Here is a 49,173-nt window from a genome sequence, read left to right as displayed (position 1 = left end):
TTGCGCTGGACTGACATTTTGACATTGCGCCTACACATCAAAAAACTCATAATTTTCATTATGGAAAATATTAAAGTCCGACGATGGAGATTCCGCCATTCGGGCTGACCACCTGTCCGGTCATCATCGCCGCTTCCGGTCCGGCCAGCCACGCCACGGCGAAGGCCACCTCGTCCGCCCGCGCGATGCGGCCCAGCGGGAATTGCGCGGCGCGGCGGGCGACTTCGTCGGCACCCAGGCTGTCAAGGGTCAGCGGGGTTTCGACCAGGCCGGGGGCCACCGTGTTGACGGTGATGGTCCAGGGGGCGAACTCCACCGCCCAAGCCCGCGTCAACCCATGCAGCGCCGCTTTCGCGCCGGTGTAGTGGCTGGCCCCGGCGCTGCCGGACATGGCGAAGTTGGAGGAAATGTTGATGATGCGGCCAAAGCGCCGCTCCTTCATCCCCGGAACCACCGCCTGGGTGAAAAAGAAGGCGCCCTTCACATGGGTGCCGAACATGCGGTCGAAGGCCGCCTCGTCGATGTCGGCGATGGGCAGCGCCTTGCCGCTGACCCCGGCGTTGTTGACCAGAATGTCGATGCGGCCAAAGGCGCGTTCGGCGTCGGCCACCGCGCGGCGGGCGTTGCCGACCGATTGATTGTCGGCGATCAACGGCAACACCACGCCGCCCTCGGCGACGATGCGCTCTTGCGCCTGTTCCAGGGCCAGACCGCTGACGTCGGTGATCGCCACCCGCGCCCCGCGCGCGGCCATCAGGCGGGCGTGCTCCAACCCCATGCCCGACGCGCCGCCCGTGACCAGCGCGACCAGCCCGTCGAGATCCTTGCGCCGTCCCGCCGCCGGATTCATCGTCATCACGCCGCCTCGCTCTTTTCGGTCAGCGAGCCGCCCAGGAACAATTGACCGACGCGCGGATCGGCCAGAATCGCCGGAGCGGCGTCGAACATGCGGGTCTGGCCCAACTCCAGCACCAGCCCGTAATCGGACATGGCCAGCGCCGAACGGGCGTTCTGCTCGATCATCAGCACCGACACGCCCTTGTCGCGCTGTTCCAGCAGGATTTGAAAGGTTTCGGCCACCATCATCGGCGACAGGCCGATGGACGGCTCGTCGATCAAAATCAGCTTCGGGTCGAGCAGCAGGCCGCGCACAATCTCCAATTGCTTTTGCTGGCCGCCCGACAGGGTGGAGGCCTGCTGGTCGGCCTTTTTGCGCAGAATGGGGAAGCGGTCGAGCGCCGCCTCGATCCGCGCGGGCAGATCGGTGAGGCCGCGCCCGGCGGCGACCGTTCCCAGCTCGATGTTGTGGCGCACCGACAGTTCGGGGAAGATGTTGCGGCCCTGCGGAATGTAGCAGATCCCGGCCTCCAGCAAATCGCGCGGCGGGCGGTTGGTGACGTCGCGCCCGTCAAAGGTGACGCTGCCCTCGCGCGCGTTCAGCAGACCGAAGATGGTCTTGAAGACGGTGGATTTCCCCGCCCCGTTCGGCCCGATCACCGTGGTGATGGAGCCGCGCGGCACGGAAAAGCTGGTTCCGTTGAGGATCGTCATCTTGCCGTATCCGGCGACGACGTTGGACAAGGTCAGGATGGGTTGGGCGGGAGCGGTCATGGCTTTGGGTTCCCTGTTCTGCGATCAATGGCCGAGATAGGCGTCGATGACCTCGGGGTTGGCGCGGACGGCGGCGGGCGCGCCCTCCGCCAAGACCTTGCCTTCGGCCATCACGACGACGCGCGAACACAGACTCATGACGAAATCCATGTTGTGTTCGATCACCACGAAGGTCGCGCCCAGCTCGCGGTTGATCGCCCGCAACCGCTCCTTCAAATTCTCCAGCATGGTCAGATTGACCCCGCCCGCCGGTTCGTCGAGCAGCACCAGACGCGGCCCCGCCATGAAGGCCATCGCCGCGTCCAACAGCTTTTGCTGGCCATAGGACAGGCCGCCCGCCTTCTGTTCGGCCAGATGGTCCAGCTTAAAAAAGGCGATCATCCGGTCGGCCTCCGCCGTCAACCCGGCGTCGCGCGGGCCGAACAGGCGTTTCAGCATCGTGCCCTTGTGCTCCTGCCCGGCCAGGATCAGGTTTTCCCGAACCGACAGGTTGGGAAACACCTGCAAAAGCTGGAAGGTGCGCGACACGCCCAGCCGGTTGAGCTGCGACGGATAGAGGCCGGTGATCGGTTTGCCGTCCAACCGCACCTCCCCCTCCGTCGGGGTGAGTTGACCGAGGATGCAGTTGAACAGGGTGGATTTGCCGCAGCCGTTCGGGCCGATCAGACCGAGGATTTCGCCCTCGTTGACGTGGAAGGACACGCCGTCCACCGCCTTCACCCCGCCGAAATGCTTCTTGATGCCGGTGACGTCCAGAACGCGGGTCATGACGCGGCTCCCTGTTCCTTGGGGTTGGTTTCGGCGCTGTTGGCCAGCGTCGGGCGGGCGGCGGCGCGGATGGCGGCGGCTTTGCGTTGGGATTGGTGGTCGCGCCAGCGGTCGATCAAGCCCAGCAGGCCGGTCGGGCTGACCATCACCAGAACCAGAACCACGGCGGCGTAAATGATGAGGTACCAGCCGCCGGTCGCCCGCAGCAGCTCCGGCAGCATGTAGGAGAAAAACGCCCCGACGAACGGCCCGAAGAAGGATCCCGCCCCGCCCGCCACCACCGTCAGCAGCAGCACGAAGGAGGCCGACAGCGCGAAGGGGGACGGGTCGATGAACTCCACCAGCGGCGCGTACAGCGCCCCCGCCGCCCCGCCAAAGGCCGACCCGATGGCGAAGGCCAACAGGGTGTAGGCGCGGATGTCGACGCCCAGGCTGGCGGCGCGCGTCCCATTTTCGCGGATCGCCTGGAAGGCGCGACCCCAGGGCGAATGCAGCAGCCACCACATCACCAGCGTCAGCGCCAGCGTGACCGCCAGAACCACCCGGTAAAAGGCCAACCCGCCGCCCAGATCAACCCCGAACAGCGTCGGGCGCGGGATGTTGGCCAAGCCGAAGACGCCGCCGGTCAGCCATTGCTCGTTCCGGGCGATCAGAAAGACGACGACGGAAAAGGCCAGCGTGACGAAGGCCAGATAATGATGCTTCACCCGCAGCGCCGGAAAACCAAGGACGATCCCAACCAGAAAGGACAGGCCCGTCGAGACCAGAAAGGCGGCGGGCAGCGGCCACCCGGCCTTGACCGTCAAAATCGCCGTGGCGTAGGCGCCGATGCCGAGAAAGGCCCCTTGCGCCAGCGAGGTCAGCCCGGCGTAGCCCAGTGTCAAATTGAGGCCCATCGCGGCGATCGACATCACCAGCCACAGCGAGACGACGTAAAGACCGTAGCTTTTCAAACTGGCGGGCGCGAACCACAGAATCGGGAAAGCGATCAGGATGATGAGCAGGTTGGCGTTCAGCTTGCGGCTCATACCGTGCGCTCCTCTTTGCGACCCAGCAGACCTTCGGGTTTGACCAGGATGACGATGACCAGAACCACCAACGGCACGGCGGCGCGGTAGGCGCTGGAGACGTAGGCGGCGGCCAGATTGTCGATCAGCCCGATCAGGAAGCCGCCCGCCAGCGCGCCCCGGATTTGGTTGAAACCGCCGACGATGGCGGCGATGAAGGCGGCCAGCCCGATGGTTTCGCCGTTGGAGAATTTCGCCAGATAGACCGGCGAGATGAGGTAGGAGGCGATCAACGCCAGCGCGGCGTTGATGAGAAAGGTCAACAGGATCATCCGCTCCACCGGCACGCCCAGAATGCGGGCGACGGTGGGATTTTGCGCGGTCGCCTGCATGGTGCGCCCGGTGCGGGTGCGGGTGATGAAGGCTTGCAAGCCCAGGATGGCGGCGACGGCGACGACGAAGATGGCGATGTCGCGCGCCGACACGGCGGCCCCCAGAAACGACACGGAACCCTCCGGGACCAGCGAGGGGAAATGCTGCGCCTCCGCCGAAAAGCCGTTCTTGGCGGCTTCCTTGATGAGCACCGACAGCGCCATGGTGGCGATGGCCAGCGGCAAGACGCCATGGCGTTGCATCGGTTCGACCAGAAAGCGTTTGAAGCCGAAGCCGAACAGCAGAATGAAGGCCGCGCTGCCGACGATGAAGGCCAGCCACATCGGCAGACCGAGATGGGCGGCGGTCAGCACCAGAATGGCGGGCAGCATGACGAACTCGCCCTGCGCGAAATTGATGGTCTGGGAGGTCTGCCAGACCAGGGTGAAGCCGATGGCGGCCAGCGCGTAAATCGCGCCCGTCGCCAACCCGGCGACGATGAGCTGAAGGAACTGGTCCATGTCAGCCTCCGTGAATTTTTGAAAGAATGGTCGCGGGGCGCAGGCTGGGTGAAGGAGGATTGGGGCGGCGGCGGACCGCGCGCCCTCCCCTATTCCGCCGCCGCGCGGCAGGCCCCTTCCCTTTGCCGCTCCGCTACCGGATTTCACACATCGCCCAATCAGCCAAGCGGTCGGAGATGGACGACTTCGACCGTCATCCCCGCGCAGGCGGGGATCCAGAGTTTGCCAGACGAACCCTATGGATAAGTCTGGATTCCCGCCTTCGCGGGAATGACGGAGGAAAGTTTTTTTCTTCCAACGAGTTGCCTAAGCCTAAGCTAAGATGTGTGAACGCCGCAGCCCAAAACGGGAGAGGGCGATTCTGGCTTACGGGTTAATCATCGGCAGGGTGGTTTTGACCACCGGCTTGCCGTTGGTGATTTCGACCAGGAAGCTTTCGCGGTCCACGTCGCCGGTCGCCGTCCATTTGGTGTCGATCAAAATGCCCGGCTCCTGCGCCACGTCGATGCGCGCGCCATGCAGGGCCTTGGCGAAGGCCTCGCGGTCGAACTTGCCGATCCGTTCGGTGATCGCCTTGACCGTGTAAACGGCGGTGTAGCCCTTGATGCCGTTGTGGTCGGAGGTGAAACCGTATTTGTCCATGTATTTCTTGCCGAACTCGGCGAAGCTCGGCTTGGGCGCGTCCACCAGCAGACCGACATGGCCCTTGACGCCGTTCGCCGCGTCGCCCGCCAACTCGATCACCTTGGCCCCCAGCAGGGTGGTTTCGCCGATGATCGGCTTGGCGATGCCCTGCTGACGCGCGGCGCGCAGGAAGCGGGCGCTTTCCTCCTCGTTCAGATAGACGAAAACGGCGTCGGCGTTGGCGTTTTTCACCTTGATGGCGTCGGCGGCGAAATCGGCCTGCCCGGATTCCGTCGCGATGTCGGCGGCGATCTGGATGCCGCGCTTTTGCAGCTCCGGGATCATCGCGTCGCGGCCGCCCTTGCCGAAGTCATTGTTGATCCACACCACGGCGACCGACTTGGCCTTGACCTCGTCGCGCAGATAATTGGCCAGCTTCGGCATCGAATCGGCTTGGTTCAGCGAGGTGCGGAAGATGTAGTTGTTGCCCTGGCGGGTGAAGGCCGCCGCCTCGCCGCCGACGATCTGCGGCACGGCGGCGCGCTGGGTGATCTGCATCGACGCGCTGATCGGGCCGGAGAAGATCGGCCCCAGAACGACATAGGCGTCCTCGTCCACCGCGCGCTGCACGGCGGCGCGGGTGGCGCCGGGGTTGGTCTGGCTGTCGTAATGAACAAGCTCAATCTTTTGCCCGAGGATGCCGCCCTTGGCGTTGATCTCGGCGACGGCCAGATCGGAGCCGTTCTTCCAGTTGGTTCCGGCGGGCGCGCCCGGCCCCGACAGCTCGATCACGTCGATCAGCTTCACGGTGTCGGCCAGCGCCGATCCGGCGAAGGCGGCGGTCAAGGCGAAGGCGGCGGTCACAGTTTTGAAAAGCATCTCTGGGTCCTCCCTTTTGGTTTTTGGTCGCGTGCTTGTTTGAACAACGTCCCTGATAAGCGGGCGGCGCGTCAGTCGGGGATGGCCCCCAGAACCAACGCCGGATCGGCCTCCACCCCGAAAAAGCGCAGCAGAGGAGCGATCTGGTGGTCGAGCATCAGGCGGCCCGGCTGCGTCGGGTGGCCCAGAGCCTGGGCGGCGCGCAGCAACGGCGTGACCGGCGGCTTCATGATGGCGTCGGCCACCAGCGCGCCGGGGGGCAAAAGCGCCGGGTCGAAGGGCAACGGATCCTCCGCTTTCAACCCGCAGGGGGAGGCGTTGACCGCCAGACCGCAGCCCTCGGGCGGACGGCCCGGCTCCGTTCTCGTCAACGCGATGGTCGGGTGGAGCGCGGACAGGCGGTTCAGGCAGGCGTCGGCGCGGGCGGGATCCAGATCGGTCAACGCCAGGGCGGAGATCCCAGCCTCGCACAGCGCCGCCGCGATGGCCGATCCGGCCCCGCCGCCGCCGACCAGCCAAACCCGCCGTCCGGCTGGCTCGAACCCACGGGCGCGCAAGCCTTCGACGAAGCCGAGTCCGTCGACGATGTCGGCGGTCAGCGACCCGTCGGCCTCGACCCGCAGCAGATTGGCGGCTCCGGCGGCCATGGCCCGGTCGCTGGCGCGGTCGGCCAGGGCCAGCGCGTCCGGCTTGTGCGGGATCGTCACCGACAGCCCGGCGAGATTCCGAACCCGCCGCAGCCCGTCCAACGCCGCGCCCAAGTCGCCCGGCGCAATGTCCAGCGTCAGCCACGCCGCGTTCATCCCCAGCGCGGCGAAAACCGGCGGCATGATGCGGGGCATGCGGATCTGCGCCACCGGATGGCCGATGGTGAAGAACAGCCGCGTCGATCCGTCAAACTCCAATCCGTCGCGCATCGTCGCCTCCCTCACCCGACCAGCGTGTCGTGCGCGCCGAGCTGGCTGGAGGCCGCCATGCGGATGGAGGCGTTGGCCGCGCCATACTGGTCATAGCCGCCGCGCCGCTCCACCAGCTCGAAGAAGAAGCGCCCCTCGAATGGCTGGGTGTAAAGTTGGAAAAATTCGCCGTCGCCCTGGCGGTCGTACAGAATGTTCAGCCGCGTCATCGTCGCCAACAGATCCTCGTCCAGATCGAAGCGGGCGGCGAGGTCGTCGTAATAGTTGGCGGGGATCGGCAGGATGGCCACGCCGTTCGCCCGCAGCCGCTCCGCCGCCGCGAACAGGTCGCTGGTCTCCAGCGCGATGTGATGGACCCCGGCCCCCAGATAGGTGGACACCGATTTGGCGGCGCTGGTGTTGCGCCCGCTGGCGATGTTCAGCGGAAAACGCACCCGGCGGCGTTGGTCGGAAATCGCCCGGCTGCGGACCAGCCCGAAGGGGTCGGCCAGAACGACCACCGGCTCCGGCGCCAGATCCAGCACGGCGCGGTGGAACAGCACGGCGGCGTCCAACGCCCCTTCGGGCAGCACCTGCGCGATGTGGTCGATGCGATGCGCGGTGTCCGGCTGCGCCGCGCCGCCGTCGTCCAGCAGGAAGTCGGTCTCGAAATCAATCGTGCCGTCGTCCCGCCGCCGGGTGAAATAGACCAACTCGCCGCCGATGGAGCGGATGCCGGGCAAGGACAACTCGTTCGGACCGACCCGCCCCTCGAAACGCGGGCAGCCGAAGGCTTCCGCCCGGCCCACCGCGCGCAACGGGTCGTCCACCTCATAGGCGATGGCGCAGACCGACGCGCCATGCAGCAGGTAATAAGAATGGGCGGTCGAATGCGGTTCGGCGTTCAGCACGAACCGGATGTCGCCCATCCCGTAGAGATCCACGTCCTTGCTGCGGTGGCGGCCCAGACGGCGAAAGCCCAACCGCTTCAGTTCGTCGGCCAGCTTGGCTTGCGCGGCGTGGTTGACGGCGAATTCGACGAAGGCGACGCCGTCCAGCCGGGCCGGAGTCGGCGGGTCGAACAGCTCCACCCGGCGCGGCGCGCTCACGCCGGTTGCGGGTTCGGTTGGCGGCCTCCGCGCCGCCTCGACCCGGCGGACCTGCTCCTCGACATGCAGGAGGGAGCGCATGCCGTCCTTGGCGGTCTGCCGCGTCGGCGCGCTGCGCAGGGAATCGTTGAAGATTTCCAGCGACAACGGGCCGGTGTAGCCCGCCCGCAGAACCGCTTCCGTGAATCCGCCGACGTTCAATTCGCCCTGCCCCGGCAGGCAACGGTGATGGCGGCTGAGCATCAGCGTCGCCATGTCCAGGCGCGGCGCGTCGGCCAACTGCACAAAGAAAATCCGCTCGCCCGGCAGATCGGCGATTCCGCTCCAATCATGGGGCAGCGCCAGCGTGTGGAAGCTGTCGAGGATCAGGCCGAGATGCGGGTGGTCGGCGCGCTCAACAATGCGCCATGCCTGATCGAAGGTGGAGACATGGGTTCCCCAGGCCAGCGCCTCGTACCCCAGCCGGACGCCGCGCGCGCCCGCCCGCTCGGCCATCGCCCGCAACTGTTCGGCGGCCAAGCCGTCATCGTCGATGGCGTCGGGTTCGACGTTGGAGCAGACCAGCATCAGCGGCGCGCCCAACTCCTCCATCAAATCCAGCTTGCGCTCCAGCCGATGGAGCGTCCGCTGGAAGGCGGCGGATCCCAGCCCCTCGGCGTTGCGGAAGGGCTGGAACAGTTCGATGGTCAGGCCAAGATCGGCGGCCATGTCGCGGATGTCGCGCGGGCGTCCGGGAAAGCCGGTCAGGTCCGGCTCAAAAATCTCCACGCCGTCAAAGCGCGCCGCCGCGATGGCCTCCAGCTTTTCCGGCAGCGTGCCGCTGAGCGACACGGTGGCGATGGACCGACGCATGCCCTGACCCTCCCCTTGGCGGGCCATTGCGACCCGTTCTTGAGGGCGCAGTATCCAGACCGATCGTCTGTCTGGATAGCTGCCGGGCGTCACATTGCGACATGACGAAAGTCACAATCCTAAACTATCAGCGCATTCCCCTATGTTTGTTGAGGACGCGACGCCGGACCGGACGGTCATCAGGACGACAGGGTCGCCGGGTCGGTGTTGCCGCCGCACAGGATCACGCCAACCCGCTCTTTCGCTCCCGTCTGATAGCGCCCGCTCGTCAACGCCGCGAGAGCGACGGCCCCGCCCGGTTCAGCGACAAGGCGCAACTCCTGCCAAAGCCGCCGTTGCGCCTCGCGGATCTCATCGTCCTCCACCAACAGGCTGGCGTGCAGGTGGGCTTGCGCCAGAGCGAATCCATGATCGCCGATGCGCCGCGCGCCCAGGGAATCCGCCGCCAGTCCCTGAACGTCAACCTCGACAGGCTGCCCTGCCGCCAACGCCCGCGCCAAGGTCGGGGCGCCGACGCTTTCAACGGCGACGATGCGCACGCCGCGCCTCGCCAGCGCCGCGATCACCCCGCCCAGCAGGCCCCCGCCGCCCACAGCGACAAGCACGGTGTCCAGTTCCCCAAAACCTTCGACTTCGATAGCCTGATCGGCGAACTCCGCCGCCGCCGTCCCCTGCCCCGCGATGACCAGAGGGTCATCATAGGCGTGCAACAGCCGCGCTCCCGTCCGCGTCTGATGCTCCAACGCCGCCGCGAAGGCGTCGGCATAGACCCGACCAACCCGATGAACGGTGGCGTTGCAGCGCGCCAGACGATCCACCTTCACTTGGGGAGCGGTCTCGGGGACGAAGATGGCGGCGGGATGGCCCAAACGCATTGCGGCGTAGGCCACCGCCGCGCCGTGATTCCCGCCCGACGCCGCCACCACGCCCGCGTCGGGAACCGGCGCGGCCAGCAGGGCGCTGAAGGCGCCGCGCGCTTTGAAGGATCCGGTGCGTTGCATAAGGTCGAGCTTGAGCAGAACCGGCGCGGCGACGCCGCTGACCTCCTCGCCGACCGCGATGACCGGGGTGCGCCGGATCCAGGGGCGGATGCGGGCGTGGGCGGCGTCGACGTCCGCCCGATCAGGCAACAGAATCATGATGAACCCGTGGCTGGTGAAAAACGGGCAAGGGCTACGCCAATCTCCGCGTCCTAGGCTTGGACGGATGTGCAGGACGCCGTGAATTGTCCCGGCGTGACGCCGTATCCTCTCTTGAACCGACGCGACAAGTGGCTTTGATCGGCGAATCCGCAGGCGGCGGCCACCTCGGCGGCGGGCATGCCAGCGGCAAGCCAACGGCGCGCCTGACGCAAACGCAGGTCCATCAGCCAGTCATGAAGCCCCAGACCGTAATTTTGCCGAAAGCTGCGCGATAGGACGAAGCGGCTGGAGCCGACCGCTGCGGCCAAGCCGACCAATGTCCAAGGCTCGGCGATGTCGGCCCGCATCATCTCCATGACGCGGGTCAACATGCCGGGCGTGATCCGTTCACGAGTTTCCCAACCAGGCTCGTCTTCGGACACGGACGCGATCATCCGGGCCAGAGCCGCGTCGAACAGCAACGCGTCGCGCTGTTCCTGAGCCGCAAAGATGGCGCGAAGCAAGCGGGCGGTCGGCGGGTGGCGCCACACCGGAGTCCGCCGGTGGAATCCGTCATGGATTCCGTTGTGCGCCGTCACGCCGCTCCACAGCGCCGGTGGAATCAGGGCTTGCCGATAGGAATAACCCGTCGCATCCGCCGCACCCCCGTCATGGGCGGCGTCTGGCGCAAGGATCACCAGATCGCCAGCCTCGGCAATTTGGACCACCCCATCGCAAGTGAAACGGTAACAGCCGGAATCAATAACGCCCACATGCACGTCGTGATGGGCGTGAACGGGAAAATGGTGACGGCGATAGGACGCTTGGCACAGCTCCACACCAGCCCAAACGCCTGTGGCCCGCCACGCCGTCATGCGGTCTTGAACCGGCTCCACGTCGCTCACGGACTTTTCGCCCGAACGAACACCAGCAGCCGGATGTCGCGGTCGGGGATGAAGTTGGCGATCGTCGATTCAAACAGCGTCGGCCCGGTTCTCGTCAGGCCGTTCCAGCAGAGCGACAGGATGTTTTCGGGCGCGCCCTTGTCGATGGTCAGGTGAAAGCGGCCAATCGGTCCCCGCCAGTTGCGGGCCGTGGTCACGATGTATTCGATCTCCGCCGCGCTGAAGGGCATGGGGTCTTTCGGGTTGCGGGCGACCGCCGCCGCCACCGCCCGCCGGGTCGCCGCGTCCAGGCAATAGCGGTCGCCGCCGTCCGACGCGCCCGTCTCCTCGACCAGACGCCCAACGGGCTTGCGGCCATCGATTTCCGCCGCCCGGCCCAGCAGCGCGCTGCCGACGAAGGGTTTGTAGACGTGGCGGACGCGGACCTCGCGGCCCGGTGGGAAGGTCTGCCGCCAGAAATAATGTGTGCGAAGGCGCCATTGCGGGGTGTTCTCGTCCTCCCCCGATTGGATCAAACCGGCGGCGCGCAGGCGGGCGAGCGCGGCGGGATCCAGCGTTTTGGCCAGATCGTCATAGGCCCCCGGCGCCCAGGGCGTCAGAATCAGCGCCCCCGCCGCCGCGACCGTCGCGGTCACGTCCTGGCCCTTGTAAAAGGCCCGGCGCTCCAGGGAGGGTTGAATCGGCTGATCGTCGATCCACAGGCGAAACCCCAGAAAATCATCAGACCGCTGCGGAAAGCCCCAGGCCGGTTCGGTCAGGCCGCGCGACAAATCCAACTCAGGCAGCGGAAACGCCACCATCGTCTCGACCGGCTGGGCGCTGACGTTGCGAAAGACGTAGGCGACGCGGATCTCGTCCAACCCGATCCGCAGATCCTCTGACACCATCTCAATAGCGTCGGTGCTGGTCAGCTCGATCCCGCCGACGCCCTGAAAGCCGGTGCTGTCGTTCGCCGCCGCCCGGTCCGACCCCAGAAAAAGCGCCGCCGCCAGCGCGAGAGCCACGCGGATGCCAACCCCGACCATCGCGCCCTCTCCCTTCGCTCCGCTCCGGCCTTATCTTTAGCGCATCGGCGCGGTCGGCGGCCAGTCAGGCTTTGGGCGTGCGCACCGCCTTGACGGCCAGTTCCGTACGGGATTGCACGCCCAGTTTTTCCATAACGCGGCTGACGTAATTCTTCACCGTGCCTTCGGCGAGAAACAGGCTGGCGGCGATCTGCCGGTTGCTCTGCCCCTGGGCGATCAGATCGAGGATGGCGCGCTCGCGGTCGGTCAGATCGGCCAGATCGGGCAGTTGCGCGCCGGACGGCAACTCCACCGCGCGGGATCGGCGCAGCTCGTCGAACAGCTTGCGGGCGATGTGCGGCGAAATGCGGGTTTCGCCGCGCATCACGCCCCGGATGGTGTCGAGGATCTCGACCTCCGACGCGTCTTTCAGCAGATAGGCGGCGGCCCCGGCGGAAATCGCGCCGAACACCAGATCGTCGGTGTCGAAGGTGGTCAGAACCACCACCTGCGTGCCGGGAAATTCCGACAGAATCAGCTTGGTCGCGGCGATGCCGCCCAGACGCGGCATCTGGATGTCCATCAACACCACGTCGGGGCGGAAACGTCGGCAGAGTTCCACCGCCTCGGCCCCGTCGGGGGCGAGGCCGACGATTTCGATGTCGCTTTCCAGGGACAGGAGGTTGGCGAAGGCGCGGCGGATCAGTTGTTGATCCTCGGCGATCACGATGCGGATCGGCGTCATCACGAATCCCGGTTCCAAAGGTCGCCCAGCAAAGACGGGTCGCCGTCGTCGGTCAAGACCCGTTGCAACCGCCCGAAGATTGGCGAGGGCAACCGCGCCGCCAGCAGCGGCAGCAGGGCGTCGAGCGTCGCCGCCGTCTGGGCGACCGGAACCCCGGATCTGGCCGCGACTTCCTCGACAACCGTTTGCGCCGTATGCTTCATGATGCCGCCTTCCAATCAACCAACAATGACGCAACCCCACCCTTGGCGACACTGACGAAAGACACGGATCGCGCATGACGAACGTCACTTTCGAGCGGGACGGACGCAACCCGCCGCTACGACCGCCGCAGCGGCGGGCGCGTCGGCTGTTGCGCGCCCTGGATCCGCGCTGGCGCTTGGCGGCGGCCATCGGCTGGTCCATCGCGCTGGTGTCGCTGGCGGTGGCGTTGTTCGTCGGCTTCTGGACGATGCGCGACGCGCGCGAGGCGTTGGAGCGGGAAATCGGCCTGCTCTACGCCACCCACGCCCAGCGGCTGATCGACACCATCGACACCAATCTGGCCGGGCGTCGGGAATGGGTGGCGGCGTCGGCGACGTTGATCGGCGTGCGCGACGGGGATTTGGCGGGACCGGAGGCCGACCGGGCGCTGACCGACCTGAAAGGGGCGCTGGGCGAAATCGAATGGGCGGGCATCATCGACCTGAACGGAACCATCGTCGCCGGAACCGACGGGGTGCTGGTTGGCCAATCCGTGGCGGCGCGCCCCTGGTTCACCGGGGCGTTTCTCGGCCCCTACATCGGCGACGTCCACCGCGAATTGCTGCTCGACCGCCTGTTGCCGCCGCTGCGCAACGGCGAGCCGCGCCGCTTCGTCGATCTGTCGGCTCCGGTGCGCGACCGCGCGGGCGACATCCGGGGCGTGCTGGCGGTCACGCTCGGTTGGTCGTGGATTGAGGCGTTGCAGCGCGGCACGCTGGCGACGCTGAAGGACCGTCCGGGGGCCGAAGTGCTGCTGCTGGGCATCGACGGCACGGTCCTGTACGGCTCGCAAAAGACCCCGCGCGGCAGTCGCGTCGATCTGTCGGCGTATCCCTTCGGCACGACCCACAGCGTTGACCGGGGCCTGTTGAGCGGCATCGCGCGCAGCAGCGGCTTCGCCGACTTCCCCGGCCTGGGCTGGAGCGTCATGGTGCGCGAGCCGGTGGCGACCGCCTTCCGCACCGCCGACCGGGCGTCGGCGTCGATTTTCACCGCCATCGCGCTGGGCGGGCTGGTCGCCACGCTGGCCAGCGTGTTGATCGCCAGCCGGATCATGCGGCGCTTGCAGGCCATGGCCGAGGCCGCCGACGACCTGCGCGCCGGGCGGACCACCAACTTCATCATGCCACGGGGCCGCGATGAGGCCGGGCGGATTGGGCGGTCCATCGCCTCGCTGGTGCGCACGCTGCAACAGACCAACGCCGATCTCTCCGGCATCAACGAAAAGCTTGACGCGCGGGTGGAGGAGCGCACGCGTGAAATCGAACGCCTCAGCCACGAAACCCGCGCCGCCGCCATCGTGCGCGAACGGCTGCGCATCTCGCGCGATCTGCACGACACGGTGGCCCACACGCTGCTGGGCCTGCTGACCCAAATTCGCCTGATCCGCAAATTGGTGGAGGTCGATCCCTCCCGCCTGCCCGACGAGATCCGCCGCGCCGACGAAGCCGCGCAGGAAGGGTTGGCGCACGCCCGCAGCGCGGTGTCGCAATTGCGCTATTCCCCCGTGCGCGACGACGGCTTTGGTCCGGCCCTGCGTCGGCTGGTCGCGCAGGTCCAGGACCGCACCGCCTCGGCCCTGACGCTGGGCGTGGCGGAGGCGGCGGAGGCGATGACCGGGCAGACCGCCGAAACCCTTTACCGGATGATCGAAGAAGCCTTGCGCAACGCCGTCCGTCACGCCAACGCCCCGTCCATCGCCGTGACCGTCGCCGTGACCGTCGCCACCTCGGCGGTTGAGCCGGATCAAACGGCGCTGTCCGTCGTCGTTCGGGACGATGGGGCGGGATTCGACATGGAAACCGACCAGGCCAACCATTTTGGCCTGCTGGGTCTGCGCGAACAGGCCGAACTGATCGGCGCCGTCCTGTCGGTGACGAGCGCGCCAGGCGGCGGAACGACCGTGTCGATCACAGTCGCCCTGCCCCACCGCCCGTTGAGTTGAGCCGCCGCGTCGGCGTGACCCGTTGGAGCCAGCCGCGTCAGAAGACCGTCACTCAACCGCGCAGGCCGGGCGCTTCGTGTCCAGTGCGCGCCACATACTCGGTGTAGCCGCCGCCATATTGGTGGATGCCCTCCGGCGTCAGCTCCAACACCCGGTTGGACAGCGTCGCCAGGAAATGCCGGTCGTGCGAGACGAACAGCATGGTGCCTTCGTAAGCGGCCAGCGCCGCGATCAACATTTCCTTGGTGTCGAGATCAAGGTGGTTGGTCGGCTCGTCGAGAACCAGGAAATTCGGCGGGTTGAACAGCATGATCGCCATCACCAGCCGGGCCTTTTCCCCGCCCGACAGAACGCGGCATTTCTTTTCCACGTCATCGCCGGAGAAGCCAAAGCAACCAGCCAGCGCCCGCAGCGACCCCTGCCCCGCCTGCGGGAAGGACGCTTCCAAAGACTCAAACACCGTCTGCTCGCCGTCGAGCCGCTCCATCGCGTGCTGGGAGAAATAGCCCATCTTGACGCTCGCGCCGACCACCACGCTTCCCGCGTCCGGTTCGGTCGTTCCCGCCACCAGCTTCAGCAGCGTTGATTTTCCGGCGCCGTTGACGCCCATCACGCACCAACGCTCTTTGCGGCGAATGGTCAGATCGAATCCCTGGTAGATGCTCCGCTCGCCATAGCCCTTGTGCACGTTTTTCAGGACCGCGACGTCCTCGCCCGAACGCGGGGCGGGCGGGAAATCGAACGCCACCACCTGGCGGCGCTTCGGCATCTCGAAACGCTCGATCTTGTCCAGCTTCTTCACCCGGCTTTGCACCTGGCTGGCGTGCGAGGCCCGCGCCTTGAAGCGTTCGATGAATTTCAATTCCTTCGCCAGCATGGCTTGCTGCCGCTCGAACTGGGCCTCCTGCTGCTTCTCGCGCAACGCCCGCTGCCGCTCGTAAAAGGCGTAATCGCCGGAATAGCTGGTCAGCGACCCGCCGTCGATTTCGATGATCTTGTTGACGATGCGGTTCATGAACTCGCGGTCGTGCGAGGTCATCAGCAGCGCGCCGTCGTAGCCCTTCAGAAACTCCTCAAGCCAAATCAGGCTTTCCAGATCCAGATGGTTGCTCGGCTCGTCCAGCAGCATGGCGTCGGGCCGCATCAGCAGGATGCGGGCGAGCGCCACGCGCATCTTCCAGCCGCCCGACAGACCGCCCACATCCATGTCCATCATCTCTTGGCTGAAGCTCAGCCCGGCGAGCACCTCGCGGGCGCGGCCCTCCAGCTCATAGCCGCCCAACTCCTCAAAGCGGGCCTGGACTTCGCCGTAACGCTCGATGATCGCGTCCATATCGTCGGCGCGGTCGGGATCGGCCATGGCCGTTTCCAACTCCGCCAGCTCCGCCGCCACGACGCTGACCGGCCCAGCCCCGTCCATCACCTCGGCGACGGCGCTGCGACCGGACATTTCGCCAACGTCCTGATTGAAATAGCCGATCGAAACCAGCTTCTCGACCGCCACTTGCCCCGTGTCCGGCGTCTCCTCGCCCGCGATCATGCGGAACAGCGTCGTCTTGCCGGCGCCGTTGGGACCAACAAGGCCAATCTTTTCGCCCCGGTTCAGCGCGGCGGACGCCTCCAGAAACAGGATCCGGTGGCTGTTCTGCTTGGTGATGTTGTCGAAACGAATCATGTCCGGCTGGGTTCCCGTGGCAAGGTTGGCCCCTTATGCCACAGGACGGCGTTGGATTTGCCCTTCATTTTTTCAGGAAAGACCCAAAGCTCATTCGCTCCCCCATTGCTGCACAGGAAGAGACGTCAATGTCTTGGCTTTGAGAGCGCTGACAAAGCTTGCGCGTCACCGTGAATTGGCTGGGCGCGCGGATCAATTTGTCTGGAAAGGTTGGCTGGGGCGGGAGGGATCGAACCTCCGAATGGCGGTACCAAAAACCGCTGCCTTACCGCTTGGCGACGCCCCAACCGTCACGGCGACACTGTATCGCCGGAAGGAGCGGCACCATAATCGGAAGCGTCGGGGAGCGCAACAGCCTGTTTGATGGGGCGCACGATTTTTTTGCCTCAGCGTCCCTCCCGTCGCCACCCCCAGGCCAAGGCCCCCAACGTCAAGGCCAGCAGCGCGCCAACCGGCGCCAGGGGCGCGTCGGTGACGCCCGTCACCGTGAAATCGCCGTTGGCGCGCAGGCCAATCCAAGCCGGGCCGCTCTGGTCGCGGTCAGGGCGGGTGCGGCGGATCTCGAGACCGGCTCCGTTTTGGCTGTCGGCGATCCAATGGACGCCCCCCCGCGTGGCCTTGGCGACCGGGGCCAAACGGTCGCCGGTGGACCGGACGTCGGCCAACTCCGGCGGATTCACCGCGCCGACCACCGCCAGGGCCGTCCGCGCGCCGTCCGAGACGCGGTAGATGCCCGGCGCCTTTGCCGTCACGGTCGCGGCGGCATGGCCGTTGGCGTCTTCCGTCAGGGACAGCGGGCTGGTTTCGTCGGACGGGGTGGTCAGCGTCACCGGGCGCGGGTCGGGTTCCAGGGACCGGCGCTCCACCGTGATGCGGTTGCCGTCCACCCGCGTGCGCAGGTCGTTTTCCTCAAGCTCCGGCTCTTTCATCAGCCAATGGGCCAGACGGCGCAGCAACTCGGCCTGCGGGCCGCCGCCCTCGAACCCCCGACTCCACAGCCAAATCTGGTCGGAGGCCAATTGCGCCACCCGCCCCTTCCCCACCCGGTCCAGCACCAGCAACGGACGCTCGTCAGCCCCCTGCATGACGACCGCGCCGCTGTTCGGCGTCACCGCCACTTGATGGAGCCAGCGGCCCCACTCCGGTTCGCCGCCGACATGGTCGCCGGGCAAATCCGCCGTCACCGGGTGCCGCCGCCCAATCTCGGTGACGGTCGGGCGGAAAGGCTGGTCGATGGTCTGGCCGGTCGGCGCGGCGGGCAGGATCGCGCCCAGCGGCGTGCGGTAGAGCGACAAGGGCGAGGCGTAGCCCTGCCCTGACGCCTCCAACAACGCGCCGCCCTTGCGCACGTAATCGGCGATGTTTTCCAGATACATTTGCGGCAGCACGCCGCGCCGCCGGTAGCGGTCGAAGATGATGAGGTCGAATTCGTCGAGCTTCACCTCGAACAATTCGCGGATGGGAAAGGCGATCAGCGACAATTCGCGAATCGGCGTGCCGTCCTGCTTTTCGGGTGGGCGCAGAATGGTGAAATGCACCAGATCGACCGACGGGTCAGCCTTCAACAGATTTCGCCACGTCCGTTCCCCGGCGTGCGGCTCGCCCGACACCAGCAGCACGCGCAGCCGATCCCGCACGCCGTTCACCACCACGGCGGCGCGGTTGTTGGCCAGGGTCAATTCCTGTTTGGCGGCCTCGACCTCCAGCTCCAGCACATTCTGGCCGCCGTGGGTGATGGCGAGGTCGATGCGGAAATCGCGGCCCACCGGAACCCGGAAGCTGCGCGGCGCTCCCCCATCCTGCTTCAACGTCACCGCCGCGTCGGGCGATTGCCGACCCGGCATGTCGTCCACCCGGATGGTCAGATCGACCGACTTGCCGACCAGACCGTAGCTTGGCGCCTGGACGATGGCGATGCGGCGGTCGCCCTCGTCATGGTCGCCGGTCAACAGCGTGTGGATCGGGCCGATCCCCGCCAGCTTGGCGAGATTGTCGGGGACGTCGTGAACCTGCCCGTCGGTAATCAACACCGCCCCGGCCATCCGGCGGCGCGGCACATCGGCCATGGCGCGGTTCAGCGCGTCGAACAGGTGGGTTTCGTTGATCGTCCCGCCGCCGTCGCCGCCGGTATGGACGACGCGCAGCTCCAGATCGTCAAAGGGCTTCAGCTTGCGCGTCAGATCGGCCAGAGCGCTGTCGGCGCGCGCGCGGCGTTGCCCGATGGCTTGGCTGGGCGAATCATCGACGACGACGACGACGACGTCCTTGATCGGCTCGCGCTTTTCCTGAATGAGAGAGGGATTGGCCAAGCCCAGCGCCAGAACCAACACCGCCAGCAGCCGCAACAGGCTTCCCCGCGCCCGACGCACGGCGGCGAGGACGACCGCCAGCAGGGCGACGCCGACCAGCGGGGCCAACAGGCTCCAGGGCAACAGGGGAGCAAAGGTGAGCGACGCGCCGGACAACAGGTCGGCGGGCATCATTGGCCGAGCCTTTCCAGGATGGCGGGCACATGGACCTGATCGGCCTTGTAATTGCCGGTCAGGGCGTACATCACCAGATTGATTCCGAAACGATAGGCCATTTCACGCTGTCGTTCGCCTCCCGGAACGACAGCGAACAACGACTGCCCGTTGCGGTTGACCGCCCAGGCCGACGCCCAATCATTGCCGCCGATCACCACCGGCGACACGCCGTCGTTGCCGCGCCCCTCGCGCGCCTCGATCCACAGCTCGCTCCCAGCCGACCGACCCGGGAAATCTTTCAGAAGATAGAAAGACTTGCGCAGCACATGGTCGGGCGGGACCGGGACCAGCGGCGGGATTTCCAGCCCATCGACCAGCCGTTGCAGCGCGCGCGCGCCACCGTCCGGAGCCTGATCGCGGGTGTCGAACAGGATGGCGCCGCCGCCGCGCAGATAATCGTTCACCCGCGCCCGGGCCGGGTCGGACAGATTTTGTTGCTTGTCCGAAACAGGCCAATAAAGAAGGGGGTAAAAGGCCAATTCGTCCCGCTCAGGATCGACGCCGACCACGCCCATGGTCTGCACGGCGGTGCGCAGATTCAAGACCGCCGCCAGCCCTTCCAACCCGGCGCGCGCGGTGTCGTCCACCGCGCCGTCGCCGGTTTGCACATAGGCCAGATGGGTTTCCGCCGTGACCCTCACCGCTTGCTCCATGTCGATGGCGCGCGCGGCCTCCGGCGTCAGCAGGAGCAGCGCCACAGCCAGCCCGGCGAGCGCCCCGCCCCGCCGTCGCAAAGCCGCCGGATTGAGCAGGCCGCGCAGGGCCAGCGCGATCAACAGATCGACGGTCAGCAACGCCAGGGCCGCCGCCAGAAGAGCCGGTTTCAGCGCCACCTCCCCGTGCCCGCCATAGCGTGACCGACCGACCCCACGAGGCAAAGCGCCAAGCGGCTCCAGCGCGCCGACGGCGGGCGACAGATTCAGCGCCCGGCGGGATTCTTCGCCGCCATAAAAGCCCGGCGGATGGCGCGGCCCAACCAAATCAACCCCACCGGCGTCGCCGGGGATCGGAAAAGCGGTGGCGGTCGGCGGAACCAACCGCCCGGTTCCATCCAAAAGCTCAACCGGCTCCAAGGCGGCGCTGCTGCTCCCGCCGCCGCTCACCCCGCCGCTGAGCGCGGTGATGCGGCGCAGCATGTCCACGAACAGGCCGGACAACGGCAGATTGGACCAATCCGGGCTTGCCGTGGTGTGAACCAGCACGAGCCAACCGTCGCCGCGTCGTTCGGACGTGACCAACGGCGTGCCGTCGGCCAGCCGCGCCCAGGTGCGATCCGCCAAATCCAACGCCGGTTCCGCCAGAACCTGCCGATTGACCTGCACGTCGGCGGGAACGCTCAACCCCTCGAACGGCGATTTTGCCGGGAAAGCTTGCAGCTTGGCCGGTTCCGACCAGGACAGCGCCCCGCCCAGCGCGCGGTCGCCCACCCGCAGCCGCACCGGAATCAGCGGGTCGGCGTGCTGGGCCAGACGAGGCCCGGCGAAGCGCAGCAGAACGCCGCCCTTGCGGACCCAACCGTCAATGGCCTGCGCCTCGCTGCCGTTGAGCGCGCCGATGTCCGACAGAATCAACACGGCGAGGTCGCGTTTCAGCAACTCCAGGGTTCCGCCGCGCCGCACCTCGGTGTAGGGCGACAGCGCGCGGTCGAGGTAATGGAGATCGGACAGCAGCGGTTGGCTTTCCCCCTCGGGCCGACCGGACACCAGCCCAACCGGGCGGCGGCGCCAACGCTCGTCCAACAGCACCGTGGCCCCCGCCGTCGTGTCGCCCTCGATCCGCAGGCTGGCGGCGTCGTTCCGCAACTCGGCGGGCAGATTGAGGCGCACCTCGCGCATCCGCTGCCCCGGCTCGAACGCCACGGTTTCGCGGCTCAGCAACCGCCCGTCGGCGGCGGCGAGGCGCAGCGTCACCGGCTCAGGCCGGGCGGGGTCGGCGCGGATGACCCGCGCGACCAGGGCCGCGCCCTCCGTCGCCGGGGGCAGCAGCAGATGCGGCGGCTTGTCGGTGGAGTCATCAAGAATGTCCGCCGATCCCAGCCGTTGCAGTTCCTCGACCAAGGCGCGGGCGGAGCGGTCGCCCAGCCCGTCGCTCAGCCAGACGGCGTGAGCCGATCCCCGGATGCTTCCTTGCGTGACGAGCGCGCGAACGGCAGCCAGAGTCGCCGCGCGGTCGGTCGGCCAGGGCAGCGGCTCCAACGCTTGGGCCAGACGGCGCGCCTCGCCTGCGGGCAGCGACAGCGCGGGGGGACGGGCCTCGCCGCCGGGCAACGGCGCGGTGGGCAGCAGAATGACCGGACGGGCCTGACGCTCGGCTTGGGCGATCAAGCCGTCCATCGCCTGCTTGCGGCTGGGCCAGTCACGGCCCGACGCCCAACCATTGTCCACGACCAACAGCAGCGGCCCGCCGCCGGGCAGTTCGGCGCGCGGATTCAGCAGCGGCCCCGATAGGGCCAGAATCACCAGCGCCGCCAGAACCAACCGCAGCAGCAACAGCCACCAGGGCGTGCGGGCGGGGGTTTCTTCCGGCGCGATCAGGTCGCGCAGCAGGGCGATGGCGGGAAAACGCACCCGCCGCGCCGCTGGCGGGGTGACGCGCAGCAGCCACCACAACACCGGCAGGGCGGCCAGGGCGGTCAAGACCCACGGGGTGGCGAAAGCGATTGGTCCAAGGCCCAGCATCGGCGCGTCTTACCGGGGTGAAGGGGGGAAAGGGGGAAGGCGGGCCGTCATCACACCGCCTCCCGCGCCAAGGCGCCCCACAGGCCGAGCAGCGCGGTTTGCGGCGGTCGGTCGGTGCGGTGGGTGGCGAAACTCCAGCCGGTGTTGCGCGCCAGGGCGCCCAGCCCGTCGCGTTGGGCTTGCAGGCGTTCATGATAGGCGGTTCGGATGGCGTCAACGCGGGGAATCAGCAAACCGCGCTCGCCCTCCAGCCCTTCAAAGGCGACGCGTCCGTCATAGGGCAGACTTTCTTCCGCCGGATCGAGGACTTGCACCAGATGGCCGCGCAGGCCCCGCCCGCTCAACCCGGCGACGACAGCGTTGATTTCAGCCAGCGGGGCGAGCAAATCGCCGATCAGCACGATCTGCGCGTGGCGCGGCAACGGTTCCACCGACGGCAACGGGTTGGGATCATGGGCGGTGTGCGGATCGGTCAGCAGACGGGCCAAACGGTCCACCGCCATCTTGCCATGGTCGGGCCGGACGCCGGAGTTCAGCAGCGCCACCCGCTCCCCCCCGCGCGCCAGCAGCACGGCGGCGGCCAGCAGCAGCAGATCGGCGCGCTCCCGCTTGGTTGGCAGCTCAGGGCTGGAACGGAAATCCATCGAGGCCGAACGGTCGCGCCACAACCAGACGCTTTGCGCCGCCTCCCATTCGTTTTCGCGGACATAGACCGGCTGGGTTTTCGCCGATTGCCGCCAGTCGATCATCGACGGCGCGTCGCCCGGCTGATAGCGGCGGAATTGCCAAAAGGTTTCGCCCAAGCCGACCCGGCGGCGGCCATGAACGCCCGGCGCGACGGTCGCCGCCACCCGCTCCGCCGCGACCAGCAAGGGCGGCAGGGTGGAGGCCAACGCCTCGGCCCGGTGGCGGGCGCGCAAGGGGGAGGTCGGCGGCGCGTTCGGGGCGGTGGCGGGGCTGGGCGGCATCGACGCTCCCGTGGGTTTGGTCCGGCGCTGGGCTAAGGTTACGCCAACGGCGCGCACAGGCGGTCGATGACGTCGTCCAGCGTCACCCCGTCGGCGCGCGCGGCGAAGTTCAGCGCCATCCGGTGCTTCAAAATCGGCTTGGCGAGGGCCAGCACGTCGTCCAGCGACGGGGCCAGCCGACCGTCCAGCACGGCGCTGGCGCGGGCGGCGAGCATCAGCGCCTGGCTGGCGCGCGGCCCCGGCCCCCAGGCGACGTGACGCTGCACCTCGACCAGATCGGTGCTGTCCGGGCGGCCCCGGCGCACAAGGTCGAGAATGCCGTCCACCACCCCCTCGCCGACCGGCAGGCGGCGGACCAGCCGTTGCGCCGCCAGCAGATCGGCGGCGGACAGAACGGCGTGCGCGCGGACGTCGCTGGCGTTGGTGGTGGCGATCATCATCCGGCGTTCGGCGTCGCGGTCGGGATAATCGACGTCGATCTGCATCAGGAAGCGATCAAGCTGCGCCTCGGGCAACGGATAGGTGCCCTCCTGCTCCAGCGGGTTCTGCGTCGCCAGGACGTGGAAGGGCTGCGGCAGCGGGTGATACTGGCCCGCCACCGACACCCGATGCTCCTGCATCGCCTGCAACAGCGCCGATTGGGTGCGCGGGCTGGCGCGGTTGATCTCGTCGGCCATCAGCAATTGGCTGAACACCGGGCCGGGCAGAAAGCGGAAGGACCGGCGACCGTTCTCGCCCTCCTCCAGCACCTCCGACCCCAGAATGTCGGCGGGCATCAGGTCGGGGGTGCATTGAATGCGCTTTTCCCCCAGCCCCAGCACGGCGCCCAGCGTTTCGACCAGCCGGGTTTTCGCCAAACCGGGAACGCCGATCAGCAGCACATGGCCGCCCGCCAACAGAGTGACCAGGGTGCGGTCCACCACCTCTTGCTGACCAAAGATGACGCGGCCAATCCCCGCGCGCACCTCGGCCAGCCGTCCGCCCAGCCATTCGATTTCGGCCATCAGCCGACGCGGATCCTCCGCCGTCGCCGGGGGCTGTCCATGCAGGATGTCCGATGCGTTCAACGTCTGGCGCTCCCTCAATCAGGATCGGGTCTGGCGGCGGCGGGGCGGGATGCCCAACTCTGGTGGATCAACTCTAGTGGACCTAGAGGCCGAGTGTGGCGAAAATACGCAGAAGAACGACGCAAAAACCGGATGGCCTGCATGAAAGTCGGTGACGAGATGGCGAATGACAAGCGCCCCGCGCGCCGGGCCGCGTTGACGCCGCCGGTCGGCGCCCCGCCCCTGCCCGCCCGCCTGCCGGGGGAGGAGGCCTACGACATACGCATTGCGCGTGACGGAACATGGTTCCACAATGGCGATCCGATCCGCCGGATCGAGTTGGCGAAGCTGTTCTCCACCATTTTGCAGCGGGATGAGGCGGGCGATTTCTGGCTGATGACGCCGGTCGAGCATGGCCGGATCATCGTCGAGGATTCACCCTTCGTCGCCGTGGAAATGACGGTGTCGGGCGGCGGGCCGGAACAAATTCTGTCTTTTCGCACCAACCTGGACCAGTGGGTCGAGGCTGGACCCGATCACCCGATCCGTGTCGTCGATCACCCTGAAACCGGAGAGCCGACGCCCTACATAGAGATCAAGAACCGGTTGGACGCGCGCATTCTGCGGCCTGTGTTCTACGAGATGGTGGATCGCAGCGACATCCGCGTCCGCGACGACGGCGAGTCCGAGGTGGGTTTATGGAGCAACAAGATTTTCTTCGCGCTGGGCGCGCTGCCTGGCGAGTGACGTTGGAGGATGTTCGTCGGCGCTTTCCTGGCCGGGGCGACGACGCTGGGCGCGTCTTTGGCGTGCGTGGCGATCATGACCTGAATCCGGATTTCGCTCCGCCCGCCTCGACCGTTCTGCGTGACGCCGCCGTGCTGGTGCCGCTGGTGGATCGGGGCGACGAGGTGACGGTGATCCTCACCCAGCGCACCACGACCCTGAGCGCGCACGCCGGACAGATCAGCTTCCCCGGTGGTCGGCTGGAGCCGGAGGATTCCTCGGCGGAGGACGCCGCCCTGCGCGAAACCGCCGAGGAAATTGGCCTGTCCCGCGACCGGATCGCGATCATCGGTCGGCTCGACACCTATGTGACGCGCACCGGCTTTCGCGTGACTCCGGTCGTCGGCGTGGTGACTCCCCCCTTCGACCTGCTCCCCGACCCGACCGAGGTGGCCGAGGTGTTCGAGGTGCCGCTGTCGGTCTTCCTCGACCCTGAAAACCCCAAACGCCACAGCCGCGAGTTCCTGGGCAAGGACCGCTTTTTCTACGTCTTCCCCTATGAGCAGCGCTACATCTGGGGGGCCACCGCCGGAATGCTGGTCAATCTGCGCGACGTGCTGGGGGCTGTGTTCGAGCCGACGGGATAAGCGCGTTTGGCCATGCGGATTCCCCTGTTGGTTTGGCGACGCTTTGCCCCCTCCCCATCCCTCCCCCGCGTTGCGGGAGAGGGGGTTGGAGCTTTGTCGGGGATCAGCGGAGTTCCCTCTCCCGCGTGAGTGGGGGAGGGCTAGGGAGGGGGCAAGCGCAAACGAGACCGTCCCATTGCCGAAGCGATGGAACTCCGCGTAACGTCGCGCCATGACCGCCGCCGCCCGCCTCGCGCCCCAACCCTGGATGACCGCGCCCGAAAGCCGGGCGGTCTTCGCCGCGCTCGCCGCCGGGGGGGCCGACGCCCGCTTTGTCGGCGGCTGCGTGCGCGACGCGTGGCTGGGCCGGGCGGTGAAGGACATCGACATCGCCACCCATGCGCCGCCCGAACGGGTGATGGAACTGTTGGCCGCCGCCGGTCTGCGCGCCATCCCGACCGGCATCGCCCATGGCACGGTGACGGCGCTGTCCGGCGGCAAGCCCTATGAAATCACCACCCTGCGCCGCGACGTCGAAAGCTTTGGCCGTCACGCCCGAGTCGCCTTCACCGACGATTGGGTGGAGGACGCCGCCCGGCGCGATTTGACGATGAACGCGCTGAGCTGCACCGCCGACGGGGTGATCCACGATCCCTTTGGCGGCTTGGCCGATCTGGCGGCGGGCCGGGTGCGCTTCGTCGGCGACGCCGCGCGCCGCGTGACGGAGGATGTGTTGCGGCTGCTGCGCTTCTTCCGCTTTTACGCCCATTACGGGCGCGGCGCCCCGGACGCCGAGGCGCTGGCCGCCTGCGTCGCGTTGGCCCCCCGCCTGCCGACCCTGTCGGGGGAGCGGGTGCGCGGCGAGTTGTTCCGCCTGCTGACCGCGCCCAACGCGGCGCAGGTTTGGCGGCTGATGATCGACCAGGGGGTGATGGCCCATCTGCTGCCCACGGCGACCGACACCGCCCGCTTGGACCGTCTGGCCCGGCTGGAGCGTGACGCGGACGCCCCGCCCGACCCGACCTGCCGCTTGGCCGCCGTGCTGGTCGGCGACCGCGCCGCCGCCTTGCGGGTGGCGGAAACGCTGCGGCTGTCGAACGTCGAGCGCGACCGGCTGGCGGCCTTGAGCGAACCGCCGATGGCGCTGTCGGCGGCCGATGACCGGACGACGCTGCGCCAAGCGCTTTACCGCGTCGGCGACGCGGGGCTTTACCGGGATCTCCTTCTGTTGGCGGCGGCGAACGCGCCCGGTCCGCTCGACCTCGCCGCTGTGCGCGCCGCTCTGACGGTGGCCGAGGATTTGCCGGATCTGCGCCTGCCCATCGCGGGCCGTGATCTGCTGGCGCTGGGGGTGGAGCGCGGCCCGGCGCTGGGGGCGCTGCTGAAGCGGGTGGCGGCGTGGTGGATCGCCGGGGATTTCCAGGCCGACCGCGCCGCCTGTCTGGAAGCGGCGCGGAGCCTTATGGACGCTTGACCCTTACGGCCATTTCACCTCGGGCGGCAGGCTCATCAGGATGGCTTCGGTGTTGCCGCCGGTCTTCAGACCGAAGGTGGTGCCCCGGTCATAGAGCAAATTGAATTCGACGTAGCGGCCCCGGCGCACCAACTGGTGTTCGCGCTGCTCGGGCGTCCAGGGGCGGTTCATGTGGCGGCGGACGAGGGCCGCGTAGGTCTCGAAAAAGGCCCCGCCGACGTCCTGGGTGAAGGCGAAATCCGCCTCCCAATCGCCCGAATCGAGGCCGTCGAAGAAGATGCCGCCGACGCCGCGCGTCTCGTTGCGGTGCGGCAGGAAAAAGTAGCGGTCGCACCATTCCTTGTATTTCGGGTAATAGCCCGAGTCGTGGCGGTCGCAGGCCGCTTTCAGCCCGGCGTGGAAATCCGCCGTGTCCTGATCGTCGGCGACCATCGGCGTCAGATCGGCGCCGCCGCCAAACCAGCCCTTGGTCGTCACCAGATGGCGGGTGTTCATGTGGGTGGCCGGAACCAGGGGCGAACGCATGTGCGCCACCAGACTGACGCCCGCCGCCCAGAATTCGCCGGTTTCCGCCGCGCCGGGGATGGTGGCGCGGAATTCCGGGCTGAAGACGCCATGCACGACCGAGATGTTGACGCCGACCTTCTCGAACACCCGGCCCTTCATCACCGCCATCGTGCCGCCGCCGCCCTCCCCGCCCGCGTGGTCGGGGCGGGTCCAGCTTTTCCGCTCGAAGCGGCCCGGCGGCAGATCCGCGTGCGTGCCGGTCAACTCGTCCTCCAGCGCCTCGAACCCGGCGCAAATACGGTCGCGTAGGCTGGCGAACCAGGCGACGGCGCGGGCCTTGCGGGCGTCGACGAGGGCGGAGTCGGGCGCGACGGAGTCGGTCGGAACGGCGGCGGTCATGGCATGCTCGTGGCTGCGGCGTGGGCGGCGAGATCGGCTGCGGCGAAATCGGGTGGGGCGGTTTGCCGCAGCGCTTCACCCAACACCATCGCGGCGCTGATCGCAACGTTCAAGGACCGGGCGGGCGGGCGAAGCGGAATGACCAGACGGGCGTCGGCGGCGTCGTGAACCGCGTCCGGCACCCCGGCGCTTTCCCGCCCCACAAGGATTCGGTCGTCGGGCGCGAAGGAAAAGCGGGTGTAAGGCTGGGCCGCGCGCGTGGTCAGCAGCACCAGACGCCCGGCCTGCGGGCTGGCGGCGTAGGCTTCCCAAGAGCTGTGACGGATCCAGGTCAGATGATCGAGATAATCCATCCCGGCCCGGCGCAGCCGACGGTCGTCCAAAACGAATCCGCAGGGTTCGATAAGGTCGAGCGGCAGCCCCAGCCCCGCCGCCAGCCGCATCAGCGTGCCGGTGTTCTGCGGAATGTCGGGTTCAAACAGGACGAGTCGCATGGGAAATCCTATGGAAAACGCTTTCTTATGCCCACAAACTAATGCTGCAACGCAACGCGCGACACCATGTCCGGCGACAAAGCCTTTTCAAGTGGGCGTCGCGACGGTATACCGCAACCCCGAAACACCAGAGTCATAGGCTCTGGAACGACGCGGCATGCCCACAAGGTTCATCCACCCGGCGGACAAGCCCGTCAAGTCGTGCTACAGAACGGTCCATCGGTCGTCCGGCGTGGATTTGCGCACGTCGGGCATGCCTTGAGGAGAAACAGGCTTATGGCTCAGACCACGCATCCGCCCGGGACGGGTGGCCACGCGGCCTCCGGCGACGGTTCCACCCGTCGCGACTTTCTGTACCTTGCCACCGGCGCGGTTGGCGTTGTCGGAGCCGCTTCGGCGGCATGGCCCTTCATCGACAGCATGAATCCGGCCCGCGACACCCTGGCGCTGGCGTCCATCGACGTCGATCTCGCCCCGGTCGCCGAAGGCCAGGCCATCACCGTCACATGGCGCGGCAAGCCGGTGTTCGTCCGTCACCGCAACGCCAAGGAAATCGAGCTGGCCAAGACGGTCAACCTCGGCGACCTGCGCGATCCGGTGGCCGACAGCGCCCGCGTCAAGAAGCCGGAATGGCTCATCGTCATCGGCATCTGCACGCATCTGGGCTGCGTCCCGTTGGGGCAGAAAGTCACCGACCCGCGCGGCGACTTCGATGGCTGGTTCTGCCCCTGCCACGGTTCGCACTACGACACCGCTGGGCGCATCCGCAAGGGTCCGGCCCCCGCCAACCTCGTCCTTCCGCCGTACGCTTTCACGAGCGATACCAAGATCCGGCTCGGTTGAGCGGCACCCAGGTTCTGGAGACCCCGAGAATGGCTCAGGCTCAAGCCTCGAAATTCAAGAATCCACTCGTGAACTGGATCGACAGCCGTCTGCCGATCTTCACGATGCTGGATCACGAGTACAACCACTACCCGATGCCCCGGAACGTCAATTATCTGTGGGCGTTCGGCGCGATCGCCGGAATCATGCTGGTGGTGATGATCGCCACCGGCCTGTTCCTGGCGATGCAATATTCCTCGCACACCTCGCTGGCCTTTGATTCGGTCGAGCGCATCATGCGCGACGTGAATTACGGCTGGCTGCTGCGTTACGTCCACGCGAATGGCGCGTCGATGTTCTTCATCGCCGTCTACATTCACATGTTCCGTGGTCTCTATTACGGCTCCTACAAGGCGCCGCGCGAGATCCTGTGGATCCTGGGCGTCATCATCTTCCTCGTCATGATGGGCACCGCCTTCATGGGCTACGTGCTGCCGTGGGGCCAGATGAGCTTCTGGGGCGCCACCGTCATCACGAACCTGTTCTCGGCCTTCCCGATCGTCGGCGACCCCATCGTCACGCTGCTGTGGGGCGGTTTCTCGGTCGACAACCCGACGCTGAACCGCTTCTTCGCGCTGCATTTCCTGCTGCCCTTCGTCCTGCTGGGTCTGGTGATCCTGCACACGGCGGCGCTGCACGTCTGCGGCTCGAACAACCCGCTCGGCATCGAGCCGAAGGGTCCGCAGGACACCGTGCCGTTCAACCCGTACGTCACGCTGAAGGACGGCTTCGCCGTCGTCGTGTTCTTCATCGTCTTCGCGGCGTTCGTGTTCTTCATGCCGAACTACATGGGCCATCCGGACAACTACATCCCGGCGAACCCGTTGGTGACGCCCGCGCACATCGTGCCGGAATGGTACTTCCTGCCCTTCTACGCCATCCTGCGCGCGATCCCCGACAAGCTGGGCGGCGTCATCGCCATGTTCGGCTCCATCGCGCTCCTGCTGGTTCTGCCGTGGCTTGACACGTCGAAGGTGCGGAGCTGCAAGTTCCGTCCGATCTACCGCCAGTTCTTCTGGATCCTGGCCATCGACGGTCTGGTGCTGGGCTACGCCGGCGCCATGCCCGCCGAAGGGTCGTGGCTGCTGATCGCCCGGATCGGCACCGTCTATTACTTCTTCCATTTCCTGGTTTTGCTGCCGGTGTTGGGCAAACTGGAACGGCCTTTGCCGCTCCCCAACAGCATCAGCGAAGCCGTTCTGAAGGGCGGTGCCCACGCCAAGCCGATGGAGAAGGCCTGATGCGCGCGTTGAAGACTGCAATCCTCTCGGCGGCGCTGGCTCTCGGCCTCGCCGGGGCCGCGCAGGCGTCGGAAGCCGTTCATCTCGACAAGCAGAACTGGCCGCATTCCGGCGTGTTCGGCACCATCGACAAGGCGGCGGCGCAGCGTGGCTTCCAGATTTACAAGGAAGTCTGCGCGGCCTGCCATTCGATGCGTCTGGTCCCGATCCGCACGCTGGCGGGCATCGGCTTCAAGGATGACGAGCTGAAGGCCTTGGCCGCCGGTTACGAAGTCCAGGCTGGTCCGAACGACGCGGGCGAGATGTTCATGCGCCCCGGCCTGCCCGCCGACCGCTTCCCGTCGCCGTTCCCCAACGACAACGCGGCCCGTGCGGCGAACAACGGCGCTCTGCCGCCGGACTTGTCGCTGATCGCCAAGGCCCGCGTCGGTGGCGAAGACTATATCTACAGCTTCCTGACCGGCTTTGAGGATCCGGCGCCCGCTGGCGTCAACCTGATGCCGGGCATGAACTACAACAAGGTGTTCCCCGGCCATCAGGTCGGCATGCCGAACATCCTTCAGCCCGACGGCGTGACCTACGCCGACGGCACGAAGGCGACGGTGGAGCAGGAAGCCAAGGACGTCGCGACCTTCCTCACCTTCGTGGCGGAGCCGCACCTGGACGAGCGCAAGCAGATGGGCGTCAAGGTCATCCTGTTCTTGCTGGTGCTGGCCGGTCTGATGTACGCGTCCAAGCGCAAGCTGTGGAGCACGCTGCACTAAGCGGTCTGTTTCGCTTGTGTGATTTTCGACTGGACAGGGCGCCCCTTCGGGCGCCCTGTTTGGTTTTGGGGAACAGGGTCTGTCGGGCTTGAGAGCGAGGAACGGCGATGGTGGACAGTCTGATCGACGAGATCGTGGATTTTTGGTTCGACGACGCGATGAAGCCCTATTGGTTCCGCAAGTCGGACAGTTTCGACCGCGCGGTCGCCGACACGCTGGGCGAGCCACACGCCGCCGCCGCCCGTGGCGACTATGATTCCTGGATGGAGGACGTGGACGGTTGTCTGGCGCTGTGCATCCTGCTCGATCAGGTTCCGCGCAACATCTTTCGGGGCGATCCCCGCAGCTTCGCCACCGACGCCAAGGCCCGCGCCGTGGCTGAACACGCGCTGGCCAACGGTTTTGATCTGGAATGCACGACGGACGAGCGGATCTTCCTCTATCTGCCGTTGGAGCATCACGAGGATATGGACAGTCAGAATCGTTCCGTCGCGCTGTTCAGCGAACGGGTGGGCGACGCCGTGACCGTGGATTACGCCAACCGGCACCGGGCGGTGATCGAACGGTTCGGGCGTTTCCCACACCGAAACGCCATCCTTGGGCGAGACAGCACGGCGGAGGAAGCCGCTTTCCTTCTGGAGCCGAACTCGTCCTTTTGACGTCAGAGTCTTGGAGGTTGCGCCCCGCTCAGCCCGGTGGGGTCAGCCATCGCTCCAACGCCGCCAGCAAATCGGCCCGGCGCACCGGCTTGGTGACATAGTCGTTCATCCCCGCCGCCAAACAACGGCTGCGGTCTTCGGGCTGAGCGTTGGCGGTGACGGCGATGATTGGAATGCGCCCCCGCTCCCCCGACAAGGAGCGGATGGTGGTGGTCGCCGCGATGCCGTCCACGTCGGGCATGGCGACGTCCATCAACACGGCTTCGGGCGGAACCGCCGATTTGGCGACGGCGACCACCGCCTCCGCCCCGCCGGTGGCGAGTTCCACCGAAAAGCCGACCTTGGACAGCAGCCCCGCCGTGACCATCCGGTTGGTTGCGCTATCATCGACCACCAGCAAACGCCCGCCCCGGGTGCGCGCCCAGCTCATCAACCGTTCGGCGTCGGTCATCCGGGCGGGCAATCCAACCGGCATGACCAGCAGGATGGTCTGCTCGGTTCCAGGCGACGACTCGATGGTCAACCGCGCGCCCCGTTCCGCCATCAATCGCTGCGCCATCCCCAGGCCAAAACCATCGACAACGTCAAAACATCCTCTCATCGCAATGCGCAAAGCCGCGTGATCGGAGCCGTTGGACTGAACGGACAGACGCAACGTCAGCGGGCAGGATGGGCTGTTGTCGATGGCGCTGAGCAACAGGGCGTTCACCAGAAATCCGACCGCGCCGACATCCCCGACAAGACCGCGCGGCGTGTCAGGCAAAACCGCCAAATCCAGGGCGACGCCGCGCGCCTCAGCGGCGGGTTTCGCCGTGGCCAAGGCCAGACGCAGAAGGGTGGCGGGGTCAAACAAGGCCCCGGTTTTGGCCGTACCATGATGCAAAATGTCACCGTCCATGGCGGGTCTTTGGCAAAATGCAAATCAGGTTGCACATCCGGTCTTGGAGTCGCACTGTGGGGTCGCTAAAATCGGCTCTGCGAACCGTTACCAGCAAATTGCGGGCCAATTTTTCCCGCCCCTGAGCCGACCAAACAGCCATCCGTTTCGCTCTGCCGCCAAATCACAAAACGGGATTTTTTGATGACGGACATCAATCGTGGGTGGATCGCCTTCGCCAGCGTCAACGGCGCCATCGCCGTGGGGGCCGGAGCCTACGCCCGCCACGGTTTGGCCGGGGATTCGCACGCGCAGGGGTTGTTTCAATTGGCGGGGGAATACCAGCTTTGGCACGCTCTGGCGCTGTTGGCGTTGGCGCTTCTGGCGCGGCGATCCAGCGGCGCGGCGCGCTGGCTGACGCGGCTGGCTGGCTGGCTGTTCGTCGTTGGAATCTTGCTGTTTTGCGGAACGCTCTACACCACTGCCCTGTCTATCAACCTGCCGATCAGCATGACGGCCCCGTTGGGCGGGTCGGCCCTCATCATTGGCTGGCTTGTTCTGGGGGGAGCGGCGTTGGTGGGGCGCTGGGCCGACTGAACGGGAGGGGCCGCACCCCGTCACTCGGACCTGGCTTAAACCGGCGCGTGGTCGTGGTTGGATGAGGCGTCAACCGTCATGCTGTCGTCGTCCGTGGCGAATTCGGATGGCTCGCAATAAAGGCTGTGCAGAGTCCCCATGATGGTCTGCGCCTCATGCCCATTCAGAGAATAATAGATGTTCTGCGCGCTGCGTCGGGTGCGCACCAGCTTGTCACGACGCAGCCGCGCCAGATGCTGCGACAAAGCCGACTGGCTCAAGCCCACAAGATCTTCAAGCTCGCCGACGGAGCGTTCGCCCTGGCTTAAATAGCACAAGATCAGCAACCGGCGTTCGTTGCACATGGCCTTCAGCAACGCGCTCGCGCGCCGGGCGTTGGCCTGCAAATCCTCAATTTTCATGGGCTACCGTCGCCTTGACCGTTCACAGATCCTTCAAGCTCGGGCGGCGCAGGCCGTCCGGCAAGAAAATACTTTGTGTTCAATCATATTCCTGCTTGAGCAATTTTGTCCACTTGTGGATATCCGGCATATGACAGAAGGCGGCGCCCCTCGCCCCATCTCTCGTGCAACCGACCGCATGGACAGGAGACGGAGGCTCGGCTACGCTCATCCCATGACTGATTACCCGTTGAACGCCAAGGGCTTGCAATGCCCGCTGCCGGTCTTGCGCGCGCGCAAGGCGTTGAAGGCCATCGCCATCGGCGACACCTTGACGGTGGAGGCGACCGATCCCGGCGCGGTCAAGGATTTCCCAGCTTTTTGCGAAGCGACCGGAAACGCCCTGCGGTCGAGCGACCAGCTTGACGGGATCTATCGTTTCGTAATCGAACGGATCATTTGAAACCAGCCGCCACTCCCCACCGAAAGGGGATCGGCGCCGGTTGTGGATGTGACGAATCGTCCTGCATTCCACCTGTACTTTCATGAGCGATCCGGGAAGAATGGTGTTGGGAAACGTCCTGAACGCCAACGAAAAACGACCGAACCGCCATGTTCACCACCCTGTTCACGCACGCGGCTTGCCTGGATCACGACACGGGCCTGGGCCACCCGGAATGCGCCGACCGCCTGCGCGCCGTCCTGGCCGCGCTGGAAACGGAAGAGTTCCACATGCTCGAACGGCAGGAAGCGCCGCGCGCGACGGTGGAACAGCTTCTGCGCGCCCATCCGCAATCACACATTGATCGGGTGATGAGCGCCATCCCGGCGACCGAGCATGTCGGCATCGACGGCGACACGGTGGTGTCGCCGGGTTCGGGCGAGGCCGCCTTGCGCGCGGCGGGCGCGGTGGTCGCGGCGGTGGATTCCGTGGCGACCGGCCAGTCGCGCAACGCCTTTTGCGCCGTCCGCCCGCCGGGGCACCACGCCGAACGGGAAAAGCCGATGGGCTTCTGCCTGTTCAACAACGCCGCCGTCGGCGCCTTTCACGCGCGGGCCGCCCATGGCTTGCAGCGGGTCGCCGTCATGGATTTCGACGTGCATCACGGCAACGGCACCCAAGATATTTTCCAGCACGACCCTGACCTGCTCTATTGCTCGACCCACCAATCGCCGCTGTATCCCGGCACCGGCGACGCGGGCGAAAAGGGCGAATACGGCAACTGCGTCAACGCCCCCCTGCCCGCCATGGCCGGGTCGCCGGAATTCCGCCACGCGATGACCCACATCGTCTTGCCCGCCATCGACCATTTCAAACCGGATCTGCTCATCATCTCGGCGGGATTCGACGCCCATTCGCGCGATCCGATGGCCGGGTTGCACTTCATCGACGATGATTTCGTCTGGGCGACGCGCAAGCTGGGCGAGTTGGCCCGCACCCATTGCGGCGCCCGCATCGTTTCGGTGTTGGAAGGCGGCTACAACCTGCGCGCTCTGGCGTCGGCCAGCGCCGCCCATGTGCGCGAGTTGATGTATTGCTGACGGGGTGAGGCCGCCCGCAAAGCGGCCCTTCACCCTCTGTGGACAGGACGGCGAACCGCCACAAGTCTTGCGCCGGACGAAGGGGGAGCCTACCTTCGCCAACGCAGGTTCACCACGGTTCAGCCATGTCCTCTTCTTCGATGATCGCCCCCGCCCCGTCTTTGGCCTCCGTTCCGCCGGACATCGCCGCCCTCAGCTTCGAGGACGCCCTGGCCGAGTTGGAACGGATCGTCCGCCAGCTTGAAGAAGGACGCGGCAAGCTCGACGACGCCATTTCGTCCTACGAGCGCGGCACCGCCCTGAAGCGCCATTGCGAAGCCAAGCTGCGCGACGCCCAGGCCAAGATCGACCGCATCACCGTGAGCGCCGATGGAACCATCGGCGCCGAACCCGCCCGGATTGACTGACGTGCAGACCATTTTGAAACAGGCGATGGCCGATTGCGCGCGGACCGTCGAAGACACCATCGGTCGTTTGCTGCCCTCCACCGATCTGGCTGAGGCGCGGGTGTTCGACGCCATGCGCTATGGCTGCCTGAACGGCGGCAAGCGGCTGCGGCCCTTTCTGGTCCTGCAATCGGCCGATCTGTTCGGCGTCAACCCCGATTGCGCGGTGCGCGTCGCGGCGGCGGTGGAGATGGTCCACAGCTACTCGCTGATTCACGACGATCTTCCGGCGATGGACGATTCCGACCTGCGGCGCGGCAAGCCGACCTGCCACAAGGCGTTCGACGAGGCGACCGCCATTCTGGCGGGCGACGGCCTGCTGACCTTGGCGTTCGAGCTGTTGGCCGATCACGAAACCCATGAAGACCCCAACATCCGCTGCCAGTTGGTCGCGGCGCTGGCCAAGGCGGCGGGCGGTCACGGCATGGTCGGCGGCCAGATGCTGGATTTGATCGCCGAACGCGAAGCCTTCGATCTGGGGACCACGACCCGCCTGCAACGCATGAAAACCGGCGAGATGATCGCCTTTTCCTGCGAGGCCGGGGGAATTCTGGGCAAGGCTTCGCCGCCGCAACGGACCGCCCTGCGCGCCTACGCCCATGATTTGGGGCTGGCCTTCCAGATCGTCGATGATCTGCTGGACGTCGAGGGGACCGAGGCGGAAACCGGCAAAAGCGTCGGGCGCGACGCCGAGGCCGGGAAGGCGACCTTCGTCTCCATTCTGGGCCGTGACCGCGCCCGCGCCCAGGCCGACATGCTGGCCGGGCAAGCCGTGGCGCATTTGGACATTTTCGAGGGCCGCGCCCATCTGTTGAAGGCGGTCGCCGAATTCGTCGTCGCGCGGCGCGCCTGAGCGGAGGAACAACCGACGTGACCGTCACCAAAACCCCGCTGCTCGACCTGTGCCCGACTCCGGCCCATCTGCGCGCGCTCAAGCCCGAACAGCTCCGCCAACTCGCCGACGAACTGCGCACCGAAACCATCGCCGCCGTGTCGGTGACGGGCGGCCATCTGGGGGCCGGACTGGGCGTGGTTGAGTTGACCGCCGCCCTGCATTATGTGTTCGACACGCCCTATGATCGGCTGATCTGGGACGTCGGCCATCAATGCTACCCACACAAAATTCTGACCGGACGGCGCGACCGCATCCGCACCCTGCGCATGGGCGACGGCCTCAGCGGCTTCACCAAGCGGACGGAGAGCGAGTACGACCCGTTCGGCGCCGGCCACAGCTCCACCTCCATCTCCGCCGGGTTGGGCATGGCGGTGGCCAGCGTCATGAAGGGGGAGCGGCGCAACGTCATCGCCGTGATCGGCGACGGCGCGATGAGCGCGGGCATGGCCTATGAGGCGATGAACAACGCCGCCTCGACCAAATCGCGCTTGATCGTGATCCTGAACGACAATGACATGTCCATCGCCCCGCCGGTCGGCGCGATGAGCGCCTATCTGTCGCGCCTGATTTCGTCCAAGCCCTATCTCAGCCTGCGTCATCTCGCCAAGGAGATCGCCGACCAGTTGCCGCGCCCGCTGCGCAACGTCGCCCGCCGGGCGGAGGAATACGCGCGCGGCATGGTCACGGGCGGCACGCTGTTCGAGGAGCTGGGATTTTATTACATCGGCCCGATCGACGGCCACAATCTGGACCATCTGCTGCCGGTCTTGCAAAATGTGCGGGACGCCGACGACGGCAAGCCGGTGTTGATCCACGTCGTCACCAAAAAGGGCAAGGGTTACGGCCCGGCGGAGGCCTCGGCGGACAAGCTGCACGCGGTGGCCAAATTCGACGTCGTCACCGGCGCGCAGGCCAAGCCGAAATCCAACGCGCCGACCTTCACCCGCGTCTTCGCCCAATCGCTCATCAAAGAGGCCGAAGCCGATTCCAGCATCGTCGCCATCAACGCGGCGATGCCCTCAGGCACCGGGTTGGATTTGTTCGCCGAGCGTTTCCCGGATCGTTGTTTCGACGTCGGCATCGCCGAACAGCACGCCGTGACCTTCGCCGCCGGACTGGCGACGGAAGGGTTCAAGCCCTTTTGCGCCATCTACTCCACCTTCCTGCAACGCGCCTACGATCAAGTGATCCACGACGTGGTGTTGCAGCATCTGCCGGTGCGCTTCGCGCTCGACCGCGCCGGGCTGGTGGGGTCGGACGGGGCGACGCACGCCGGGGCCTTCGACGTCGCCTATCTCGGCTGCCTGCCCGACATCGTGCTGATGGCGGCGGCGGACGAGGTCGATCTGATGCACATGGTGGCGACTCAGGCCGCCATCGACGACCGCGCGTCGGCGCTGCGCTACCCGCGCGGCGAAGGCGTGGGGCTGGAGATGCCGGAACGCGGGTCGGTGCTGCCGCTTGGCAAGGGCCGCGTCCTGCAAGAGGGAAGCAAGGTCGCCATCCTCAGCTATGGCGGACGTCTGGCCGAGGCGCGCAAGGCGGCGGCGGAATTGGCCGCGCGCGGCCTGTCCACCACCCTGGCCGACGCCCGTTTCGCCAAGCCGCTGGACGAGGATCTGGTCCGCCGTCTGGCCTGCGAGCATGAGGTGCTCATCACCATCGAGGAAGGCTCGGTCGGCGGGTTCGGCAGCTTCGTCTTGCAGTTCCTGGCGACGTCCGGCCTGTTGGATCGCGGTTTGAAGATCCGCCCGATGGTGCTGCCCGACCTCTATCTCGACCATGATTCGCCCGCCAAGCAGTATGAAGCGGCGGGCCTGACCGCGCGTCACATCGTGGCGACCGCCGTGCAGGCGCTGGGCCTCGAAAACGCGGCGGCGCGGGCCTGACATGGCGAAGCTGCGGGCCGATGTGGCGCTGGTGGAGCGCGGGTTGGTGGACAGCCGGGCCAAGGCGCAGGCGCTGATTCTGGCCGGGCTGGTCTATTCCGACACCAAGCGCATCGACAAGGCGGGCGACCTGCTGGCCGAAAACGCGCCGCTGGCGCTGAAGGGGCAGGATCACCCCTGGGTGTCGCGCGGCGGGCTGAAGCTGGTCAAGGGGCTGGACGTCTTCGCCATCGACCCGACCGGCCTGACCGCCGTGGACGTCGGCGCGTCCACCGGCGGTTTCACCGACGTGCTGCTGACGCGCGGGGCCGCCAAGGTCTTCGCCGTCGATGTCGGCCATGGCCAATTGGCCTGGAAGCTGCGCACCGATCCCCGCGTCGTCGTGCTGGAAAAAACCAACGCCCGGCGTCTGACCAACGCCGAGATCCCCGATGCGGTCGATCTGGTGGTGTGCGACGCCAGCTTCATCGGGCTGGAGGTGGTTCTCCCGGCCGCGTTGGCCCTGGTGGTTCCCGGCGGACGTCTGGTCGCCCTCATCAAACCGCAATTCGAGGTCGGCAAGGGCCGCGTCGGCAAAGGCGGCGTGGTCCGTGAACCCGAACTCCATCAAGAGGTTTGCGACCGAATCCGGGCGTGGTTGGATGGCTTGGACGGCTGGCGTGTGCTGGACGTCACCGAAAGTCCGATCACCGGCCCGGAGGGGAACAAGGAATTCCTGATCGGCGCGGTGAAGGATCGGGCCGTTTCGGCCTGAAATCCGCTTTCCGTTTAAGCGCCCCGGCGCCACCGGCGCCACAGCGCTTGATACACCCGTTCCATCTGCCGGGCCTTGTGCGGGCCGTTCAAGAAAGGCGCGGCGGCGACGCGGGCGCGCAGGCCCGCGCGCAGGGCGCTCAACCGCTCCGGGTCGGCGGCCAGAGCGGCGGCGATTCCGACATAGGCGTCGGCGCTGTCGGCGATCAGCGACGGCAGGCCGACGGATGAGAGGAGCGAGGCCGACCAGCGGCTCATCATGTTGCCGCCCGGCAGAGTCACCACCGGAACCCCCATCCACAAGGCTTCAAAGCTGGTGGTCGCGCCGCAGAAGGGGAAGGGGTCGAGAGCGACGTCGATTCCGTGATAGAGCGCCAAATGATGCTGGCGGTCCTGCAAGGTGGCGGGGGTCAGCACGCGGGCGGGATCGACGCCTTGCTCCGCGACCACCCGGCGGGCGCGGTCGGCCAAGTCCGGGGCGGCGTAGAGGTTTTTGTATTTCAACACCAGCCGCGAACCGGGAACCGCCCGCAACACCCGCCCCCACAGCGCCAGAACCTCGTCCGATTGCTTGGCCGGGTTGTTGAAGCTGCCGAAGGTGACGAATCCCCGCGTCAGCGAGGGCGGCGGAACCGGCGCGGGCGCGTCGGTGATCGGGGAATAGGCGAACAGGGTCGGCAGGCGGATCGGGCGTTCGGCGAATCGCTCAGCGTCCTCGCCCGCCCAACGCCCGCGCGGCGTCATCACCCGGTCGGTCAGGATGTAGTCCATCGCCGACAGGCCGCTGGTCGCCCCGTCATACAGGCTGATTTGCACCGGGGCCGCGCGATGGGCGGCGACCAGCGGGCGGTTGGCGTCGAAACGCCCGGCGACGATCACCAAAACGTCGATGGCGTCGGCGCGGATCCGTTCCGCCACCTCGGCGTCGGTGAGCGCGCCGACGTCGCGCCAGCAATCCATCATGCCCCGAAAGCGTTCGGTCACGTCGTCGGGCCGGGCGACATGGGCGTAGGCGGTGATCTCGAAACGCTGGTGGTCGTGGTTGGCCAGCACCGGCTCCAGATTGCGGGCCACCGGGTGGTTGCGGAAATCGGCGGACAAATAGCCGATCCGCAAACGGCGGTTCGGCTCCCGGCTGTTGGCGAAGGGTTTGGTCGGCGGGGGGAGCGGCACAGCGTGCAGACGCTCAAAACGGCGATGCTCGGCAAAGCGCATGGCCTCGGTCCATCCCGGATCATAGAGGATGGAGGAGAGAAGATTGCGGTGGGCGGCGACGCTGTCGGGCTGAAGAATCTGCGCCCGGCGATAGCCCGCCGTCGCTTCGGCGTAACGGGCCGTGGCGCGGACGACGCTGGCGAGGTTGCACAGCGCGTCGAGATGGGTGGGGTCGAGCGCCAGCGTGTGGCGATAACCCGCCGCCGCCGCGTCGATCCGGCCAAGCTCCTGCAAATCCAGCGCCCGGTTGAAGGCCGCGCCGACGTCGTCGGGCGTCAATTGCAGGGCACGGCGGTACGACTCCACCCCCTCCCCCGCCCGTTCCAGACTGCGCAGCGTGTGGCCGAGGTTGAAATAGGGTTCCGCCAGATCCGGGCGCAGCGCCACCACCACGCACAACGGCGCCAACGCCTCCGCCGGGCGCTGGTCGGCCAGACGCAGCAGCGCCAGATTGACCCAAGGGCGATGGTCGCGCCACGCCAGACGGGTGGTGCGACGATAGGCCCGTTCGGCAAGCGCCGGATCGCGCTTTGCGCTCGCCACCGCCAAAGCGAACTGGGCCTCGGCGTCGTCGGGCGCGCTGACGGTCCATTGGGTGTAGGCCCGCGCCGCGCCCGCCCCGTCGCCCGCCGCCAAACGGCAGGTGCCCAGCGCGTTCCACAGGATGGGTTCGCCGCCGCCCAGACGGATGGCCTCGGCGAAGGCGGCGGCGGCCTCCGCCTGCTCGCCGCGCGCGTGGCGCTGTTGGGCCAGACCGCGCCACGCCCCGGCCTGCCGGGGGTCGAGGGCGAGGGCGTGCTGGTAATGGCGCAGCCCGGCGTCGCTGCTCTCCGGCAGGCGGTTGCCGAGATTGACGTGGGCGCCGACCAAGGACGGGTCGGCGACGACCGCCCGGCGCAGCGCGTCGGCGCTGTCGTCCAACCGGCCCAACGCGGCGAGGGCCAAGGCCTGATGATACCACGCCGCGCCGAATCCGGGATCGGCCCGCCCGGCTTGCGCGAAGCTGTCGGCGGCCTCCTCCGTCCGGCCCAACGCGCGCAGGGCGAGGCCCCGGTTGTTGGCCGCCGCCGCATGGCGCGGGTTGGCGTCCAGCGCCCGCCCGAAGGCCGCCGCCGCCGCCGCCCGTTGGCCCAGCCGGTCGAGCAAGACGCCGTGGTTGAATTGGGTGTCGGCGTGGTCGGGGGCGAGATCGGCGGCGCGACCATAGGCGTCCGCCGCGTCCTGCGTGTCGCCCAGCCGGTCGAGCGCCATGGCGTGGTGGCGGTGGAATTCGGCGACGCCCGGATTCTGGCCGATGGCCCGCCCGATCAACTCCACCGCCATGGCGAAGGCCCCGCACTGCGCGGCGAGCACGCCGAACAGATGCAGCGCCCCGGCGTTGTCCGGGTCGATGTCGAGAATCCGCCGATAGAGGGTTTCCGCCTCCGCCAAGCGCCCGGACTGGTGATGGTCGGCAGCGACGGCAAGGGCTTCGGCGACGGTGGCCATGGCGGCGTCCTTGGACCTTGGCGACGGGGGCGCTTGGGGTGGGCGGGACGCCAGAATAGGGGAAAAGGGAAAGCCGTGGCTATGGCGGAAACGGCACCGCTCTCGCCGTCACCCGCGCGTGAGGATCCCGCGACCGGGCAGATGGTCGCGCCCGTGCGGGCTGGTGAAATCCAGAATCGGCCCCTTGGGCACGATGCCGGTCGGGTTGACCGTGGCGATGGAATAGTAACCGGCCTTGATGTCGGCGATCTTCACCGTGTCGGCGACGCCCGGCCATTGGTGCAGCTCGCGCAGATAGCCCGACAGGTTGGGGCAATCGGCGATGCGGCGCAGGTTGCATTTGAAGGCGCCGTGATAGGCGGCGTCGAAGCGGACCAGCGTGACGAACAGCCGCCAATCCGCCTCCGTCAGCCATTCGCCCGCCAGATAGCGGTTGCGCGACAGATGATCTTCCAGCCGGGCCAGCGTGGCGAACAGCGAGTCGAAGGCCTCGTCGTAGCTGCTTTGCGTCTTGGCGAAGCCGCAGCGGTAGACGCCGTTGTTGACCGTTTCGTAAATCAGCCCGTTCCAGGCGTCGATCTCGCCGCGCAGGGCCGCCGGGTACAGATCCAGCCGGTTGCCGGTCAGATCGTCAAAGGCGCTGTTCAAAATACGGATGATGTCGGCGGATTCGTTGTTGACGATGCGCCCGTCCTGGCGATCCCACAGGACCGGCACGGAGACCTTGCCGCTGTAGGTCGGGTCGCTGGTGGTGTAGAGCTGGTGCTGAAAACGGAAACGCGGCAGGGCTGGCCCGGCGTCCTCGTCGGTCGGGTAGGTCCAACCATCCTCGCCCAACACCGGATTGGACACCGACACGCCGACGATGTCGTTCAACCCCTTCAGCGCGCGGACGATCAGGGTGCGCGAGGCCCACGGGCAGAGATAGGAGACATAGAGGTGATAGCGCCCGGCCTGGGCCGGACGCGCCGCCTCGCCACGCTCGTCCGGTTCGCCCGTCGGGGTGATCCAGCCGCGAAAGCGGGTCGGCTCCCGGTGAAAGGCGCCGTTCTTGATCTCGCTGGCGGCGACGTCGCCCTTGACCCACACCCCGTTGACCAGTTCCGGCATGCCCTGTCTCCGCAAAAAAGAAAAGGCGCGGCGACGAAAGCCGCCGCGCCTCGCATGGTCTGCAAAATTTACTTGGTGGCTTCGGCTTCGATCAGCAATTCGATGTCGTCGCTGATGTAGGGCGCGCCGTACTTCATGCCGAAATCCGTGCGCTTGAGCGTGCCGCGCGCCGAGAAACCGACGGTCTCCAGCTTCGTGGCCGGGCTGACGCCCTCCTTGTTGAAGGTGACATTCAGCGTCACCGGCTTGGTCACGCCCAGCATGGTGAAATCGCCGGTCAGCGCGCCGGTCTTCTCACCCGTCTTGACGATCTTCGTGCTCTTGAAGGTCAGCTTGGGAAACTCCTTCGCGTTGAAGAAGTCGGGCGAGCGCAGGTGCTCGTCGCGCTTGGCGTGGTTGGTGTCGACGCTGGCGGCGTCGATGGTCATCGACACGCTGCTCTTGTCCACGGCGTCCTTGTCAAAGCTGACCTCGCCCGAGGCCGTGTTGAAACGGCCGATCAGGTTGGAGAAACCCAGATGGTTGACGACGAAGGCGACGCTGAGATGGCTGGGATCGACCTTGTAGGCGACCGGGGCGGCGAAGGCCGGGGCGCTGGTCAGGGCGGCGAACAGGACGGCGGCGGAAACGATCTTTTTCATGGAGTCAGGCTTTCCAAATCATTGAGTGGGTTGACGATGCGGGATGATGGATGGCGGGCTGAACCGGGTCAGTAAGGCGACGCCTCGCCCCCGCTCAGCAGATAGGCGGCGGCGATGGCGACCAGCGCCGGGATCACCGCCAGGATGGTGACGACGACCGTCGCCAGGGCCGGGGCGAAGCGGCCCTCGCCGACGGGCAGACGGCGGCGCAGGCTTTCCGCCGCCAGGGCGGGCAACGCGAGCAGCAACGTGGCGGATTCGGCCTGGGTGAACAGGGTCAGGACGGCGGCGATCAGCAGCGGCAGAACCAGCGCGACGCGGCCCGACACGCCCCAGACGTGACGCTCGGTCGGCCAGTTCCACAGCAGGAACCCGCCGGTCGCGGCGGTCAGCGCCAAGCCCAATTGGGCGATGGAGGCGGAGGAGCCGATCAGCGCGGTGACGCCGACCGACAGGGCCAAGGCCAACAGAACGGCGGCGGGCGCGGTGGTTTTGTCCGTCCCCGACAGGGAGTCGGCGAAGGACGCCCACAGCCCGACGACGACCAGAACCGCCAGGGTGGCGAAGGCGCGGGTCGAATCCAGGCCGGGCCAAGCGATCCAAACCAAGGCCAGAAGCAACCAACCGCCGACCAGCGCGGAGGCGGCGCGGCCCCGCAGGCTCAGCGCGTCGGCGGCCAGCCCCAGCAGCAGACCGGCGGCGACCGACCAGAACAGCTTCCCCATGCTGGACGGCGGCGGAAAGGCGGGAAGACCGATCACCAGAATGAACAGCGCCAGAAAGGCCAAGGCGATTCCGCCGCTGGCCCACAGCCGCCCGACCCGCCCGCCGATCAGGCGCAGCGCGCCGACCGCCAGCAGGCCAAGCAGCAGCGGCAGCACGCTGGATTGCACAAAGGGATCGCTCATCAAATCGGACATGACGGAACCATGGGTCGTGATCGTGAAACGCATTCGCGTCGTGCTGAGACGCCGCTGTGCGCTCCGTTATTCCCCCAGACGCTACACTGTGCGAAAATAAGCGGGAATTCAGTTTTGGCGCATATGGTGTCTGCATGAACGCACAGAATGATTGGGACGACGTGCGCTATTTCCTGTCGGTCGCCCGGCAGGGGTCGCTGTCGGCGGCGGCCCGGCTGCTGGGGGTCAACCATTCGACCGTGCTGCGCCGCATCGCCGCCTTGGAAGGGGCCATGGGCGTCCGCCTGTTCGACAAGCTGCCGCGCGGCTACGCCCTGACGGCGGCGGGGGAGGATCTGCACCGCACCGCCTTGGCGATGGAGGAAACGCTGGCGGCGGCCAGCCTGCGCTTGTCGGGGCGCGACGCCCAAATCGACGGCACGCTGCGCGTCACCACGGTGGACATCATCGCCATGCATGTCCTGCCCCGGCATCTGGCGGCGTTCCGCGAGCGCTATCCCGGAATCCGGGTCGATGTGACCATCGCCGAGGCCTCGCTGAGCCTGACCCGGCGGGAGGCCGACATCGCCATCCGGCTGATCGGCCAACCACCGGACACTCTGGTCGGGCGGGCGCTGTCCGGTTTGGCCTTCGCCCCCTACGCCGCCCTTGCGGTCGCCGAACGCCACGGCGACGCCCCTCTTGGGGAGGCTGACTGGGCCGGGGTGGATGAAAGCTTCGACCACACCAGCATGGCGCGTTGGATGAAAGGAACGGTCACGACGGATCGCGTCGTCTACCGGGTCAATTCGGTGGCGGCGCTGGTCGAGGCGGTGCGCGCGGGTCTGGGCTTTGGCCTGCTGCCCTGCGCTCTGGCCGACCGGATGCCGGAACTGCGCCGGGTCGGCCCGCCGGTGGAGGACACCGGCATCAAAATATGGCTGCTGACCCACCGCGACCTGCGGATGATGGGCCGGGTCCGCGCCTTTTTGGACTTCATGGCGGTGGCGCTGGGCGGCGAGCGTGATCTGTTGGAGGGGCGGGGCGGACCCGCGTGACGCTCACAACATCCGGGGCAGCGTCACCCGCACCCGCAGGCCGCCGTCGGCGCGATTGGACAATTCAATGCGGCCCTGATGCGCTTCGATGATCGACTTGACGATGGACAGGCCCAGGCCGCTGCCGCCGGTTTTGCGGTTGCGCGACCCTTCCAACCGGACGAAGGGCTTGAACACGTTGTGCAACTCGGCTTCGGGGACGCCCGGCCCCTCGTCGCAGACGTCCACGGTGATTTCGGCGCTGTCGGCGTCCACCGACACAAAGGCCCGTTCGCCGTATTTCAGGGCGTTGTCGATCAGATTGGCGAAGGCGCGGCGCAGGCTGGCCGGGCGGCCGGACAGGCGCAGCGGGCGCGGTTGGTCGAAACGGTCGGGGCTGGGGCCGCCGCCGCCGAAGATGGTGCGCACGGCGGTGAATTGCAGCGGCGGCGGCTCCTGGTAGATCACCGGCGATCCGGTGTCGGCGTAATCGTCGCACAGGCTTTGCAGCAGACTGGCGAAGGCGACGACCTCGACGTCCTCGCGCAGAACGTCGTCGCTGAGAAACTCCAGCGTCGCCGTGACCATCGCCGCCATTTCGTCGATGTCGGCCATCATCTTGGCCCGCAGCGCCTCGTCCTCGACATATTCGGCGCGCAGACGCAGGCGGGTGGCCGGGGTGCGCAGATCATGGCTGATCGCCGCCAACAGATGGGTGCGCCCCTCCATCATGTCGCGCAGCACGGCGCGCGTGCGGTTGAAGGCGCGCGCGATGGCGGCGACCTCCTCCGGCCCGTCTTCCGGCAGGGGGCGCGGGTGCAGCCGGTCGTCGGGGCGGATCGCCTGCTCGGCCATCGCCTCCAACGGGCGGACCAGACGTCCGGTCAGCCACAGCAGCAGGGCTGTCGCCAGCCCGACCGCCCCCACCCCGCCCAGCAGCAGGCCAAAGGGGGTGGCGCGCGCCCGCCAATAGCGCGGGCTGGAAAACTCCAGCCAACCGCCGTCGCTGAGTTGTATGTACACCCGTGCGTCGCGCAGTTGCGCCGCCGCGTCTTCGGCGACCGTGGACAGGGCCATGGCCAGGGTTGGCGTCGGGGCCGGGCGCGGCGGCGGCATCGCCCGCTCCCCCGCCACGAAAACAACGCGCGGGGCCAGCGGCACGATGTCGAGCTTCCAGTGCGGCGGTGGGGTCGGCGTGCCGGGCGGCTGCCAGCCGACGGTCAGGTCCGGCAGATCGGTCAGCGCCAGCGCCGGACCGGGGGGAACGCCGTCCAACACCGCGCGCTCCGCCGCCTCCACCGCCGCCGCCATGGCGGGGCCGAGGCGATGGGCGGTCAGCAACTCATGCGCGCGGTCGTCCAGAATCCGGTTGGCCAGCAGCGCGGCGCCATGGGTCAGCAGCAGCAGAACGGCGAAAGCCAACAGAATGCGGTGGCGCAGCCGCGCCGACCGCAGACGGTCGCGCAAGGCGGCGATCACGGGCCGCTCAAACGTCATCAGTCGCCGCCATCAGCCGCCGTCAACCGGCATGGCGGGCGACCGCCGCGCCGGATTCGCCCAGATCGGCGACCGTCGCGGTGAATTGATAGCCGATGCCGCGCACCGTCTTGATGAGCGCCTGTCCGCTCGGCCCCTCTTCCAGCTTGCGGCGCAGGCGGCTGACCTGGATGTCGATGCTGCGGTCAAAGGGGATCGAGGTGTCGCCGCGATGCTTTTCCAGAAGCTCAGTGCGCTCCACCACCTGCTGCGCCCGCTCCAGCAGGGTGGAGAGCAAGGCGTATTCGCCGTGGCTGAGGTGAACCACCACATTGTCGGGCGTCCGCAATTCCCGCCGTCCCTGGTCGAGCGACCATCCGGCGAAGCCCAGCACGCGCGGGCGCTCCTTGGCCGGTTCGACGCTGCCGCAGCGGCGCAGGATCGCCCGGACGCGCGCCAGCAATTCGCGCGGGCTGAAAGGCTTCATGATGTAATCGTCGGCCCCGACCTCCAACCCGACGATGCGGTCCACCTCGCCGCCCATGGCGGTCAGCATGATGACCGGGGTGGATGATTTGGCGCGCAAGGACCGGCACAGGCTGGTGCCGTCCTCGCCCGGCAGCATCAGATCCAGGATGATGAGATCGACCGGCCATTGCGCCAGCACCTTCGCCATCTCCCGCCCGTCTCCGGCGGTGGACACGCGAAAGCCGCTCTTGACCATGAAGTCATAGAGCATGTCGCGGATCTCGGGATCATCATCCACGATCAACAGGTGGCGGGCGCGTTCCATGGTCTTCGGTCTGTCCTCAATCCCGATCAACAGCGCGACGAGTGTAGCGCGCCACACCGATCATCCGCGAGGGCGATCATAAGGCGCTTGCTGGTCTTGCCGCGCGGGTGTGTTTGTAACGACTGTGTAACAACGGCGCTTTGATGAAAAGGCGCTGTTACCAAATAGTCCGTGCATCGAACGGCCCAGCGATTAGAGTTCCCGTCAAGCGCCGCCCGGCGGTCGGCTCCACCGCCGATCATCACGCCGCGATGGCGCAATCCAATGAACAACGTCTAGGGGGAACGTCCAAAATGCGCTTTCTGCGTACGCCGCATGTTGCGATGACCGCGCTGGCCACCGTGCTGGCTTGTGGCCTGTTGAGCGCTCCGGCCAAGGCCGAGCCGACCGTCGAGGTTCTGCATTACTGGACCTCCGGCGGCGAATCCAAGGCCGCCGGCGCCCTGCGCCAGGATTTCGAGGCGGCGGGCGGCAAATGGATGGACGCGCCCGTGGCGGGTGGCGGCGGCGACGCGGCCAGCACCGTTCTGCGCTCCCGCGTGCTGGCGGGCGATCCGCCGAACGCCGTGCAGCTCAAGGGGCCGAACATCAAGGATTGGGCGGCGCAAGACAAGCTGGCCAACCTTGACGACGTCGCCAAGGCCGAGGGCTGGGAGAAGATCCTGCCGCCGCTGATCCTCGACGTCGTGAAGCACAAGGGCCATTTCGTCGCCGTGCCGGTCAACATCCACCGCGTCAACTGGTTGTGGATCAACCCGCAGGTGTTCGCCAAGGTCGGCGTCACCGCGCCGAAGACCTGGGACGAATTCAACGAGGTCGCGGGCAAGCTGAAGGCGGCGGGGATCATTCCCTTGGCCCATGGCGGCCAGCCCTGGCAGGACGCCACCCTGTTTGAAAACGTCGTGCTGGGCCTCGGCGGCCCCGACTTCTACCGCAAGGCGCTGGTCGAGCTGGACAAGAAGGCGTTGACCGGCGACACCATGATTAAGGTGTTCGACCAGATGCGCAAGCTGCGCGGCTTCATCGACGACGGTTTCCCCGGTCGTGAGTGGAACCGCGCCGCCGCCCTGCTGATGAACGGCCAGGCGGGCATGCAGATCATGGGCGACTGGGCCAAGGGCGAGCTGTTGGCCGCTGGCAAGGTGTCGGGCAAGGATTTCGTTTGCGCCGAGATGCCCGGTCAGGCGGGCTACATCGTCAACTCCGACAGCTTCGTGATGTTCAAATCGGCCAACGCCGACCGCAGCGCGGGTCAGGCCCTGCTGGCCAAGCTGATCCTCGGCCAGAAGTTCCAGGAAACCTTCAACGTGCTGAAGGGGTCGATCCCGGCCCGTCAGGACATGGCGCGCGATAAGTTCGACGAGTGCGCCGTCAAGTCGATGGACGATCTGAAGTCGGCGGTCGCCGCCAAGGGTCTGGTGCCGTCGATGGCCCATGAAATGGCGGTTCCCGGCGCCGTTCGCGGCGCGTTCCTGGACGTCGTGACCTCGCATTTCAACTCCTCCATGACCTCGCAGGACGCGGTCAAGAAGCTGGCCGAAGCCGTCGATCTGGCGAAGTAACGCCACCCACCACGCCGGTTTTCCACCGCCCCCGCCCGGCCGCGCGCCATCGGGGGCGGCGGACCACGGACGGGGGCGCGCGGCTTTGCGCGTTTCCGCCACAGGCCGGATTGGTTTTGCCGGTCCGGTCTTTCCCAATGGGCCATGCCCCGTCCCACGTCATCGCACCGTGAACCCCAGCGGCCCCAGCGGCTGCGAACGGGGGGGCTGCGGGCGGGGCGGCCTATCCGTCATGTCTGGAGGACAACAGCAATGTCACGTTTTGCTCTGCTGCTCGGCGCGGCGACGGTCGCGCTTGCGTCCGGTT

At 67.1% G+C, this 49,173-nt stretch carries 45 protein-coding genes and 1 tRNA gene; 17 read left to right on the top strand and 29 right to left on the bottom strand.

All coding sequences use genetic code 11. The features are described from left to right. Nucleotides 1-70: 70 nt before the first annotated feature. The 13 genes from ACODS4_RS26155 to ACODS4_RS26095 all read right to left on the bottom strand — a co-directional run bounded on the left by ACODS4_RS26155 (nucleotide 71) and on the right by ACODS4_RS26095 (nucleotide 12,617). Nucleotides 71-856 (bottom strand): SDR family NAD(P)-dependent oxidoreductase, encoded by a 786-nt coding sequence (locus tag ACODS4_RS26155; RefSeq protein ID WP_488868597.1) that lies wholly within the window; start codon nucleotides 854-856, stop codon nucleotides 71-73. Then, the gene (locus ACODS4_RS26150; protein WP_488868596.1) at nucleotides 856-1,611 is read right to left on the bottom strand and encodes an ABC transporter ATP-binding protein; all 756 of its coding nucleotides are present in this window, start codon (nucleotides 1,609-1,611) and stop codon (nucleotides 856-858) included. Before ACODS4_RS26150 ends, ACODS4_RS26155 begins: the two co-directional genes overlap by 1 nt. A 24-nt stretch (nucleotides 1,612-1,635) precedes the next feature. Continuing rightward, complete coding sequence (locus ACODS4_RS26145; protein WP_488868595.1) at nucleotides 1,636-2,379, bottom strand: ABC transporter ATP-binding protein; 744 nt, start codon at nucleotides 2,377-2,379, stop codon at nucleotides 1,636-1,638. Next, nucleotides 2,376-3,407, bottom strand: a complete 1,032-nt coding sequence (locus ACODS4_RS26140) for a branched-chain amino acid ABC transporter permease (protein ID WP_488868594.1) — start codon at nucleotides 3,405-3,407, stop codon at nucleotides 2,376-2,378. The genes ACODS4_RS26145 and ACODS4_RS26140 overlap by 4 nt, the downstream gene beginning before the upstream one ends. Further along, entirely contained in the window at nucleotides 3,404-4,279 is an 876-nt protein-coding gene (locus ACODS4_RS26135) for a branched-chain amino acid ABC transporter permease (RefSeq protein ID WP_488868593.1), read from the bottom strand. The genes ACODS4_RS26140 and ACODS4_RS26135 overlap by 4 nt, the downstream gene beginning before the upstream one ends. A 366-nt stretch (nucleotides 4,280-4,645) precedes the next feature. Continuing rightward, a complete protein-coding gene (locus ACODS4_RS26130; RefSeq protein WP_488868592.1) occupies nucleotides 4,646-5,782 on the bottom strand; it encodes an ABC transporter substrate-binding protein in 1,137 nt (378 codons plus the stop codon). A 71-nt stretch (nucleotides 5,783-5,853) separates the two neighbouring features. Then, on the bottom strand, nucleotides 5,854-6,699 hold the full coding sequence (locus tag ACODS4_RS26125) for a shikimate dehydrogenase family protein (RefSeq protein ID WP_488868591.1): 846 nt from the start codon (nucleotides 6,697-6,699) through the stop codon (nucleotides 5,854-5,856). An 11-nt stretch (nucleotides 6,700-6,710) separates the two neighbouring features. Continuing rightward, nucleotides 6,711-8,639 carry a bifunctional sugar phosphate isomerase/epimerase/4-hydroxyphenylpyruvate dioxygenase family protein gene (locus ACODS4_RS26120; protein ID WP_488868590.1) on the bottom strand — a complete coding sequence of 643 codons (1,929 nt, stop codon included), beginning with the start codon at nucleotides 8,637-8,639 and terminating at the stop codon, nucleotides 6,711-6,713. 179 nt (nucleotides 8,640-8,818) lie between these two features. Then, nucleotides 8,819-9,778, bottom strand: a complete 960-nt coding sequence (locus tag ACODS4_RS26115) for a threonine/serine dehydratase (protein ID WP_488868589.1) — start codon at nucleotides 9,776-9,778, stop codon at nucleotides 8,819-8,821. A 53-nt stretch (nucleotides 9,779-9,831) separates the two neighbouring features. Continuing rightward, entirely contained in the window at nucleotides 9,832-10,665 is an 834-nt protein-coding gene (locus tag ACODS4_RS26110) for a helix-turn-helix transcriptional regulator (protein WP_488868588.1), read from the bottom strand. After that, complete coding sequence (locus ACODS4_RS26105) at nucleotides 10,662-11,690, bottom strand: DUF4424 family protein (protein WP_488868587.1); 1,029 nt, start codon at nucleotides 11,688-11,690, stop codon at nucleotides 10,662-10,664. The genes ACODS4_RS26110 and ACODS4_RS26105 overlap by 4 nt, the downstream gene beginning before the upstream one ends. A gap of 64 nt (nucleotides 11,691-11,754) precedes the next feature. Next, nucleotides 11,755-12,414 (bottom strand): response regulator, encoded by a 660-nt coding sequence (locus ACODS4_RS26100; RefSeq protein WP_488868599.1) that lies wholly within the window; start codon nucleotides 12,412-12,414, stop codon nucleotides 11,755-11,757. Continuing rightward, nucleotides 12,414-12,617 carry a hypothetical protein gene (locus tag ACODS4_RS26095; RefSeq protein WP_488868586.1) on the bottom strand — a complete coding sequence of 68 codons (204 nt, stop codon included), beginning with the start codon at nucleotides 12,615-12,617 and terminating at the stop codon, nucleotides 12,414-12,416. The genes ACODS4_RS26100 and ACODS4_RS26095 overlap by 1 nt, the downstream gene beginning before the upstream one ends. A 74-nt stretch (nucleotides 12,618-12,691) precedes the next feature. Here ACODS4_RS26095 and ACODS4_RS26090 point away from each other — a divergent pair, with 74 nt between their 5' ends. After that, nucleotides 12,692-14,602: a sensor histidine kinase gene (locus ACODS4_RS26090; RefSeq protein ID WP_488868585.1), complete on the top strand. Its 1,911-nt coding sequence runs from the start codon at nucleotides 12,692-12,694 to the stop codon at nucleotides 14,600-14,602. Between the two features lie 52 nt (nucleotides 14,603-14,654). On the opposite strand, the gene ACODS4_RS26085 is transcribed toward ACODS4_RS26090, so the two are convergent. The 6 genes from ACODS4_RS26085 to ACODS4_RS26060 all read right to left on the bottom strand — a co-directional run bounded on the left by ACODS4_RS26085 (nucleotide 14,655) and on the right by ACODS4_RS26060 (nucleotide 23,452). Further along, entirely contained in the window at nucleotides 14,655-16,277 is a 1,623-nt protein-coding gene (locus tag ACODS4_RS26085; RefSeq protein WP_488868584.1) for an ABC-F family ATP-binding cassette domain-containing protein, read from the bottom strand. A gap of 211 nt (nucleotides 16,278-16,488) precedes the next feature. Then, nucleotides 16,489-16,563, bottom strand: a tRNA-Gln gene (locus ACODS4_RS26080). A 100-nt stretch (nucleotides 16,564-16,663) separates the two neighbouring features. Then, nucleotides 16,664-18,760, bottom strand: a complete 2,097-nt coding sequence (locus tag ACODS4_RS26075; RefSeq protein ID WP_488868583.1) for a hypothetical protein — start codon at nucleotides 18,758-18,760, stop codon at nucleotides 16,664-16,666. Then, the gene (locus tag ACODS4_RS26070; RefSeq protein WP_488868582.1) at nucleotides 18,757-21,480 is read right to left on the bottom strand and encodes a DUF4159 domain-containing protein; all 2,724 of its coding nucleotides are present in this window, start codon (nucleotides 21,478-21,480) and stop codon (nucleotides 18,757-18,759) included. The genes ACODS4_RS26075 and ACODS4_RS26070 overlap by 4 nt, the downstream gene beginning before the upstream one ends. Before the next feature lie 50 nt (nucleotides 21,481-21,530). Continuing rightward, nucleotides 21,531-22,448 carry a DUF58 domain-containing protein gene (locus ACODS4_RS26065; protein ID WP_488868581.1) on the bottom strand — a complete coding sequence of 306 codons (918 nt, stop codon included), beginning with the start codon at nucleotides 22,446-22,448 and terminating at the stop codon, nucleotides 21,531-21,533. A 38-nt stretch (nucleotides 22,449-22,486) separates the two neighbouring features. Continuing rightward, on the bottom strand, nucleotides 22,487-23,452 hold the full coding sequence (locus ACODS4_RS26060) for an AAA family ATPase (protein WP_488868598.1): 966 nt from the start codon (nucleotides 23,450-23,452) through the stop codon (nucleotides 22,487-22,489). Between the two features lie 204 nt (nucleotides 23,453-23,656). On the opposite strand from ACODS4_RS26060, the gene ACODS4_RS26055 reads away from it, so the two are divergent. From ACODS4_RS26055 to ACODS4_RS26045, 3 genes are all read left to right on the top strand, one after another. Beyond that, nucleotides 23,657-24,241, top strand: coding sequence for a DUF1285 domain-containing protein (locus ACODS4_RS26055; protein WP_488868580.1), 585 nt, complete (start codon nucleotides 23,657-23,659; stop codon nucleotides 24,239-24,241). Then, on the top strand, nucleotides 24,193-24,867 hold the full coding sequence (locus tag ACODS4_RS26050; RefSeq protein ID WP_488868579.1) for a CoA pyrophosphatase: 675 nt from the start codon (nucleotides 24,193-24,195) through the stop codon (nucleotides 24,865-24,867). Before ACODS4_RS26055 ends, ACODS4_RS26050 begins: the two co-directional genes overlap by 49 nt. Before the next feature lie 211 nt (nucleotides 24,868-25,078). Continuing rightward, nucleotides 25,079-26,320 carry a CCA tRNA nucleotidyltransferase gene (locus ACODS4_RS26045; protein ID WP_488868578.1) on the top strand — a complete coding sequence of 414 codons (1,242 nt, stop codon included), beginning with the start codon at nucleotides 25,079-25,081 and terminating at the stop codon, nucleotides 26,318-26,320. 3 nt (nucleotides 26,321-26,323) lie between these two features. Here ACODS4_RS26045 and hemF read toward each other — a convergent pair whose 3' ends face one another. After that, nucleotides 26,324-27,226, bottom strand: a complete 903-nt coding sequence (gene hemF / locus ACODS4_RS26040; protein WP_488868577.1) for an oxygen-dependent coproporphyrinogen oxidase — start codon at nucleotides 27,224-27,226, stop codon at nucleotides 26,324-26,326. Further along, complete coding sequence (locus ACODS4_RS26035; protein WP_488868576.1) at nucleotides 27,223-27,720, bottom strand: tRNA (cytidine(34)-2'-O)-methyltransferase; 498 nt, start codon at nucleotides 27,718-27,720, stop codon at nucleotides 27,223-27,225. The genes hemF and ACODS4_RS26035 overlap by 4 nt, the downstream gene beginning before the upstream one ends. 276 nt (nucleotides 27,721-27,996) lie before the next feature. Between ACODS4_RS26035 and petA the strand changes: the two genes are divergently transcribed. The 4 genes from petA to ACODS4_RS26015 all read left to right on the top strand — a co-directional run bounded on the left by petA (nucleotide 27,997) and on the right by ACODS4_RS26015 (nucleotide 31,266). Next, nucleotides 27,997-28,563 (top strand): ubiquinol-cytochrome c reductase iron-sulfur subunit, encoded by a 567-nt coding sequence (gene petA / locus ACODS4_RS26030; RefSeq protein ID WP_488868575.1) that lies wholly within the window; start codon nucleotides 27,997-27,999, stop codon nucleotides 28,561-28,563. 29 nt (nucleotides 28,564-28,592) lie between these two features. After that, a complete protein-coding gene (locus ACODS4_RS26025; RefSeq protein ID WP_488868574.1) occupies nucleotides 28,593-29,843 on the top strand; it encodes a cytochrome b in 1,251 nt (416 codons plus the stop codon). Beyond that, a complete protein-coding gene (locus ACODS4_RS26020) occupies nucleotides 29,843-30,607 on the top strand; it encodes a cytochrome c1 (RefSeq protein ID WP_488868573.1) in 765 nt (254 codons plus the stop codon). Before ACODS4_RS26025 ends, ACODS4_RS26020 begins: the two co-directional genes overlap by 1 nt. A gap of 107 nt (nucleotides 30,608-30,714) precedes the next feature. After that, nucleotides 30,715-31,266 carry a DUF924 family protein gene (locus ACODS4_RS26015; RefSeq protein WP_488868572.1) on the top strand — a complete coding sequence of 184 codons (552 nt, stop codon included), beginning with the start codon at nucleotides 30,715-30,717 and terminating at the stop codon, nucleotides 31,264-31,266. 28 nt (nucleotides 31,267-31,294) lie between these two features. Here the strand turns inward: ACODS4_RS26015 and ACODS4_RS26010 are convergent, their stop codons facing one another. Beyond that, a complete protein-coding gene (locus ACODS4_RS26010) occupies nucleotides 31,295-32,164 on the bottom strand; it encodes a response regulator (protein WP_488868571.1) in 870 nt (289 codons plus the stop codon). A gap of 183 nt (nucleotides 32,165-32,347) precedes the next feature. Here ACODS4_RS26010 and ACODS4_RS26005 point away from each other — a divergent pair, with 183 nt between their 5' ends. Then, nucleotides 32,348-32,740 (top strand): DUF423 domain-containing protein, encoded by a 393-nt coding sequence (locus tag ACODS4_RS26005; RefSeq protein ID WP_488868570.1) that lies wholly within the window; start codon nucleotides 32,348-32,350, stop codon nucleotides 32,738-32,740. Nucleotides 32,741-32,775: 35 nt separating this feature from the next. On the opposite strand, the gene ACODS4_RS26000 is transcribed toward ACODS4_RS26005, so the two are convergent. After that, nucleotides 32,776-33,141, bottom strand: a complete 366-nt coding sequence (locus ACODS4_RS26000; protein WP_488868569.1) for an ArsR/SmtB family transcription factor — start codon at nucleotides 33,139-33,141, stop codon at nucleotides 32,776-32,778. A 214-nt stretch (nucleotides 33,142-33,355) separates the two neighbouring features. On the opposite strand from ACODS4_RS26000, the gene ACODS4_RS25995 reads away from it, so the two are divergent. The 6 genes from ACODS4_RS25995 (at nucleotide 33,356) to ACODS4_RS25970 (ending at nucleotide 38,646) form a co-directional block, all read left to right on the top strand. After that, complete coding sequence (locus ACODS4_RS25995; protein WP_488868568.1) at nucleotides 33,356-33,583, top strand: sulfurtransferase TusA family protein; 228 nt, start codon at nucleotides 33,356-33,358, stop codon at nucleotides 33,581-33,583. A 149-nt stretch (nucleotides 33,584-33,732) separates the two neighbouring features. Continuing rightward, nucleotides 33,733-34,662, top strand: coding sequence for a histone deacetylase family protein (locus ACODS4_RS25990; protein ID WP_488868567.1), 930 nt, complete (start codon nucleotides 33,733-33,735; stop codon nucleotides 34,660-34,662). Nucleotides 34,663-34,787: 125 nt separating this feature from the next. Then, nucleotides 34,788-35,069: an exodeoxyribonuclease VII small subunit gene (locus ACODS4_RS25985; protein WP_488868566.1), complete on the top strand. Its 282-nt coding sequence runs from the start codon at nucleotides 34,788-34,790 to the stop codon at nucleotides 35,067-35,069. After that, the gene (locus ACODS4_RS25980; protein WP_488868565.1) at nucleotides 35,032-35,961 is read left to right on the top strand and encodes a polyprenyl synthetase family protein; all 930 of its coding nucleotides are present in this window, start codon (nucleotides 35,032-35,034) and stop codon (nucleotides 35,959-35,961) included. Before ACODS4_RS25985 ends, ACODS4_RS25980 begins: the two co-directional genes overlap by 38 nt. 17 nt (nucleotides 35,962-35,978) lie before the next feature. Then, the gene (gene dxs, locus ACODS4_RS25975; RefSeq protein WP_488868564.1) at nucleotides 35,979-37,892 is read left to right on the top strand and encodes a 1-deoxy-D-xylulose-5-phosphate synthase; all 1,914 of its coding nucleotides are present in this window, start codon (nucleotides 35,979-35,981) and stop codon (nucleotides 37,890-37,892) included. Between the two features lies 1 nt (nucleotide 37,893). Then, entirely contained in the window at nucleotides 37,894-38,646 is a 753-nt protein-coding gene (locus tag ACODS4_RS25970; protein WP_488868563.1) for a TlyA family RNA methyltransferase, read from the top strand. Nucleotides 38,647-38,660: 14 nt separating this feature from the next. Here the strand turns inward: ACODS4_RS25970 and ACODS4_RS25965 are convergent, their stop codons facing one another. The 4 genes from ACODS4_RS25965 to ACODS4_RS25950 all read right to left on the bottom strand — a co-directional run bounded on the left by ACODS4_RS25965 (nucleotide 38,661) and on the right by ACODS4_RS25950 (nucleotide 44,019). Beyond that, nucleotides 38,661-41,348, bottom strand: a complete 2,688-nt coding sequence (locus ACODS4_RS25965; protein ID WP_488868562.1) for a tetratricopeptide repeat protein — start codon at nucleotides 41,346-41,348, stop codon at nucleotides 38,661-38,663. Between the two features lie 108 nt (nucleotides 41,349-41,456). Further along, the gene (locus ACODS4_RS25960; protein WP_488868561.1) at nucleotides 41,457-42,458 is read right to left on the bottom strand and encodes a glutathione S-transferase family protein; all 1,002 of its coding nucleotides are present in this window, start codon (nucleotides 42,456-42,458) and stop codon (nucleotides 41,457-41,459) included. 68 nt (nucleotides 42,459-42,526) lie between these two features. Continuing rightward, nucleotides 42,527-43,099, bottom strand: coding sequence for a YceI family protein (locus tag ACODS4_RS25955; RefSeq protein ID WP_488868560.1), 573 nt, complete (start codon nucleotides 43,097-43,099; stop codon nucleotides 42,527-42,529). 68 nt (nucleotides 43,100-43,167) lie between these two features. Next, nucleotides 43,168-44,019 (bottom strand): hypothetical protein, encoded by an 852-nt coding sequence (locus ACODS4_RS25950; RefSeq protein ID WP_488868559.1) that lies wholly within the window; start codon nucleotides 44,017-44,019, stop codon nucleotides 43,168-43,170. Between the two features lie 134 nt (nucleotides 44,020-44,153). Here ACODS4_RS25950 and ACODS4_RS25945 point away from each other — a divergent pair, with 134 nt between their 5' ends. Continuing rightward, nucleotides 44,154-45,056, top strand: coding sequence for a LysR family transcriptional regulator (locus ACODS4_RS25945; RefSeq protein WP_488868558.1), 903 nt, complete (start codon nucleotides 44,154-44,156; stop codon nucleotides 45,054-45,056). 3 nt (nucleotides 45,057-45,059) lie between these two features. Here the strand turns inward: ACODS4_RS25945 and ACODS4_RS25940 are convergent, their stop codons facing one another. Together ACODS4_RS25940 and ACODS4_RS25935 are read right to left on the bottom strand one after the other, a co-directional pair. Beyond that, complete coding sequence (locus ACODS4_RS25940; protein WP_488868557.1) at nucleotides 45,060-46,532, bottom strand: ATP-binding protein; 1,473 nt, start codon at nucleotides 46,530-46,532, stop codon at nucleotides 45,060-45,062. Between the two features lie 22 nt (nucleotides 46,533-46,554). Next, on the bottom strand, nucleotides 46,555-47,304 hold the full coding sequence (locus ACODS4_RS25935) for a response regulator (protein WP_488868556.1): 750 nt from the start codon (nucleotides 47,302-47,304) through the stop codon (nucleotides 46,555-46,557). Between the two features lie 293 nt (nucleotides 47,305-47,597). Here ACODS4_RS25935 and ACODS4_RS25930 point away from each other — a divergent pair, with 293 nt between their 5' ends. Beyond that, complete coding sequence (locus ACODS4_RS25930) at nucleotides 47,598-48,866, top strand: ABC transporter substrate-binding protein (RefSeq protein ID WP_488868555.1); 1,269 nt, start codon at nucleotides 47,598-47,600, stop codon at nucleotides 48,864-48,866. The last annotated feature ends 307 nt before the right edge of the window (nucleotides 48,867-49,173 follow it).

This window comes from Azospirillum sp. FG154 (genome assembly GCF_057809575.1).
The sequence above is the reverse complement of the archived record's forward strand: the minus strand, read 5'-3'. Positions and strand labels throughout refer to the sequence as shown.

Bases quoted from the DNA above. Each gene is read 5' to 3' on its own strand.
- ACODS4_RS25970 (WP_488868563.1), top strand. From the start codon at position 37,894: ATGGCGAAGCTGCGGGCCGATGTGGCGCTGGTGGAGCGCGGGTTGGTG.
- ACODS4_RS25940 (WP_488868557.1), bottom strand. From the start codon at position 46,532: ATGACGTTTGAGCGGCCCGTGATCGCCGCCTTGCGCGACCGTCTGCGG.
- ACODS4_RS26115 (WP_488868589.1), bottom strand. From the start codon at position 9,778: ATGATTCTGTTGCCTGATCGGGCGGACGTCGACGCCGCCCACGCCCGC.
- ACODS4_RS26085 (WP_488868584.1), bottom strand. From the start codon at position 16,277: ATGATTCGTTTCGACAACATCACCAAGCAGAACAGCCACCGGATCCTG.
- ACODS4_RS26045 (WP_488868578.1), top strand. From the start codon at position 25,079: ATGACCGCCGCCGCCCGCCTCGCGCCCCAACCCTGGATGACCGCGCCC.
- ACODS4_RS26095 (WP_488868586.1), bottom strand. From the start codon at position 12,617: ATGAAGCATACGGCGCAAACGGTTGTCGAGGAAGTCGCGGCCAGATCC.
- ACODS4_RS26070 (WP_488868582.1), bottom strand. From the start codon at position 21,480: ATGCTGGGCCTTGGACCAATCGCTTTCGCCACCCCGTGGGTCTTGACC.
- hemF (WP_488868577.1), bottom strand. From the start codon at position 27,226: ATGACCGCCGCCGTTCCGACCGACTCCGTCGCGCCCGACTCCGCCCTC.
- ACODS4_RS25945 (WP_488868558.1), top strand. From the start codon at position 44,154: ATGAACGCACAGAATGATTGGGACGACGTGCGCTATTTCCTGTCGGTC.
- ACODS4_RS25990 (WP_488868567.1), top strand. From the start codon at position 33,733: ATGTTCACCACCCTGTTCACGCACGCGGCTTGCCTGGATCACGACACG.
- ACODS4_RS26055 (WP_488868580.1), top strand. From the start codon at position 23,657: ATGAAAGTCGGTGACGAGATGGCGAATGACAAGCGCCCCGCGCGCCGG.
- petA (WP_488868575.1), top strand. From the start codon at position 27,997: ATGGCTCAGACCACGCATCCGCCCGGGACGGGTGGCCACGCGGCCTCC.
- ACODS4_RS26025 (WP_488868574.1), top strand. From the start codon at position 28,593: ATGGCTCAGGCTCAAGCCTCGAAATTCAAGAATCCACTCGTGAACTGG.
- ACODS4_RS26010 (WP_488868571.1), bottom strand. From the start codon at position 32,164: ATGGACGGTGACATTTTGCATCATGGTACGGCCAAAACCGGGGCCTTG.
- ACODS4_RS26140 (WP_488868594.1), bottom strand. From the start codon at position 3,407: ATGAGCCGCAAGCTGAACGCCAACCTGCTCATCATCCTGATCGCTTTC.
- ACODS4_RS26075 (WP_488868583.1), bottom strand. From the start codon at position 18,760: ATGATGCCCGCCGACCTGTTGTCCGGCGCGTCGCTCACCTTTGCTCCC.
- ACODS4_RS26050 (WP_488868579.1), top strand. From the start codon at position 24,193: ATGGAGCAACAAGATTTTCTTCGCGCTGGGCGCGCTGCCTGGCGAGTG.
- ACODS4_RS26090 (WP_488868585.1), top strand. From the start codon at position 12,692: ATGACGAACGTCACTTTCGAGCGGGACGGACGCAACCCGCCGCTACGA.
- ACODS4_RS25995 (WP_488868568.1), top strand. From the start codon at position 33,356: ATGACTGATTACCCGTTGAACGCCAAGGGCTTGCAATGCCCGCTGCCG.
- ACODS4_RS26015 (WP_488868572.1), top strand. From the start codon at position 30,715: ATGGTGGACAGTCTGATCGACGAGATCGTGGATTTTTGGTTCGACGAC.
- ACODS4_RS25935 (WP_488868556.1), bottom strand. From the start codon at position 47,304: ATGGAACGCGCCCGCCACCTGTTGATCGTGGATGATGATCCCGAGATC.
- ACODS4_RS25965 (WP_488868562.1), bottom strand. From the start codon at position 41,348: ATGGCCACCGTCGCCGAAGCCCTTGCCGTCGCTGCCGACCATCACCAG.
- ACODS4_RS26135 (WP_488868593.1), bottom strand. From the start codon at position 4,279: ATGGACCAGTTCCTTCAGCTCATCGTCGCCGGGTTGGCGACGGGCGCG.
- ACODS4_RS26005 (WP_488868570.1), top strand. From the start codon at position 32,348: ATGACGGACATCAATCGTGGGTGGATCGCCTTCGCCAGCGTCAACGGC.
- ACODS4_RS26155 (WP_488868597.1), bottom strand. From the start codon at position 856: ATGACGATGAATCCGGCGGCGGGACGGCGCAAGGATCTCGACGGGCTG.
- ACODS4_RS26065 (WP_488868581.1), bottom strand. From the start codon at position 22,448: ATGCCGCCCAGCCCCGCCACCGCCCCGAACGCGCCGCCGACCTCCCCC.
- ACODS4_RS25985 (WP_488868566.1), top strand. From the start codon at position 34,788: ATGTCCTCTTCTTCGATGATCGCCCCCGCCCCGTCTTTGGCCTCCGTT.
- ACODS4_RS26145 (WP_488868595.1), bottom strand. From the start codon at position 2,379: ATGACCCGCGTTCTGGACGTCACCGGCATCAAGAAGCATTTCGGCGGG.
- ACODS4_RS26125 (WP_488868591.1), bottom strand. From the start codon at position 6,699: ATGCGCGACGGATTGGAGTTTGACGGATCGACGCGGCTGTTCTTCACC.
- ACODS4_RS25960 (WP_488868561.1), bottom strand. From the start codon at position 42,458: ATGCCGGAACTGGTCAACGGGGTGTGGGTCAAGGGCGACGTCGCCGCC.
- ACODS4_RS26100 (WP_488868599.1), bottom strand. From the start codon at position 12,414: ATGACGCCGATCCGCATCGTGATCGCCGAGGATCAACAACTGATCCGC.
- ACODS4_RS26035 (WP_488868576.1), bottom strand. From the start codon at position 27,720: ATGCGACTCGTCCTGTTTGAACCCGACATTCCGCAGAACACCGGCACG.
- ACODS4_RS26020 (WP_488868573.1), top strand. From the start codon at position 29,843: ATGCGCGCGTTGAAGACTGCAATCCTCTCGGCGGCGCTGGCTCTCGGC.
- ACODS4_RS25930 (WP_488868555.1), top strand. From the start codon at position 47,598: ATGCGCTTTCTGCGTACGCCGCATGTTGCGATGACCGCGCTGGCCACC.
- ACODS4_RS26060 (WP_488868598.1), bottom strand. From the start codon at position 23,452: ATGGCCGAAATCGAATGGCTGGGCGGACGGCTGGCCGAGGTGCGCGCG.
- ACODS4_RS25980 (WP_488868565.1), top strand. From the start codon at position 35,032: ATGGAACCATCGGCGCCGAACCCGCCCGGATTGACTGACGTGCAGACC.
- ACODS4_RS26150 (WP_488868596.1), bottom strand. From the start codon at position 1,611: ATGACCGCTCCCGCCCAACCCATCCTGACCTTGTCCAACGTCGTCGCC.
- ACODS4_RS26120 (WP_488868590.1), bottom strand. From the start codon at position 8,639: ATGCGTCGGTCCATCGCCACCGTGTCGCTCAGCGGCACGCTGCCGGAA.
- ACODS4_RS25950 (WP_488868559.1), bottom strand. From the start codon at position 44,019: ATGTCCGATTTGATGAGCGATCCCTTTGTGCAATCCAGCGTGCTGCCG.
- ACODS4_RS26130 (WP_488868592.1), bottom strand. From the start codon at position 5,782: ATGCTTTTCAAAACTGTGACCGCCGCCTTCGCCTTGACCGCCGCCTTC.
- ACODS4_RS26105 (WP_488868587.1), bottom strand. From the start codon at position 11,690: ATGGTCGGGGTTGGCATCCGCGTGGCTCTCGCGCTGGCGGCGGCGCTT.
- ACODS4_RS25955 (WP_488868560.1), bottom strand. From the start codon at position 43,099: ATGAAAAAGATCGTTTCCGCCGCCGTCCTGTTCGCCGCCCTGACCAGC.
- ACODS4_RS26000 (WP_488868569.1), bottom strand. From the start codon at position 33,141: ATGAAAATTGAGGATTTGCAGGCCAACGCCCGGCGCGCGAGCGCGTTG.